Here is a 56,831-nt window from a genome sequence, read left to right as displayed (position 1 = left end):
TTTCTTAAAAATAAGTATACAGAGCAGCCAAAGATTGGGCTGATTTTAGGATCAGGGCTTGGAGTATTGGCTGACGAAATTGAAGATCGAGTTAAAATCCCATACAACGAAATTCCGAATTTTCCTGTTTCTACAGTTGAAGGCCATGCGGGCCAGCTAGTGTTTGGCCGTTTGAACGGCATTGAGGTTGTTGCTATGCAAGGACGATTCCATTTTTATGAAGGGTACACATTTGAAAAAGTTACGTTCCCTGTCCGTGTTATGAACGAAATGGGAGTAAGCAATCTTATCGTCACAAATGCCGCAGGGGGTGTAAATGAAAGTTTTTCGCCTGGTGATCTAATGCTGATTTCCGACCATATCAATAATATGGGAAGCAATCCGCTGATTGGCCCTAATGATTCACGTGTGGGACCGCGTTTCCCGGATATGTCCGAAGCCTATTCGAAAAGGCTAAGAAAGCTTGCAAGTGATATTGCAGATAGTCTAAATCTGAACATACAAGAGGGAGTTTATATTGGCAATACGGGTCCAACATATGAAACTCCTGCTGAAGTTCGGATGCTTAGAACGATGGGCTGTGATGCGGTTGGGATGTCCACTGTTCCGGAAGTTATTGTAGCGCGCCATTCCGGAATGGAAGTGCTGGGAATTTCCTGTATTTCAAACATGGCTGCAGGGATTCTTGACCAGCCATTGAACCATGAAGAGGTTATTGAAACAACCGAGAAAGTCAAAGCAGATTTTCTTCGTTATGTAAAAGCTATTGTAAAAGAAATGGATGCCTAAGTACAGAATAAAATGAAAGCTGTGGTGTTTTAATGATGAGAATGGTTGATCTTATTGAAAAGAAAAGGGACGGACAAGAATTAACAGCGGATGAAGTTCAATTTGTGATAAAAGGATACACAGACGGTTCAATTCCGGATTACCAGGTAAGTGCATTGACAATGGCGATATTCTTTCAGGGAATGACTGAGAATGAAAGAGCCGATTTGACGATGGCAATGGTAGAATCGGGAGATCAAATTGATTTATCTGAAATTGATGGAATTAAAGTAGATAAGCACTCGACTGGCGGTGTTGGCGATACAACTACATTAGTGCTTGGACCGCTCGTTGCTGCAGTTGGCGTTCCGATGGCGAAAATGTCCGGCCGTGGACTGGGCCATACAGGCGGGACAATTGACAAGCTTGAATCTGTTGACGGTTTCCATGTTGAAATTAAAAATGAAGAATTTATAAAGCTCGTTAACCAAAATAAAATCGCAGTCATTGGACAGAGCGGGAACTTAACACCTGCCGATAAAAAGCTATATGCTTTGCGTGATGTTACAGCGACAGTTGACAGCATTCCACTGATTGCCAGCTCCATTATGAGCAAAAAAATTGCTGCCGGTGCTGATGCAATTGTACTTGATGTTAAAACTGGTGCAGGGGCTTTCATGAAGACTCTCGATGACTCCCGCGAATTGGCAAAAGCCATGGTGCGGATTGGAAATAATGTTGGCAGAAATACAATGGCAGTAATCTCCGATATGAGTCAGCCTCTAGGCTTTGCAATTGGAAATGCTCTTGAAGTAAAAGAAGCTATTGATACTCTAAAAGGCGAGGGTCCTGAGGATCTTACCGAACTTTGCCTGACTTTGGGCAGCCATATGGTTTACTTGGCGAAAAAGGCAGACTCTCTGAAGGAAGCGCGTGAAAAGCTTGAAAATGTAATCAAAGACGGCTCTGCATTAGAAAAATTCAAAGTCTTCCTTAGCTCACAGGGCGGAGATCCTTCCGTTGTTGATGATCCGCAAAAGTTGCCTCAGGCAAAATATACTTTTGAATTAGAGGCCAAACAAGATGGATATGTTTCTGAAATAGTAGCAGATGAAATTGGCACTGCAGCAATGCTGTTAGGAGCAGGAAGAGCTACAAAAGAATCTGAAATCGATTTAGCTGTCGGTCTTGTGTTAAGAAAAAAAATCGGCGGCCAGGTTAGTAAGGGAGAATCTCTTGTTACCATCTACAGCAACTTCGAAAATATCGAAGAAGTTAGAAACATGCTCTATGATAACATAACCATTTCAAGTGAAAAGGTGCCAGCTCCAGTACTGGTTCATGAAGAAATAACAGAATAATATAGAATGAAAAAGCCGCCAGGAACTGTATGCCTGGCGGCTTTAAGCTGTGGAAAAGAAAAAACCTCAGATGTAGGCCATTCGCGCTTCCGTATCCCCTTCAAAGGCATTCCCCTGGATCAGTGCTACTTGCAGTATCCTATCCACTTCAAACGCACTTTCCCGGCATACCTGGATGCGCATATTGCCAAAGTGGAAATCAGCGGACAACATTAAAAAGGGAAAAATTTATTCAGCCAAACTATAATAAGCCTTTTTGCCTTATTTCTTTTTAGAATTCCTATTTTGTATAAATTTTCTTTAACTGGAAAAAATGGATGCTATAAAGAATGGAGGTTTTATGTGATGAAACGAATCGGCTCATTAATGTTAATAACATTTTTATTGGCAACAATATTTGTTCCTTCAGGATTTGCAAGGGAAAGTGGTGCAGATCTAACGGAGAATGTTAAATCCGCTATCCTTATCGAACGCGACACCGGATCAATATTATATGAAAAAAATAGCGCTGAGCAGCTTCCGCCTGCAAGCATGACAAAAGTAATGACCATGCTGCTGATTATGGAAGCCATTGATGAAGGAAAACTGTCATGGAATGAGAAAATCCGCACTAGCGAGTATGCTGCATCAATGGGCGGTTCGCAAATATTCCTCGAACCCGGAGAAGAAATGACCACAAAGCAAATGCTACAGGGAATTGCAATTGGATCAGGAAATGATGCATCAGTGGCAATGGCTGAGAGGATTGCGGGTTCAGAAGAGGCCTTTGTTGAAATGATGAATAAAAAAGCAAAGGAATTAGGTTTGAAGGATACGAAGTTCCAGAACCCTACAGGACTTCCAGCCGGAGATCATTACAGTACAGCGCATGATATGGCTATGATGGCAAAGGAACTGCTTAAGTACGAAGATATTACGGAGTTTACTGGCACATATGAAGCTTATCTTCGGGAAGATACGGATAAAAAGTTCTGGCTTGTCAATACAAATCGCCTTGTCCGTTTTTATCCTGGTGTTGACGGACTGAAGACAGGTTTTACTTCTGAGGCAAAATATTGCTTGACAGCAACAGCCCAGAAAGACGGAATGAGGGTTATTGCAGTGGTGTTCGGAGCTCCAACTTCAAAGGAACGCAATGCCCAGGTTACAAAGATGCTGGACTATGCTTTTAGCCAATATAAGACACACCCAATGTATGAAAGAAATCATGCACTTGGCAAGGTTGCTGTAAGCAAGGGAGAAAAGAAGCAAATTGAAGCACTAACAAGCGAGCCGATATCCTTATTAACGAAAAAAGGAGAAGGAGTCGACGATATCGAGAAAAAAGTAACTTTGGATAAAAACATCAAAGCACCAGTACAAAAAGGTGATAAAATTGGAACTTTGACATTGAAAAGGAATGGAAAAACATTGGTGGAAAGCCCGTTGGTTGCTAAGGAAGACAGCAAAGAAGCCACATGGTGGACGTTATTCAAACGCTCAATGGGCATGTTTACGAAATCGGAATAATTGATGTCGAAAAGGAACTGTATGACAACTATTTTTAGCGAAAATGCACTAGTTTTGTCTTCAGGAAGGAAATGAAACCTTCTTTATAGAAAGTGACTCACTATAATGGCGGAGTCCGGAAATTTTATAATTTCCGGCTAGGCCAATCCAGCAGGAAAGAGCAGTAAAATATTTATATTAAATTTGCTTTTTTCGTGTCGGATACCAGATAAGGAGGCTATGGTAGTGAGTCTTAACATTAATTTGGAAGTAAAGCATGATGTTTTGTGTATTCGTCTAAGCGGAGAATTGGACCATCATTCGGCAGATGAGCTGCGTGAACAAGCGACGAGAGCAATTGAAGATCATGATATCCATCATATTATTTTAAATCTTGAGCATCTATCCTTTATGGATAGTTCAGGATTGGGTGTGATTTTGGGCAGATACAAACAAATCAAGCAAAAACATGGAGAAATGGTTGTTTGCGCAATTTCCCCTGTGGTGCATAGACTATTCGATATGTCGGGATTATTTAAAATCATCCGGCTCGAACCGACTGAAGAAAATGCATTGCAAAGATTGGGGGTCGCCTGACCAATGAAAAATGTTATGAACATTGAATTTAGCGCATTAAGCCAAAATGAATCTTTTGCACGCGTCACTGTTGCAGCATTTATTGCTCAGCTGGATCCAACTATGGACGAATTAACAGAAATCAAAACGGTCGTTTCTGAAGCAGTAACAAATTCTATCATCCATGGATATGAAAATGATTCCAAAGGAGTCGTTTATATTTCGGTCTTAATCGAAGATGGGTTTATTGATATGACAATCAAAGATAAGGGACTTGGGATTATGGATGTAGAAGAAGCACGTCAGCCCCTGTTTACGACAAAGCCTGAATTGGAAAGGTCAGGCATGGGCTTTACCATTATGGAAAATTTCATGGATGAAATTGAAATCAAATCGCAACCGGGAATAGGCACAGAGATCCGATTAAGGAAGCATTTATCAAATAGTAAAATGCTATGCAATTAAGGGAGTCTTGCTATGGATGTGGACGTTAAAACAGATAAGAGCCAAACCTATTTAAAGGACCATGAAGTCAAGGAGCTTATAAAGCAAAGCCAAAGTGGAGATCAGGGTGCAAGGGATCGGATTGTCCAGAAAAATATGCGCCTTGTCTGGTCTGTTGTCCAGCGATTCTTAAATAGAGGCTATGAGCCGGATGACCTTTTCCAAATCGGCTGTATTGGTCTATTGAAATCGGTTGATAAATTTGACCTTAGTTATGATGTGAAGTTTTCAACATATGCAGTACCAATGATTATCGGAGAAATCCAAAGATTTATCCGGGATGACGGAACTGTTAAGGTTAGCCGTTCTTTAAAGGAAATGGGGAATAAGATCAGGAAGGCCAAGGATGAACTGTCCAAAACTTTGGGCCGCATCCCAACTGTAAAGGAGCTTTCCGAGCATCTTGAAATCTCTCCAGAGGATATTATCCTAGCGCAGGAGGCAAGCCGCATCCCTTCATCCATACATGAAACGGTGTATGAAAATGATGGTGACCCGATCACTCTGCTTGATCAGATAGATGATGGAAATGAAGGCAAATGGTTTGATAAAATTGCTCTAAAAGAAGCGATACGTGAATTGGACGAGAGGGAGAGATTGATTGTCTACCTTCGCTACTATAAAGATCAAACACAATCTGAAGTGGCAGCTAGGCTAGGGATATCACAGGTCCAGGTTTCGCGTCTCGAAAAAAAGATACTGCAGGAAATGAAAGATCGGATGGATTTGTAAAATCCATTCCGGTCTTTTTTTTGATATCAAATTTATATCCTTTTGAACTTAGATAACTGTCTAGCGCAAGGCGCCTTGCGCTTTTCTTAGTGATATCAGAAATTATATTCATTTGAGCGCTGAGAACTGTCTAGCTTTGGCAGTGGACCGGACAATGATCTGTGCGAGGGGGGACAGATGCGCTGTTCGCTGAGTGCCTGCCGCGGAAATAAACAGACCGAATGAAAAGTGGAATTTTAAACAGCCAATTATTGGTCTTCATGAAGCAAATATATGTAACTCATACTAAATATAAACACAAAAGCGTAAGCGCCTTAAATAGGTGTTGGAGCTGGGATGAATAGGAAATCAATGTTTGGGAAGTGAGTGTAATGGAAAAAACGGTTTACATTCGCTTGCGGCATCGGCTGCAGGTCAGGCCAGATGAAGTCATATTTCTCAAGGACATTGCTCAAGTTATCGCGGATGAGGAAATCTATGAACCGCTTTGCAAACTGGCATTGTATCAGGTAACTGTTAATGACCGAAATATAGTTGTTATTGATGTTATGAAAGTGATACGTGCCATAACCAATTTATTTCCGAATATGGAAGTCCAATCGATAGGGCCGGCACAAGGGATTGTTGAAATCGTCGCAAAGAAGCGTAAAGTTTCCTTTCCGCTTTTTCTGCTGGTATGGCTGCTTCTATTTATCGGGGCTGCCTTAGCCATTATGAACTTTCATGAAGATGTCAGCATGCAGGCTGTTCAGCTGAGGATATACACAATCATTACCGGAGAGGTGGATAGCAAGCCGCTTATTTTTCAGATTCCATATTCAATAGGTCTTGGCCTAGGAATGATTATTTTTTTTAATCATGTATTTAAAAAACGGCTTAATGAAGAGCCAAGCCCTTTGGAAGTGGAAATGTTTAATTATCAGCTTGATTTAGATAATTACGTTGCTTTGCATGAGAACAAGGAGAGTATGAAGCGCATTGATGACCATTAATGTTGTATTGGTAATGATAATTGGATTTGCAGGGGGAGTGGCTGTTGGGTCAGGATTTGTTGCTTTTTTAGCTGTTCTGGGCATTATTCCAAGACTGACCCAGCTGACTAAAACAATGAAAATGATTCACTATTATGAAGCTGCGGTGATTTTGGGTGCATTAGCAGGCGCAATCGCAACACTCTGGAATCCTGTTTTATTTTTTACCCCATTCCTGTTAATCCCGCTTGGACTTGCAGCGGGCATATTTGTAGGTATGCTTGCCGCTGCCTTAACAGAGGTTCTGAATGTGTTCCCCATTCTGGCAAAAAGAATAGGGGTTGATGGAAAGATTGCCATTTTGCTGATGGCATTTGTTTTCGGAAAAGTGATCGGTTCTCTATTTCAATGGATTTATTTTGTAAATAGATAACGGAATGACTGGAAAAAGATTTTGCTAAAACAAGATGGATTCGGAAAGGAAAAACGACTATGGATGATCGGAGGCACGTCATTCTTATAACTGATGGAGACGACTATGCAAGGAAAACAGTTGAATCTGTTGCCAAGGAAGTTGGGGGCAGGTGCTTATCCTTGTCGCACGGGAATCCCTCTGTTCTAACCGGCCAGCAGATCATTAAGCTAATTAAAAAGGTTTCTCATGATCCAGTTTTGGTCATGTTTGATGACAGCGGATTTATTGGGGAGGGTGCCGGGGAGAATGCCTTAAAATATGTGGCGTGCCATAAAGACATCGAGGTTTTGGGCATCATTGCAGTAGCCTCAAAAACGAGGCAGGCTGAATGGACAAAAGTAGATGTATGCATTGACCAAAATGGAGAATTGACACCCTATGGAGTTGATAAGTTTGGCGTGCCTGAGATGGAAATTGGTCGCATCAATGGGGATACCGTATATTGTCTCGATCAATTAGATGTTCCGATTATAGTCGGAATCGGGGATATCGGCAAAATGTCAAAGAAAGATCATTATGACAAAGGTTCACCCATTACCAGACAGGCAGTAGAACTCGTATTGGAAAGGAGCGGCTTTTATGGCAGACAGCAAAAAGAAAGATAAAATACCCATTTCAGAATCCGTGCACGAAATAGAAAGATATATGAAAGAAAGAGTTGGGCTGGGTGATAGTTTTGATTTAGGGGTCCGCAAGCTGAAGGTTTTAAGAAAAGATGTCCATTTTTATTATATAAATGGCTTGACCGATACCCAGTTTATTATTGAAATCGTTGAAGGGTTAGTTGAAATTAACGATAATGAAAAACTTTCAACGAAACTGTTTGAGATAGTAGAAAACAGAATCATGCACCAATCGGTTGAAAAGATAAAAACAATGGATGAACTGGTTGACCAGGTCCTTTCCGGACTTATTGTTATTGTAGTAGAGGGAGAAGGTGTAGCCCTTGTTGTAGATGTCCGAAGTTATCCGGGAAGGACACCGCAGGAACCGGATACCGAAAAAGTTGTACGCGGTTCACGAGATGGATATGTTGAAAATATTATCGTAAATACAGCATTAACTAGAAGAAGGATAAGGGATGAAAGACTTCGCTTTGAAATAATGCGGGTTGGTGAGCGAGGCAAGACAGATGTTGCCATAGGTTATATTAAGGATGTTGCCAATAAAGATTTAATTGATTTAATAAGAAAAGAAATTAAAGCCATTGAAATAGATGGAATCACAATGGCTGATAAAACGGTTGAGGAATTTATATTGAAACAAGGCTATAACCCCTTCCCGCTAGTCCGATACACAGAAAGGGCTGACGTAGCAGCTGCCCACTTGCTGGAAGGACATGTTATCGTTTTTGTTGATACATCGCCAAGTGTCATTATTACACCTACTACTTATTTTCATCATTTGCAGCACGCCGAAGAATACAGGCAATCACCGGCAGTCGGGACTTTTGTGCGCTGGATTCGTTTTTTAGGTTTAATGGCTTCAATCGTGCTTTTGCCGCTTTGGTTTTTATTTGTTTTAGAACCTTCTCTATTGCCTGAAAGAATTGCGTTTGTCGGTCCGAATGAAGAAACAAATGTGCCGGTTATCGTGCAGTTGTTCCTTGCTGATGTCGGGATCGAGTTTCTAAGGATTGCCGCTATTCATACGCCGACACCGCTCTCGACCGCTATGGGTTTAATTGCAGCCGTGCTCATAGGGCAAATTGCCATAGATGTTGGTTTGTTCGTACCAGAAGTCATATTATATGTAGCTTTGGCAGCAATTGGCACATTTGCGACACCTAGCTATGAGCTGAGTATTGCCAATAAAATAGTAAGGCTGGGATTACTTGTAGCTGTAGCGATTTTCCATACACCTGGCCTTGTAGTTGGACTGACCTTGGTTATCTTGGTTCTTGCAGGCATTAAGTCTTTGAATACTCCATATTTATGGCCATTTATTCCGTTTAGTCCAGTTGCTTTTACACAAATATTAATTCGGCGTTCAATGCCTGGTTCAAAAATTCGTCCAAGCATTGTCCAAACGAAGAACCGCTACAAGCAGCCGGTGAAATAATTGCGCGGAATGCCGATTGCGAAAATACACGAAATATGGTAAAGTTTTTTTAATTAAATAAAGTAATAAAGGATAACAGAATAGACAGTCTCTTTCAGATACTGTCTATTTCTTTAACCATAATTGGCTGTGGCAAAATGGATTTTTTGACGAGTCCTGTGCTTTGCTAAAAGGGAAGAGGGGGAAACATGTATTTTCACGGTACCATGAAAGTTAACGATAAAGGGCATCTTGAAATTGGCGGGATGGACACTGTAGAGCTAGTTAGCCAATTTGGGACACCATTATATGTTTATGATGTGGCTTTAATAAGAGAAAGAGCAAAAGGATTTAAACAAACTTTTGAAAAACTTGGAATTACAGCACAAGTGGCATATGCAAGCAAAGCTTTTTCCACAGTGGCAATGGTACAGCTGGTTGATGAGGAAGGCTTATCCCTTGATGTGGTTTCAGGCGGGGAATTATACACAGCCTTTGCTGCAGACTTTCCTCCTGAAAGAATCCATTTTCATGGGAACAATAAGGGCAGAGAAGAATTGGAGATGGCTTTAAAGCATAATGTGGGCTGCATTGTGGCAGATAATTTTTATGAATTAGAGCTTCTCGAGGAGATATGTGAAGAACTCTCTGTCCAAACGAAGATTCTTCTCAGGGTTACACCAGGAATTGAAGCCCATACTCATGACTATATTTTAACAGGGCAAGAGGATTCAAAATTCGGATTTGATCTGCAAAACGGCCAGGCTGAAGAGGCATTGAAAAAGGCTTTGGATTCAAAGTGGATAGAAATGCTTGGGCTTCATTGCCATATTGGTTCTCAAATTTTCGATACAACAGGCTTTATTCTTGCAGCTAAGAAAATTTTTGAAAAGATGAACGAGTGGAAGGAAGCTTATTCATACGAACCCGAGGTTCTGAATTTGGGGGGAGGATTTGGAATCCGCTATACGGGGGAGGACGATCCAATTCCTGCTTCTCAATATGTGGAAGAGATTATTAAAGAAGTTAAAAATCAGGCTGACCATTTTTCAATGAAAATGCCGGAGATTTGGATTGAGCCTGGCCGGTCCCTTGTTGGGGATGCGGGAATAACTTTATACCAGACTGGATCCCGGAAAGAGGTTCCGAATGTACGAAGTTATTTGGCTGTGGACGGCGGCATGAGCGATAATATCAGGCCTGCTCTTTATCAGGCAAAATATGAAGCCGTTCTTGCAAACAAAGTTTTGGAAAAACTGGAAGAGACTGTTTCAATTGCGGGTAAATGCTGTGAATCCGGCGATATGCTAATTTGGGATTTGCGGCTTCCGAAAGCCGAAAATAAAGATATTTTAGCTGTCTTTTGTACCGGAGCCTATGGATATTCAATGGCCAACAACTATAACAGGATTCCAAGGCCGCCTGTGATTTTTGTTGAGAATGGAGAAGCCAATCTGGTAGTTAAGAGAGAGACTTACGAGGATTTATTGCGATTGGATTTGCCAATAAATGAAAAGATAAAAAATTAAGCTGCCTGACAAGGCAGCTTAATTTTTTATGAAGAGAGAATTAAGAGAAAAAAGCTTTAATAGCGTCAACTGCACTTGAGAAAAAGCGCTTTAGATTCTCCAGGAAACCTTGCCCTTCTTCACTCTCAAGGTACTTGGAGATCTTGTCTTTTGTCTGATTAAGCTGCTCTCCTACTTGATTCCAGTCAATATTTAATTCTTTCAGCTTGTTAAATAAGTCTATTAAACTCAAAGTCTCTTGTTCAGTTATAGTAATGCCAAGTTCCTTTGCAGCATCTTTAATAATAGTTCTTAATTCCGCATCAGTTTCAGGTGCATTTCTTGCTATTTCTTCTTTTATTTTTGCGATTAAAGCCGAGGCATTTTCATTGCCGACCGAATCTCCAAGCTTGGCTGTTTCAACCATCTCCTCATTGGCAGCTTGTTTTACATCTTCCGGGATAGTTTTTTTGGCAGATATTTCATAAGCTTTAATAATACCAGTTAAGGCAGCTGTGCCTGAAACTGAGGCAGGGGCTGTAATATAAATCTTTGCATCTTTAACTCCAGCGGTAATGAGGGCATTGATATACATTTCATCCGTAACCCAATTAATATTTCTTGTTTCTACTTCAAGCCCGGAACCAGGCTTGGCAATTGTAAGGGCTGAAGAGGAGATTGCCCTTGTTCCAATCAGTGCCTTTGAAATATAGTTTCCCAGGTATTTATGTTCTTCTTCATTTGAGACAGTAATAATAGTTGCATCTTTTGGAGCTTCCATCTCGGCAAGAAGCATATTTTTTTGTTCTTCTGATAAGTTTTCTCCCAGTGTAATGATCATGTCTCCTTCAGCCATGTCAGCAAATGCCTGTATAGGCAAAGCGAGCAGCGAAACCATTAAAATGGCAAGCAATTTATTCCATTTCATTTTTTTGTTTCCCCCCGGAGTAATTATTAAGGCCGTTTTGAGATGCTAGAAGAAATAAATACTTTGTTTCAATTCAGTACTGTTTTCAAGAAGGCTGTTTTCTAAAAGATTTTTGCCTTTTAAAATATAGGAACGGTCCCATGGTTATTCCTAAAACAATAAATTTTGCGAAAACAGCCTTCAAGAAAGAGCTAATCAGCTTTACCTATTAATAGACGATAATAAAATTTAAAAGGTTTCAAGGGATAAAAGCAGCAAAGTTGCAAAACCGCTTTTACGAAAGATTAGCTGAAAAATCCTAATTTAGCAAGCGGAATGGAATTATAAAAGAGAATAGTGTAAAATGAATGATAGTTTATAAGCCTGAGGGTTGAATTAGGAAGTGGAGGCAGTAAAAAGTTATGAAAAAAAGCAATTGGCTTCTTTTTATTATTTTGCTGGTATTAAGCCTTGGATGGGGACTGGTTTATTGGCTTTTTATTGTATAATGGTTAGTGATCTGGAGAAATATAAGAAATTAGCCGGTTTTACCCCTGAAAATAGCAACATTTAGCATAAATACATATAATGTTAAGAAAAGTTTACAATTTAAACAATTGGGAAAAATAGTTTATGATGTTTTTATTCTAATAATGAGGGATAAATATGCTAATTCGATATAAAAAATCATTTGAAAAAATTGCAATGGGTCTCTTATCTTTTATGCCTAATGAAAAAGACCTGAAAAGACTGCAGCAGACAATGAAGCAATATGAAACAGAAGAAAATTGGCAGTTGTTTCTGTGGAAGGAAGAAGAAGATATAATCGGGCTGGTGGGTGTTACAACAAGTGACAGCAGCATGGAAATTCAGCATATTTCTGTCAACCCTTCACACCGCCATCAGGGGATAGGCAAAACAATGATAAAGGCCTTGGATGAACTATATCCAGGTAAAATTCTTACAGCAACGGAAGACACTGAATCATTCCTGAATAAATGTGAAATTGAACGATAATAAAGAAAAAGGCAGTGAATAGCAACTATTCCTGCCTTTTTCGTATTTTCGTTTTTTCTAGTGCTTCCAGCCGCTCTTTGATCACCATACTTCGATCCCTGGTTTTGTGGCGGTGCACCAAATCTTCATCCATTAAATTGCTGCCATTACTCCAGGAGAATCCATGTTCAGTACATAATTTTAAGCATATTTCTTGAAGAAGCGGATCTCTAATGGGTAAATAATAGCTCGTGTAGTTTCCGCCTTTGTGAATTAGATGCAATCGTTCCTTTAAATCTGTGATCAACCGGGCAGCATCAAGACCTAATTTTTCCAGCTTTGCCTCATGGTCTTCGAGGATGGACAATCCTTTTCCCAGCGTGCGTTTTGCACCCTTGAAATTTTTGCGGCGATGGTGATACTGCGATACTGCCATGAGGATTAGCCCGACCCATAAAGAGTGTTTATTATTTTTATCTGTATTTTTCCAGTATTCTTCGAGTATTTCATGGCATTCAAAATAATCACGGTCACCATGAAAGTGGATTAAAAATTGTATATATTCATCCGGATACATAATGTCACTCCCTGAATTTTCTAGCTATATTTTAACATATTGTCCGAAAGTAGTTATGATAAAAAAAAAAAACCGGCATTAACCGGGTTTTAGCAATGTTCATCAAAGAAAATTATATATTTCTTAGAAGCACCAGGATGCTCCCACAATAATCAAAAGAATAAACAAAACAACGATCAAAGCAAACCCAGTGCCGCAGCAGTTGCCAAAACCTGTTTCAGACATAATCAATACCTCCTGTTTTTTCTATAATCCATACATACTATGTAGGCAATTGCCTGAGTGTTTGGGCGGATCCATTATTTTGGGGCTGAAGGCGGCTGATAAACTGGGACGTAGGGTTATTTTGCTATTGGATAACACAAATGAATAATCTATACTAGATATAGTCTATACCCGTATGTACAGAGAACCGAATACAAGCAAAATTTCATAATAGAAAAAATTGGTGGGAATTTATGCAATATAATCAATATAACGTTAAGATAGATGCTTTCGAAGGGCCGCTCGATTTACTCCTTCACCTTATTAATCGATTGGAAATAGATATTTATGATATTCCGGTTTCAAAAATCACTGAGCAATATCTTTTATATATACATACAATGAAGGAACTTCAGCTTGATGTAGCAAGTGAATACCTTGTGATGGCTGCTACACTTCTGGCTATTAAAAGCAAAATGCTGCTGCCCAAGCATGAAGAGGAAGAGCTTGAGGACGAATTTGGCATGGAGGTGGAAGAAGACCCAAGGGAGGAGCTGGTGGAACGGCTGATTGAGTATCGAAAATATAAGGAAGCGGCAGATGAATTAAAAGAACGTGAACAGGAAAGAAGCTTGATGTTTACAAAACCCCCAGCTGATCTTTCGGATTATATGAAGGATATTCAGCCGGAAAAGACAGAGCTTAACGTAAGCTTATATGATATGTTAGGGGCCCTGCAAAAATTATTGAGAAGGAAGAAACTGCAAAGGCCGCTATCTGCGAAAGTTGCCCGTCAGGAGATACCGATTGAAAAGCGGATGTCTGAGATTGTCGAACAGCTAAGGAACTTTAATGGCAAAAAAAGCTTTAATGATCTTTTTCCAGTACCTGAGAGAGACCACATCGTTATAACGTTCCTGGCTTTACTTGAGTTAATTAAACGCAGAGAAATATCCGTTGAACAGGATAAAAATTTCTCGGAAATATATGTGGCATCCATGGAAGGAGAAAGTTAGGTTGGAGATTGTAAATTGGAAAGGGATAGCTGAAAGCCTCCTGTTTGCTGCTGGAGATGAAGGGTTATCCTTAAAGCAAATAGCCCATGTTCTGGAAGTTGATGAGCTGCTAGCCCGTCAAATCATGGATGATCTGATAGATGATTACAATAAGAATAGTTCTCGCGGCATAATGGCGGTAGAACTTGCGGGCACTTTTCAGCTTGTTACCAAAAAGGAATTCTCTTCATACTTAAAGAAGCTTGTGGAATCCCCTTCAAGTGCAGCTTTGTCACAGGCTGCGCTTGAAACGTTAGCGATCATTGCCTATAGGCAGCCCATTACAAGAACTGAAATAGAAGAGATTCGGGGAGTTAAGACAGAAAGGCCCCTGCAGACACTGGCTGCAAAAGCACTGATCAAAGAAGTTGGACGGGCAGAAGGTACTGGTCGCGCATACTTGTATGGTACAACGAAAGAATTCCTGGATTATTTTGGCCTTAAAAGCATCAAAGAGCTTCCACCGCTTCCAGATAAAGTGAGTGAAGAAGAAGATTCTTTCCAAGAAGAAGCAGATCTATTCTTTGGAAAGTTTCAGGAGATTGATTCTTGAGATTTCTGACACATTGCAATTAATATATGGTAAAATAAACTTATATTTTTCCCTTTTCTTTTCTTAATAGCATCATACATATATTGTGATAACCACCGAGGGGATTAGGAGGGTTTTACTTGCTGATTAAACGCTGCAGTGGATATGAACTTGAGAAAGAAAAGCCTAACACATCTGAGGATTTCTTTAATAGAAGTGAAGTTGTCTTTGAAGAGGATGGACAGGAAAAGACGTTTCATGTTTTATATGTCCGCTACTTTGATGAAGCCATGGACGAGTTTACACCTTATGTGAGTGATCCGGTATTTGCTGCGGGTTCCAGGGAAGTGGAATTCAAGGATATGGTTGCACTTTCATGTTTATTAAAAAATCCGGGTTTCAGGTATCGTAAAAGGATTTATATCAATTCAAAGGCTGATTTTGCATCCTACTTTCAGGAACTGGACTTTTCCAAGCTTCCCTCTATTTTTGAAGCGCTGGAGAATAAAAAATCCTATGACCTGCGATCTCCTTTAGAATTTATTATTCAACCGCAATAATCGCCAGTTGTACAAATATGGGGGTGTGATAATGGGAAATTCAATCGTTAAATCACAGATGGAAGATGTAAAAAATTTCCTCGGTAATAGCGTTAAAGTTTTTGAAGACTTTTTAAATAATACGACCATTAAGAATCTGAAGGCAGAGAAACAGGGAAATGAGGATTATTATAAGAGTATCCTTTCCCATGTAAGAAAGCTCCTTGTCTTTTGTGAAGAAGGTCTCGATACCTGCAATATCATTTCAAAAAGCGAGCCTTTTCAAAAGGGTGCTGCCGAAAAGACTTTATACCGAATCTATCATCAATGTATTGAAGAGTTTTTCTCGCCAAAAAATGATGCGTGGTTTGAGAATAGCCGTTCTGCTTATACAGGCAAAAACAGCATTCAATTCCATGAGGAAGTTCCTGAGAGCCTGAAAGCTATGTTCCGGCAGCTGGAAGGGGAATTCCAAAGAATAAGGGAAGAGCTAGAATATTATGAAACAGATTATCGTACAAAAATGATTCAATCAAAATAAAAGTTTGGCTGTTTTCGTAAAGTATGTTGCTTTTCCGTTAAATTTGCTGAGTTGATTGGAGCGGAGGGGACTTGATCCTCGAAAATGCATCCGCATTTTCTTCGTGCGGTGTTGATTTGAGAAAGATTATTTAATGTCCTGCGGGAGGAGAGGGAGACCCCACAGATGCAGAGCATCGAGAAGCTCTGTTCCTCCCCGCGGAAAGCAAGTGCCTTGTGCTGAAATCAATAGGCTAAATTCATTAGCAAAAACAACAATCTATGAGAAAAGAGCCAAAAGTTTAAACGAGAACAGTGTTCAGCTGTTCTTTTTTTTGAACCTATATTTATATAGAGACGCAAAATTCCAAAGAAAATAATACAAACTGGGTTTTAAGTTTGTCGGCGCATTTGAATGACATATAAAAAGTGTTCACGGAAGCTTTCCTAACCTACCCCGGCCGAACGGGTGACAAATATACAAAAACTTACTGGTTCCTCACATATATTTAGGCAAACGTACAAACCATCCCTCATAAGAATAGAAAGTGAGCCTAATGAGGAAGTGAGTGAGGTTAATATGGGAAAATTGGAAGATTACATTAAGGAAGTTTCAAAATGGAATAAAGAGCTGCGGGGATTCTTAGAATCAGAGGATGTGGAAAAAAATAATGAACTTTGGCATCGGCTGGATAGTCTTACTGACATCATGGAAGGAATCAATGGTCAGCTTGATATACATGAGCTGGAAAGAATTCAGGAACAGGTAGATGAATTGCACTCTAATATGGAAAATTACTTTACTAATCGTCAGCAAGTTGGAAATATCAATGCGAATGAACCTTATATCGCTGCCGGAAAGCATACCCTTCCGCCGCTCCCATATGATTATAAAGCGCTTGAACCCTATATATCTGGTGAAATTATGCAGCTTCATCATGACAAGCATCATCAATCCTATGTGGATGGATTAAATAAAGCTGAAAATATGCTGCAAATGGCAAGAGATAAGGGGGATTACAGCCTTGTCAAACATTGGTCCCGCGAACTGGCTTTCCATGGTTCAGGGCACTACCTGCATACGATTTTCTGGAATAATATGAGTCCAAAAGGCGGCGGAAAACCATCAGGCGCATTATTAAAAGAAATCAATAAGTATTTTGGACGCTTTGATCGCTTCAAAGCGCATTTTTCTGAAGCCGCTCAGCAGGTTGAAGGTGTTGGATGGGCATTGCTGGTATGGTCGCCAAGGGCGCGAAGGCTTGAAGTTCTGCAGTCAGAAAGGCATATGCTTCTGACACAATGGGATACCGTTCCGCTTCTGGTTTTGGATGTTTGGGAACATGCTTATTATCTGCAGTATAAAAACAATCGCGGCGATTATGTGAAAAAATGGTGGAATGTAGTCAACTGGAAGGATGTTGAGGATCGGTATCTTAAAGCCTCACAGCTAAAATGGAAGCCATATTGATTCAGGTTGAGGGAAACAGTATATGCTGTTTTCTTTTTTTTAGAGGACAAGATCTATCTGCGAACAGCAAGACAAGTTTTACTAATTAGTCATATCACTACTTGTCCGGCATAAACTTGTACAAACAAAGAAAAGCCTTTTGGCGCCCATTTTGCATAGCTAAGGAGCGTTCACTGCTTACAATTAAAAAACATCCATAAAAGGAGACGGGGTTTTTGCAATGAAAATCTTAAACAGGCTAATGGCCGTATTGTTAGTTGCAGCTTTAGTGATGACGAATATTCCGCAGAAGGCAGAAGCTTCTGTTTCTGTTAGTGCTCGAAGCGCAATTTTAATGGATCAGGATACTGGGCGTGTCCTCTTTGGGAAGGAAGCAACTAAAACCAGAAGAATTGCAAGCATTACGAAAATCATGACCGCCATCCTCGCGATTGAATCTGGAAAATTGAACGATATGGTTAAAGTAAGTGAACAGGCTGTCAGAACTGAAGGGTCGTCCATTTATCTAAAACCTGGAGAAAAAATAAAGCTTGAAGATTTGGTTTACGGACTGATGCTGCGTTCAGGAAACGATGCTGCAGTTGCCATTGCTGAGCATGTTGGAGGCAGCCTGGATGGTTTCAGTTTTCTAATGAATCAAAAAGCTGAAGAAATCGGGATGAAAAATTCTCACTTTGCCAACCCGCATGGATTGGATGACCATGAAGACCATTTTTCAACTGCCTATGATATGGCTTTATTAACAAGGTATGCCATGGAAAATGAAAAGTACCAGGAAATTACAAGTACCAAAGTGCATAGAGCTCCAAATCCGAATGAAAGCTGGGACCGAGTGTGGAAAAACAAAAACAGATTGTTTACAGAGATGTATGAGCATTGCACTGGGGGGAAAACAGGGTACACAAAACGGGCAAAAAGAACCCTTGTCACAACTGCATCAAAAGGAAATCTAAACCTGATTGCTGTAACCTTGAATGGGCCCGATGATTGGAACGATCATATCAATATGTATGAGACAGCATTTAAGAATTACGATGTTGTTGAGGTTCTCCCGCAGGGAACAATTAAGGATGTGGAAGATAACTTCTATAAAAATAAAATATATTTTAAACACCCATACAGCTACCCTGTGACAAATGAGGAAAAAAATGATTTCAAAATTGATTTCAAACTGCTCAAACCAAAAGAAGAGTGGAGGGAAATCCGTAAGATCCCAGAAGTTGTCGGTCATGCAACTGTATACTTTGATAATCAGCCAGTTAAGAAACTTCCTATATATTATAAGCAGGAAAAGGGAAAAGAAGATAAATCCTTCATGGACTATTTTAGGAGTTTATTTACTTCAATCGCCGGAGTGAAGAAAGATGGTTAATATTATTTGGGTCATGCTGACGGCAATTGGGATTCTTTTTGCCATGATGAATGGGACCATGAATGAAGTAAATGAAGCGATATTTAAAGGTGCGAAAGAGGCGGTTACACTTTGTATCGGGTTAATCAGTATCCTTGTTTTTTGGCTTGGCATGATGAGAATTGCAGAGGATGCGGGCCTCTTGAAAAAATTGGCTTTACTTTTCCGGCCCATTGTAAAAAAGCTTTTTCCAGAAGTTCCAAATGATCATCCGGCGATGGGGTATATTCTGTCCAACATGATGGCCAATATGTTTGGCCTAGGGAATGCAGCAACACCGCTTGGCATTAAGGCTATGGAGGAACTTAAAGTGTTAAATGGGGGAAAAAATGAAGCAAGCCGATCAATGATTACTTTTTTGGCTATCAACACCTCCAGCCTCACGTTAATCCCAACAACCGTCATCGCGATCCGCATGAATTATAGCTCAGCCTCTCCAACTGAAATCGTGGGACCTACTTTAGTGGCCACCTTTTGCTCTACATTGGCGGCTATAATGATAGATCGGTATTTTTATTATCGAAGAACCCGTAAAGGATGAGGTATAAATGGAGATCATAACGGTTATCTCACTCTGGTTTATTCCAGTTTTAATAGGATTCATATTAGTATATGGCACCTTTAAACGCGTGCCTACATATGAAAGTTTCGTTGAAGGGGGCAAGGAAGGAATTAAAATCGCCGTTTCAATTATCCCCTTTCTTGTTGGCATGCTTGTGGCAATCTCAGTTTTCAGAGCATCTGGCGCATTGGAATACTTTATGGATTCTATCAGGCCGGGCCTTATAGCGGCAGGGATACCTCCTGATATCATTCCTTTGGCAATTATTCGCCCAATTTCAGGAACAGCAGCTCTTGGAATGACCAGTGACCTGATCGCTGTCCATGGGCCTGACTCTTTTATTGGAAGGCTGGCTTCTGTTCTGCAGGGGAGTACAGATACTACGTTTTATGTATTAACTGTTTACTTTGGTGCTGTTGGAATCAAGAAAATGGGGGATGCTTTAAAGGTTGGCCTGCTGGCTGACCTGGCAGGAATCATTGCTGCAATTGTTGTTGTAACCCTTGTATTTGGCAGTGTATAAGGTATTGTCCCAGAAATTGTTTCAATAATTCATATACATTTAATAATAAAGATTTATAAAAAAGATACCAGCAAGAGGTATCTTTTTTATAATTTCAGAATTTATATCCTTTTGAACTTAGATAACTGTCTAGCTCCAGGCGCCTACTCCCTCGAGGTCGTAAGCCAAGCCCTTCCAGAAGGAAGAACACCTTCTTGCAGGGCTTGTCTTATGCCTGTCGTCCCTGGGCAAGTCGCCCTGCGCTTTTCTTATATAATCTTCCAACTAAAAGATCCTGAATTCAAACTGCTTGATTTGATTATGGTTTGCTTTGAAAACTTGATCAATTGTGTCATAATTCATTAGGAGTGAAAAAAGTATGAAAATCAGTTATTAAATCTATGAGGTGACATAAATGGAAAGATTGCAAAAAGTCATTGCCCACGCAGGGTTTGCTTCCCGAAGAAAAGCTGAAGAGCTTATGGCTCAGGGACGTGTAAAGGTTAATGGAAAAACAGTCAGGGAATTGGGCATAAAAGTGTCACAATCTGATCGAATAGAAGTTGATGGCATTCCTGTTGAAAGAGAAGAGCCTGTTTATTTTCTCCTTTATAAGCCAAGAGGTGTAATTTCAGCGGTAACCGATGATAAGGGCAGGAAGGTTGTAACAGATTACTTTGAAGGTATTAAACAAAGAATTTATCCTGTAGGCAGGCTGGACTATGATACTTCAGGCCTGTTGGTTCTTACCAATGACGGCGAATTTGCAAATTTGTTAATGCACCCAAGTAATGAGATTGAAAAGGTCTATGTTGCTAAGGTAAAAGGGATACCATCAAGGGAAAGCGTAAAAAACCTTCAAAGAGGCATCGTGCTAGAGGACGGAAAGACAGCCTCTGCTAAAGCAAAGCTTTTATCAATGGATAAGAAAAAGCAAACAGCCATTATTGAGATGAGCATTCATGAAGGGCGTAATCGGCAGGTAAGAAGAATGTTTGAGGCGATCGGCCACCCAGTTTTGAAACTTAAAAGAGAAAGATACGGGTTCCTGACTCTGCAGGGATTGTCAGCTGGTGATGCGAGGGAGCTAACAGCCCATGAGGTAAAGCAGCTGCGTACTCTCGCGATGAAGAAGAAGTGATATTTGGCTGACTTTCTTCTGAAAAATTCATAGAAGTGTCACAGTTGCGCTGATTTGTTAATAATGTGGGCATGTTGAAAAATGATATAATAGGAAACAGCTGTTCAGGCTATTCATGATCCTAAGTTGCTACATAGGTAATCTGATAAAATTGTTAACAAAGTTGAATCTGACTTTTGGCTCCTTGCGAGTGATTTATGATTAAGGAGCCGCGCTTAGGGAGGTAATTATAGATGAAAAAGCAGCGACTGGTAATAAGAACAGTCATTTTGCTTGTCCTTGGTGCTGCCGTGGCATATACACTATACGCAAACTTTACGAAAGATCAGGTGCAAAAGGTTGCTGTCGGGGAAAAAGCGCCGGATTTTGTACTGACAGATTTGGAAGGGAATAAGCATCGGCTTTCTGATTACGAAGGTCAAGGCGTTTTCCTGAACTTTTGGGGAACCTGGTGCAAACCCTGCGAAAAAGAAATGCCATATATGAACAATCAATACAAAGAATTTAAAGACCAGGGTGTTCAGGTCCTTGCAGTTAATGTTGGAGAAACAGACCTGGCAGTGAATAAATTTTCTGATCGCTACAATTTATCTTTTCCAATTGTAATTGATAAGGATGGCCCTGTTCAATCGGCTTACGGAATTAACCCGCTGCCTGCCACCTTCCTGATTGATAAAGATGGAAAGGTTGTCAAGTATATTACGGGAGAGATGAATGAAGCAACGATTAAGGACTATATGGAACAGATTAAACCATAAGTTACGGGGAGTTTTAATATATGAATGAAGTAAAATGCGAATGCGGTCATGTAAATCCGCATGGTACTGTTCTCTGTGAGTCATGCGGAAAGGTATTGGAAGAAAAAGAAAAAGAAAAGAAGCTTCTGGATATGAGGTATGAGGGAAGTGCCCGCCGTTCGCAAACTTATAATAAAACAATGATTGATAAGATTTGGAATTTTTTCTCATCTGTTAAGGTTGGAGTCTGGCTAATTGTTATTACGCTGATTGCTTCTGCGCTTGGAACAATACTGCCGCAGGAAATGTATATCCCTCCGGTCATGCCTGCTGCAGAATACTATGAAGATCAGTATGGATGGATAGGCAAAGTCTATTATGATCTAGGTTTCCATAACCTATACAGCTCATGGTGGTACCTAATTTTGATAGCTTCCATCGGAATTTCCCTGGTGATCTGCAGCCTTGATAGGGTTATTCCTTTATACAGAGCTTTAAAAAAGCAGAGGGTAAGCCGGCATGAAAGTTACCTTCAGCGCCAAAGGGTGTTTGGAGTTTCAAAGATAGTTGAAACGGATCAAGCATTTACGATGGCAAAAGAAAAATTAAAAGAAAAGAAATATAACATTAGAGAAGAAAATGGAAACCTCCTGGCAGAAAAAGGGCGATTTTCAAGATGGGGTCCGTACGTCAACCATGTGGGACTGATCATTTTCTTAATTGGCGGCATGCTGCGCTTTGTTCCAGGGATGTATGTAGATAAAATTTTATGGATTCGGGAAGGTGAAACAAAGGTTATTCCTGAAACCAATGGTGAATATTACTTAAAGAATGAAAAGTTTATACTTGAAGTCTATGATAAAGAGAAGGATAATGAAGTATTTGATGAAGCGATTGATAAAGCGGGAATGGTAGCAAAAAACTATCAATCAAATGTCACTCTTTATAAAAAGAGTGGAGATGCAGTTGCAGGGGAAGAAGCGAACCTTGAGAAAGTTAAGGACTTTGAAATTAGAGTAAACGAGCCGCTGAAATTTGAAAACTTTGCATTATACCAAGTTGATTATAAACTTAATGAATTGAATAAAATGTCTTTTGCCCTGACTAACAAAAAAACAGGTGAAGAATATGGAGATTTGACTGTAGATTTAAATGATCCACAAGATGCCTATGATTTGGGCAATGGCTATAAAGCAGAAATCGTCAGCTTTTTCCCTGATTTTGAATTCGATGAAAACGGGGAGCCGGTAACGAAGTCAAGAATTCCGAATAATCCTGCCTTTGTTTTTAAGATGTTTACACCTGATAATCCGGATGGCGAGATAAGCTTTGTTGCAATCAGGCAGACAATCGAACCGTTTGGAGATAATGAATACAAGATGGCATTCAAAGGTGTAGATACTAAAAATGTCTCAGCTTTGACAGTACGGAAAGATTTGACTTTATGGATCATCGCATTGGGCGGTGCCATATTTATGATCGGTGTTGCTCAGGGGTCCTACTGGAATCATCGCCGAATCTGGCTTCGCCGTGTTGATGGCGAGGTGTGGGTAGCCGGCCACACAAATAAAAACTGGCATGGACTTAAACGGGAAATAGATGCAGCGTTGGATGGAACTAGTATCGAGATGCCTGAAGACCAGCTGCAGAAGCAAAGTGAAAAGAAAGGCTAAGGAGGAATCGGAGTGGTTAGTTTAAGCAGCAATTTATTATACACAGCTTTTATCCTCTATTTAATTGCTACTGTCTTTTTTGCAGGCTCCATTAAAGATAAGAATAGAACAAATAGAGGGCCAAACAGATGGGCATCTATTGGGTTATGGATTTCCATTATAGGGTTTATTGCTCAGCTGGGCTATTTTATTACGAGGTGGATCGCAGCCGGGCATGCGCCAGTCAGCAACTTATTTGAATTTACTACGTTCTTCGGCATGTCGCTTGTAGGTGCATTTATTATTCTTTATCTAATATATAAAACACCTATTTTGGGAGTTTTCACACTTCCGGTAGCATTGATTTTGATCGCATATGCAAGCATGTTTCCAAGAGAGGTTTCACCGCTTATCCCGGCATTGCAAAGTGATTGGCTTCATATTCACGTTACTACTGCCGCGGTAGGTCAAGCTATTTTGGCAGTAAGCTTCGCTGCGGGAATTATTTATCTGGTAAAATCTGTTGATCAGAGAAAGCAAAGCAAACAGAGATTCTGGCTTGAAGCAGTGATGTTTGGATTGGTTTGTACACTTGGCTTTATCATTATTAGTTCAACGTTTTCTGCTATGGGTTACAAGGCAGAATTTAATTGGATTGATAAAAATGGGCAGGAGGCTGTCCTTGAATATCATATGCCTGCTTTAACAGGACCAAATGAGGGACAGTTAGTGACAGATGGTAAGTTTAAACCATTAGCTGAAATGCCCCCAATAATAAATGCGAAAAAATTAAATACAGTTATATGGTCATTAGCTTCAGGGATAATCCTTTATTTGGTTTTAAGAGCAGTGCTCCGAAGAAGGATTGGGGAAGCGCTTCAGCCCTTAACGAAAAATATTAATCTTGATTTAGTTGATGAGATTGGCTATCGTTCAGTACTAATCGGCTTTCCGGTATTTACGCTCGGAGCTTTAATTTTTGCAATGATTTGGGCGCAAATTGCCTGGACACGTTTTTGGGGCTGGGATCCAAAAGAAGTATGGGCGCTTATTACGTTCTTATTCTATGCTGCATACCTGCATCTTCGCTTATCCAAAGGCTGGCATGGTGAAAAGTCAGCTTGGCTGGCTGTAATAGGATTTATTATCATCATGTTCAATCTTGTTGCAGTTAACCTCGTTATTGCAGGTTTGCATTCCTATGCCGGATCATAAATAATAGGAGCCTTCACTTCACAATAGTGAAGGCTTTATTTTAAACTCATTTATTTCTTTATTAAATATTAGGGGGATTTGTGAAAAATGGAAAACGAAGTGAAGATTTTAGTCGTCGATGATGAAGAAAGAATTCGCCGATTATTAAAAATGTATCTTGAGCGGGAAAATTATACGATTGATGAGGCAGAAGATGGAAATCAGGCTTTGTCGAAGGCTTTGGCTAATGAATATGATCTTATACTTCTTGACTTGATGATGCCTGGGAAAGATGGGATTGAAGTATGCAGGGATTTAAGAGAGAAGAAAGCTACTCCTGTCATTATGCTAACAGCCAAAGGTGAAGAAGTTAACCGGGTACAAGGATTTGAAGTGGGTACGGATGATTATATTGTCAAACCATTCAGCCCAAGAGAAGTTGTTTTGCGTGTTAAGGCCTTGCTTAGGAGATCGTCAAAAACGACTTATCTTCAAACAGAAACTTCCGCCAAGGACATTATTGTATTTCCGTATCTGACAATTGATAACGATGCACATAGGGTGTTGGCAGATGGAAAAGAAGTAGGTCTTACTCCAAAGGAGTATGAATTGCTGTACTTCCTGGCAAAAGCACCGGATAAGGTTTTTGACCGTGAGCAGTTGCTGAAAGAAGTATGGCATTATGAATTTTTTGGTGATTTAAGAACAGTCGATACCCATGTTAAACGCCTGCGCGAAAAACTAAACAAAGTTTCCGAGCAAGCCGCCAGAATGATTGTTACTGTATGGGGCGTTGGATATAAGTTTGAGGTCATTAATGAATGATGCTATGGAAGAGTGTAGTAGGTAAGCTTTGGGGGACCATCCTCTTATTAGTATCCTTTGTTTTACTTATTTTAACGATTATGCTTTTGGAATTTTTCGAGAACTATCACATTAATGAAACTGAAAAAGGACTGACCAATACAGCCCATAAAATCACCAGAATCCTGAAAGAACATGATCGAGATGTCGGGCTTGAAATTTCCTGGGAACTGGTTGATGACGTAACAAAAGTCGTAATTATTAATTCACCGACAGAGTATTATTACTCTCCCAATCATACCGATTCAGTGAAGCTGCCGATATCTTATTTGACTGAAGAAGAAGATTTAAGTGAGGTCTTCACTGAAAATAAAACAGTTAAAAAAGAATCTTCCGTCCACCCGGATTATGCTGGTGCATCATCCGAAAATGAAAGCAGATTATTGATTATTGGTGTTCCTTTTGAAATGGATGACAGCAATGGAGCAGTATTTATCTATCAGTCAATTGAAGTTATGCAGGAAACGACCAGGTCTACTACAAAATTTATTTTGCTTGCTGCCGGAGTGGCGATTATCTTAACGACAATTTTTGCATTCTTTTTATCTACAAGGATTAACGCCCCGCTTCGAAAGATGAAAGAGGCTGCTTTTGAGGTCGCCAGAGGGAAGTTTGATACTAAAGTACCAATTCTGACAAATGATGAAATTGGTGAATTGGCAACTGCATTTAACCAAATGGGCAGGCAGCTGAAATTTAATATGAATGCGCTTAGCCAGGAAAAAGAGCAGCTTGCCAGTATTTTAAGCGGCATGGCAGACGGTGTTATTACTTTTAACAGAGATGGAACCATCCTCATCACAAACCCGCCTGCAGAACGTTTTTTGCAAAGCTGGTTCTATGAACAGGGTGAGTTAAATAATACAGAGGCTGTCCCATCTCAAGTAATGGAACTTTTCCAGCTGGCAGTCAACACGGAAAATGAACAGGTAGGAGAAATTTCGATTCAAGGACGTTCTTGGGTAATCATTGTAAGTCCTCTTTATAATAATAAGTTCATTCGTGGCGCTGTGGCTGTCATAAGGGATATGACAGAAGAGCGCAAGCTAGATAAGCTGCGAAATGATTTCATAGCAAATGTTTCACACGAACTAAGGACGCCTATTTCTATGATGCAGGGCTATAGTGAGGCCATTGTGGATGATATCGCTGGAACGGATGAAGAGAAAAAAGAAATGGCAAGTGTCATATACGACGAATCCTTAAGGATGGGAAGGCTTGTAAATGAACTGCTGGATCTTGCCAGAATGGAAGCTGGTCATATTCAGCTGACAAGGGAAGAAATAGAATTGGATTCTTATCTCCAGAGGATTGTCAGGAAGTTTCAAGGCTTGGCGAAAGATAAAGATATCGTTCTGGAATATGACTCGAAATGCACTGGAATACGCTTATCTTTTGATCCTGACCGAATTGAACAAGTAATGACTAACCTGATTGATAATGCAATTCGCCACACTCCTGAGAATGGAATAGTAAAAGTAACAGTATTTAATGAAGACCGAGGCTTATATATTGAAGTCAAAGATTCTGGTTCGGGCATACCGGATGAAGATCTTCCATTTGTGTTTGAACGCTTTTATAAAGCCGATAAAGCAAGGACCAGAGGCCGTTCGGGAACCGGGCTAGGGCTCGCTATTGCGAAAAATATTATTGAAGCGCATAAAGGCCATATCACCGTGCAGAGCAAGCTTGGACAAGGTACGACATTTTCATTTTTTATTCCTCGAAATGAAGGATAATATCGAGAAATATGACGATTGTTCTTGATACATGGGAAACATTTCGAAATTAAATAGGACTGTAATGTATACAGCAGATTGGGAAGGAAATGCCCTGCATATCCTTTCTTTTTTTATGATGTATATTCCTTGAGCTAGGGTGATTGAGGCAAAAGAAAACACTTCAGAAGCTGAAGATAATCCTTTTACTAAGGGAAGGCTTTCAAGAATTTTCTTCACAGAAACAAGCATAGCTTGTTTTAAGACTCTTGCACTATTCTGCAAAATAATAATATAGTTAAGCTGTAACTTTTTTTAGAGAGAAAACGACTATTTTATTAAACGGGGAGGGGAAATCCATGGACTCCGTTTTTGATGAACTTTATAAAAAATACCACCATGACGTTTTTCAATTTCTTTTTTATATGGTCAAAAACAAGGAACTTGCTGAGGATTTAGTCCAAGAGGTTTATATAAGAGTATTAAAATCTTACGAACGGTTTGAAGGGAAAAGCAGTGAAAAGACATGGCTTTTTTCAATTGCACGCAATGTAGCTATTGATTCCTTCCGGAAACAAAAGGGATGGAAGCAAAGGATTTTGGAGAAATTTGACTGGTCGACCCAGCAAGTAAAGGATGAGTTCCCCTTGCCTGAAGAGATGGCTATGCAAAGGGAAGAGATTCAGCTAATCTATCGCTGTCTGGATCTTTGCACAGTTGACCAGCGGCTCGTGATTATTATGAGATATATCCATGAACTTACCATTGCTGAGGCAGCCGATGCACTAGGCTGGACTGAAAGCAAAGTAAAGACTACTCAGCATCGGGCGTTAAAGGTTTTGAAGAAGCATATGGAAGACATTTTGGCAAAGGAGGGGAAGGATAATGAGGAAGTCGGAGTTGAGCGATGAGCAGATTGAGCAATTACTAAGCCAGATGCCAAAAATAAAAGATAGGCGCAATTCGAGGGAGATTTACCAAAATATTGAATTGAAGCTCGAAAAACGGAAGCAAAGAACGTGGATCCTGCCAACTGCAGCCGCAGCCGCTGCCTTGCTCTTATTTTTCATAATTGCCCCAAGCCTTATGAATTGGCAGGACTCTGCCGATAAGTCAGTTGAAATTCAAGCGGATCAGTCATCATCCTCTGCTGAAATTGCAAGTGAAAATAAAATGTTTGAAGCAAATGATAATCAGGCTGAGTTAGGATTAAAGGAAGAGATTGACGAGAATACTACAGGACAATTGGATGAGGCATCTCAAAATGAGGCAGATATAAAGTCAAAAGATCAAATCAGCTTGAGGTCTGCGGGTGCTGATACTAGTGCAACGGCCGTTTATGAAGAGGATTTGGCTGGGAAGGAACTATTAACTTATGCTATTCCTGACCAGAGTGCTCAAAATATTGTTCCCGTAAGCGTTCTGGTTGAAGAGGATTCTGCTAAGTCCAAATTTCAATTATTTGATGAAAACATGAGCAGGCTTACGGAAGAGAAATGGGGATTACTTGATTATTATCCTTTGAAAGCAAAATTTAGCTATAACCAGGAAAATAGATCTTTGACTGTGGATGTACCTAAGGATCACCCTTACAGTATATCTTCTACTACAGAACTGCAGCTTGAAAGAGTATTGGCAAATGTTATGGGCAGTCTTGATATTGAAAAGATTAACCTGGCCACAGAGGGGCAGAAGGGCATTGAATTTAGTCATTTTGGCTATAGGGAAGAGTTTGTCCCGGAAACAGGCAATGGGAACTTAATATACTATTTTCTGTATCCAAAGGGAGAATATTCTAAACCCTTTATGGTTCCTTTAAGGGAAAAGCTGAATTCTATCAAAGATGCTTTAAGAGCTATGAAGGAGAATCGTATTAATGATAATCTGCAGGCATCCATACCTGAGGATCTTAATTTTGAGGCAGAGGAATTACAGAAAGGGAAGCTGATGATCCGCTTTGAGAGTGAATCAGAAATTGTTGATAACGAATCAACCCTTCATGCAATTGAGGCCATTTTGCTGACTGCGAAGGAATTTGACTTCAACACTGTAAAGCTGGAGAATGCTGATGTTGATAAGATTGGAAAGTTTGATCTAACAGCGGAATTAAAAGTGCCGGTAGCGGCAAATAAGCGCGAATTGCCAATTAAATAGGCAGCCAATAAGGCTGCCTATTTAATTTGTATGCGGAAAAATCCCCCTTTTGCATAAAAAACCCGAGACTTGAAGTATACTAACAAATGTGCCTTTGGAACCAATAATCAAAAATGTCAGTTCTAAAAAAGTACAAGCGATCATAAGTTGAATTGGAGAGCGGCAGAAACAAAATCAGGTACTCAATCTCAGCTAGTGTTTCAAGCTAACATTATAGGAGGAAAAGGATGAGGGATTACATTAGGCGTTTCTTTATTGCAGGGATAATGGCATTATGTGTTGGCCTATTATTTCTGGGAGGGAAACAGACCAAGGCTGCAGAGTATAATGTCAAGAAACTCACAGAGCACTGGATGTGGCCTGCAGATGGTGTCATTACAGATACGTTTGGGACAAGGCGTGGCCATCACAAGGGAATCGATATTGCTGCTGAATCCGGATCTCCGGTATATGCTGTCGATTCCGGAGTGGTATCCAAATCTTATTTCTCAGAAACCTACGGACATGTAGTTTTTATTAAACACAGAAATCAAACAGAAACCGTCTATGCCCATATGAACGAGCGCTTGGCCGCCAATGATGAAAAGGTTGCACAGGGACAGAAAATAGGCACGATGGGGAGCACGGGGGATTCTTCTGGAGTGCATCTTCACTTTGAAATACATAAGCGAGAATGGACAGTTGATAAAGTAAATGCAGTAGACCCTTTTTTAGCTTTTGGGAGCGAAAAAATTGGACATCCTGTGTACGCTGCGCTAAATGATAAAAAAGCACATGAGGTTTCTGCTCAAATATCCAAGATGGAACCTGTACAAAATATAACACAGGAAAATGAAAATATTAATGATGATAGAGCTAAGGAAAATCCTGGAGAACAGGCTATCCACGTTGTTAAGCCTGGTGAAACACTATGGGAGATTGCTGAGCAATATAATTTATCGGTAGATACAATTGCAAACTTTAATAATATTAAAGAAAATAAAATTCTGGAGGGACAAAAACTGAAATTAAATTCGGAAAATCTTAAGCAGTATATGGTGCGTAATGGCGATAGCCTCACACTGATTGCTACAAGTAATCAAACAACCGTTCAAGAGATAAAAGAATTAAATAATCTTCATTCTGATACCATTCAAGTTGGACAATTGCTAATTATTCGTAAAAATAAATAGAATATGATTGCATCGCTTTACTCTCTTAAAGTATAATGGGTAAAAAACTTGAGGGAGTTGGAGAGATGCTGACGGATTATCATAATCATCTTGAAAAAGGGACATTGAGCCTTGAATATTTAAAGAAATTTACAGATGCAGCAGCCCAAAAAGGAATAGGGAGCTTCGGTATTTCAGAGCATGCCTATCATTTCTATCAGACAGCAGACATTTTGCAGAATCCATGGGTAAACGAAAGACGCTATTACGATATGAAAGACTATGTAAATGTATTTCATGAAGCATGGAGAAACGAAATAGATGTAAAAATGTCAATTGAAATGGATTATACACCAGGAAAGCACGATGAAATGGAGAAATTTATTAATAGCTACTCATTTGATTACGTAATTGGATCGATTCACTGGGTAGGGGATTTTGGTATTGACCTCGCGGAGTTCAGAAAAGAATGGGATAAAAGAGATCTTTATGATGTTTACAGAAAGTATTTTGACCAGGTCGTTACCTTGGCACAGTCAAATCTATTTGATATTGTGGGTCATCTTGACCTCGTAAAGATTTTCAAATATGTTCCTGCTGATGAAGAATTTTTGCTTGAACAATATGACCGTGCGGCAAATGCCCTGGCAGAGTCAAAGACCTGTGTTGAAATAAGTACCGCAGGTATACGGAAACCAGTAGGTGAACTATACCCGGATAAAAGATTGCTGCAAAAATGCTATGAAAAAAATATACCAATTGTCCTTTCCTCCGATGCGCATTTTCCGGAGCATGTGGGAGCTGACTTTAACCAGGCGCTTTCACTTGCAAAAGATATCGGATACAAAACAATTATGACATTCTCCAAAGGAGAAAGAAAAGAATACCCGCTGGGATAAAAGAAGGATGGCTTTTGCCATCCTTTTTTATGATATCGTAATTTATATCCTTTTGAACTTAAATAAAACGATATAAATTTAAAAAAACTCCCCTTCAACCGTGAAAGGGAGCAGTAGCTTAACATTTTTAAAATATAACAAAAATTCTATTCGTATTTAAGCGGATTGCCATCGAACGCATCGTCAGCTACTTTAATAGAGTCAGTTGGGCAGCCTTCAAAAGCATCCATCATATCATCAATTAATACATCTGGAATTTCAACAATTCCCTGGTTATCATCAAGGGTAACGAATGCAATGCCTTCGTCATCATAATCATAAATGTCTGGTGCAGCTGCTCCACATGCACCACACGCGATGCATGTTTCTTTGTCAACAATCGTATACTTTGCCATGAAAAAAACCTCCCAAGATTTAAACAAATAATCTCCCATCTTTTTAGATGGTAACTCATTCCTCATTCCTATTGTAAAACTGTATGGGCAACTTTTCAATAGGAAATGTATTGAGAATGCTTATCACAACAGGGTTTCCGCTTAATTTACCCTAATTAAAATATTTAAAACGCTATGCTTAATTTCTTTCATGATAAAATGAAAAAGAAAGAACTTAATGATTGCAGTACTAAAAAGTTGTCCAGCGGAGTTTCGATTAAGCACTCTGGTCTAAGAGCATTTTTAATTTACAGCAGCTGATAAGGTGGAAAACATGAAAAGAGCATACTTACAAATCATCATATTATATTGTCTGAAAAAATTGCAGGGCCAAAGGACGATTTATTCCATTTTGCATTTACTAAATGGCAAGAAATCTTCGCAAACGATCCAGGATGCCCATTTGTTTCAGTTAACCCGTTTATTTAAGACATTTGAGCAATTATCCCGGGATGAACTGGATCGTTATACTGAAGACATGGAAAGACAAAGCTGGATCAGTAACAATGAAATTGGCCATTATACGATAACACCAGAAGGGGAAAGAATTTTGCAGGATGTTCTTTTAAAATGCCCTCTTCCTACTTCCCTGAACGGCTGGAAACATCATAAATCCACAGATGTATTTTGGGGCAGGCTTTCTCTTCTCGTTCAGGTAATATCACATTTGAATAATCATCATACTAAATATCTTCCGGTTCAGAAAAAAACATCAATACATAAATGGTTAAAAAGTTTTCTCTTAACTTCAGGATCTGCAAGGAATGAAGTTGGCATTATTTTATATAAAGAACTTCTGAAATGTTTTGAGGGTCTTTGCGATATAAGTCCTGCGGTTCTTACATTAAGGCTTACCGGCCATAATCGGATTGGCCTTACAGCTGAACAGGCTGCAGAACAGCTGGGGCTAGGTCTGGCTTATTATCGTATTCAGTTTCTCGCAGCACTTCATTACTTGATGGAATGCGTTGGAAGGAACCCGGGCAGTTTTCCTTTAATGGATAAAGTATTGTCGGGACTAGATGAGTCAATCCCTTTAACACTGTCAACGGAGAAAACCTATAATCTTTTAAACCAGGGTCTAAGCATAGATGAAATAGCCAAGATTAGAAGGCTTAAGAGAAGCACAATTGAAGACCATGTGGTTGAATTAGCATTAAATGTAAGCGGTTTTGATATTACACCATACGTTTCGAATAACATACAGGAATCTATCCTGCATGCAGCACACCGTTCTAATTCAAGGCAGTTAAAACATATTCGCCAATTAATTCCTCAAGCGGAATATTTTGAGATAAGATTAGTATTGGCAAGGTTTGGAGAAGGAAAATGAAATTAGAAACGATATTAAAGCAAAGATTTGGCTATGCATCTTTTAGGCCTGGCCAGAAAGAAGTTATTACGTCCGTGCTTTCCGGAAAAAGTACTGTTGCTATGCTTCCGACAGGTACAGGAAAATCTCTTTGCTACCAGCTTCCTGGTTATTTGCTTGAGGGCCAGGTGATTATCATATCACCTTTGCTCTCCTTAATGCAGGACCAAGCTGAGCAGTTAATGCTGAATGGGGAAAAAAAAGTGATTGCTTTCAATTCTTTTTTAACCCATGAGGAAAAGAAGCAGTCCCTTATGAATTTAAGCAAATATAAATTTATCTTTATCTCACCCGAAATGCTCCATTTTGAAGCAGTCCTCAATCGGTTGAAAAAATTGAAAATTGCTTTGTTTGTGGTTGATGAAGCCCACTGTATTTCGCAATGGGGATACGATTTCAGGCCGGATTATCTTAAGCTTGGCGAGATAAGAAAGCAGCTTGGAAGACCGCTTACAATGGCTTTGACTGCTACAGCCACGCCCGAGGTAAAAGAAGATATTAAAAAATCGCTATATATAACAAGCAGTAATGAATTTATTTTTTCTGTTGACCGCCCCAATATTTCACTAAAAGTAGAACATTTAAGCAGCTATCGTGAAAAAAACGAAAGGCTGGTCGAACTGACTAAACGCCTTCAAGGTCCGGGAATTATTTATTTTTCCAGCAAAAAGATGGCAGAACAGACTGCTGAACACCTGAAAAAACATGGAATTGGCAGAGTGATGTCATATCATGGAGGAATGAGTCAGGAAAATAGAATCCTGGTTCAGCAGCAGTTTATCCATGGACAGCTTGATTTGATATGTGCCACAAGCGCATTTGGGATGGGGATCAATAAAGAAAATATTCGTTATGTCATTCATTTTCATATGCCCCTTCAGATGGAATCTTATCTGCAGGAAATTGGCCGGGCTGGAAGAGACGGAGATAATAGTATTGCCATTTTCCTCTATGCCCCAGGTGATGAACAGCTTCCTTATCAGCTCGCTGAAAGTGAAGTGCCTGATGGAATCCAGCTAGATTGGATCAAGGGGTGGCTAAAAGAGAATAAAGGGGTATTGGCCAATCTTTCTCAATATGAAGAACAAATCAGGCTTCTTTCCGGTTTAACAGAAACCCAGTGGAGAGTTTTTGAGGATTCATTTCACCGAAAATACAAAATGGGACTCGAAATTGAACGAATCTTTGATGAAATGAAGACTTATAATCAGATTAGGCTGGAGTCAAAGAGGCAAAGTATTGAAGAAGTTTATAGATGGATCAGCATCAATAAATGTCGCCGACAACATATTCTCTCTCATTTCAATGAGAAAAAGACAGAAGTTATTGAAAATTGCTGTGATATTTGTGGCTTAGAATTTAACTTTTTTACACAAAAAAATAATAAAGAAAATCAGGAAAATCTCCTATATGATTGGAAGAATCATTTACAGGCGCTCCTAATTCCTGGCGAGTGAATAAAATGAAGAAAAATTATACAGACATTATAAGGGATTTGACTGATAAAGAGCTATTGTTTCATCTTTATATTACGCAAATTTTGTTATTAATCATTTCTTTTATTCTAGGTATTTTATTATTCGATAGTCTCTCAGATTTTTTAGACCTGTTTAGGTGGAATGACTTAAACATCCTCCTGGTGGGGGGAACGGCGGGAGTGGGAGTTGTTGCATTTGATCTAATCATGATGAAGCTGCTCCCGGAATCCCTGTATGATGATGGTGGATTGAATGAACGTATTTTCAAAAAACGCAGCCTGCTTCATATTGCAATAATAGCTGCAGTGGTTGCTTTCTGCGAAGAATTATTGTTCAGAGGTATTATTCAGACACACTTCGGCCTGGCTATTTCAAGCCTTATCTTTGCACTTGTTCATTATAGATACTTATTTAATTGGTTTTTGTTTATAAATATCATTACATTAAGCTTTTTTATAGGTTATATTTATCTTGTAACAGAAAATTTGCTTGTTACGATAATAATGCACTTCCTTATTGACTTTTTGTTGGGAGTCATGATACGAATAAGCCATTCTAGAACCATTGACGAGAGTGTTAGTGATAAGAGTGGAATCAATTAACAAAGGACCATTTAGAGGCTTGTAAAAGCCATTTTGATTTGGCATCAGCTTTATTGAATCGGAGCGAGTCTCATGCGAACGATGTTGACTCATGGAAGGCATAATACAAGTCCAGCGGGAAAAGTATGTTTTGGGGAGCTGGCTTCCGGAACACGCGCTGAAAAGTTCTAGAATACACAGGACAGTAGCCGACCAACACTAAAGCCACAAAATTAAAATTGCTTCTTATGAATATTTTTACAGGAAGGGATGTTACATGAATAAAGAAGGCCCGTACAGGGATCAAGCTGAACGGCTTCGCAGGAAGATTGATAGAAAGCTAGAGTCGGATAGCAGTGGACAAAAAGCTGCCTTGCCTCCTAGAAGCAGGATTCACCAGGAAAAGAGGAACAAGAATAAATGGAAAGTTAAATACCCTGTAATCCGATTGCTCTCTCTGTTTTATATCCTTCTTCCCATTACCATTTTCAGTATCTATAGTTATCTAAGCAAAGAGAAGGGCATGGGAGTTGCGGAAGAGGCTGCTTCAGTTGAAACAGGTTTTGAAACGGTTGGGTATGCGCCAAGAGATGCTGACAAAGGGACAACCATAGAAGTAAGAGAAGAAAGTGGAGAGCTGGGCTCCCCTGGGCAGGAGGCTTTCTCCGAAGAATATGTGGAAGAAAAAAAGCATCTTGAGACTCAAACTTCTTCACAGATCGATGATTCTGAAGATAAGGGTTCTGCAGTTCAGCTAAAGCAGGAAGAACAGCAAAAAGAGGTTGAAAAAGAAAAAGCTGCTGCAGAAAACTCAGAGAAAATAAAGGGTCAGGAAGAGCCAAAGACAGAAGGGAAAATCATATATCACACGGTTAAGCCACAGGAAACCATCTTTCGAATAGCCATGAATTACTATAAATCACAGGCAGGCATTGACATTATCAAGCAAGCTAATAACTTGCAATCGAACGAAATTCAGACAGGCCAAGTTTTAAAAGTACCGCTGAATCAATAGGTTCATCTTCAAAAATTCCTAGGTTGAAAGCACTCCTGCAGATTGAAATGGTTTTGCCTATCCAGTCATATAATGTAGTACAAGCTCATACATTATTATGAAAGAGGAGGGAGAATGTTGGAGTCGCCGATTAGAATGCTTGATGACCGAACCGATCAGGCTACACGAAAAATGCTTGAAAAAGTTGTGGAGAGAAAGCAAAAGTTTGATAAGTTCAAATCCTGGCATTTGATTTCCATGTGGGCAACTGTTTTTATTTTATTTTTATTCTTTCTGTATATATACAAAACAGTAATGGAGCCTTTTTCCTATTCTTTCGCCTCCATGTTCTCAGCTTTTGTCAACCATTCTGCAAATTTCTATTTGCTTGTTTTTACGGTTGGCTTTTACGGGCTGATGAATTTGCTGAGAGAAAAAAGGGAGAAGGCTGAAAAAGAATTTCATGCTTTAAGATGTGAAATTATCGATAAGAGCAAAGATCTGTGGAAAAAAGAAGATGAATGGAAAAATCGGCATACCGTTTTTGAAATGATGAAGAAAAATTATGATATTAATCTTTATCATGAAAATAAATAGCTGGGAATCATCAAAAAAGAAGCAGCCACAACTGCTTCTTTTTTGCAAAGTAAGACGTTTTGAACTCAGATAACTGTTTAGCTCCACAAGGAACACTTCGACAGCTTCATCATCGCAAAATTAAAAGCGGAAGCTTTTTGGAGGAGCGCCTGCCCCGTCAAGGTCACAAGTTGGGGGTGGCAAGGCCTTCCGCTTTTTTTTTATATAAGTATGTTAAAAGAACTTTTTCTTATCCCGCTCTTCTTTAAGGATTTCTACCGCTTCCCTGAATCGCTGTGAATGAATAATTTCCCTTTCCCTTAGAAAGCGCAGTCCATCATTCAAGTCTGGGTCATCGCTCATGTTGATTATCCACTGATAAGTTGCTCTGGCCTTTTCTTCTGCCGCAATATCTTCATAAAGATCTGCAATAGGATCTCCCTTGGCCTGAATATACGAAGCAGTCCAAGGCACACCTGCAGCATTATGATAGAACAAGGCGTTATCATGGTTAGCATAATGAGCGTCGAGCCCTGCTGCTTTCATTTGTTCCGGGGTGGCATCCTTGGTTAGCTTATAAACCATGGTAGCTATCATTTCCAAGTGAGCAAATTCTTCAGTGCCTATGTCTGTTAATAGGCCAATAACCTTGTCTGGTATTGTATAGCGCTGATTTAAGTACCTGAGAGCGGCGGCAAGTTCCCCATCAGCGCCTCCATATTGCTCTATCAAAAACTTGGCCAGCATCGGGTTGCATGTACTAACCCGGACTGGATATTGCAATTTCTTTTCATATACCCACATCTTTTTTCAACCCCTCCCTGAACTTTTGCTTTACTTTATTACCCTTTTTAATACGTAATCAGTTATCAGCGCCTTCATTTGAAGGCGCTTGGTCAATTATTAAACTTGCCATGGCCATGGAGCATCGTCCCAATTCCAAGGCTGGCCTGAATAGCTGTGGCCGAATTGCATTAAAGGCCCATATTTGCTTTCAATTGTATTTCTCAGCTTTTTCCGTTCTTTTGCAAAGTGGTTGAATTGCTTTATGGCGTCTGCATCGTTATTGTGGGTGTCAAGATATAGAGTCAAATCCACTAACACAAAATCGACTGCCTGAAGCTGCTCGAGAAGCTGGTAGTACTCAGCTGGCATTTGTTTCATGGCTGCTGCCCCTCTCTAGCCTTTTCATAAGGACTGTACCAGGGATCGTAAAAAGCTTTCCATAAGGTGCCTGCCCGTAAAGCTTGCATAGGTGTGAATTGTTCAAGGCCTGGCGGCTGAAAGCCCATATAAAGATTTGGAGGAGTTGAATAGCTTTTCACAGTTATTGGTTTGCATGGATCAAAAGGGCTTACGTAAGGGTGCCAGGTTTTACGGAGCGTGTTCATATTTAATCCCTCCTTAATTGTGCGTCATTCAATTTTATGAGTGTTATTAGGAATTCATGTTTGTTTTATAATAGAAAAAAAGGGGATATCACAAAAGATGGCGTAATTATAAATGGGACATATTAATTACTTTGAGGTGATGGCAATGTTTGTGAAAAGTATCATGATACCCAATCACGCTTGTTATACAATTGGTCAGGATGAAACTTTAAAAGAAGCGCTGGCAAAGCTCGATGAGCATCAAATTGATGGACTTCCTGTAGTAGAAGGAGATCAATATGCAGGAATTATCACCAGATATGCTATATATGAGAACTTCTTTTCAGCAGGAAAAATAAAGGAAGATTTTATGAGTGCAACATTAGTGAAAGAAATTGCCGCTCATCAGGAGCAATTTCTTGAGGGGAATGAAATTTTCGAAAAAACGTTAATGGCTTTGAAGGATTTTCCACTTCTTGCCGTACTTGGAGAAAAACGGAAATTCCTGGGAATTGTTACTCGCTTCGATGTACTTGCCCAATTCCAGTCTGCTTTTGGCACAAATCGTTCAGGTGTTAGAATTGCCTTTACATCTGTAGAATCAGAAGGCCGGATTGCTAGATTGGCAGAAATTGCCCATTATTTCCATGAGCATATTATATCCCTGGTTACATTTGATGAAACCGATAAACTGGTCCGCAGAATTGTAATGAAAGTTGAGAAAAACAACAACCTGAATAAATTTATCAGCAAACTCGAGAAATCAGGCTTCCGTGTCTTGGATATTACAGAAGATTAATCCTGAATATAGTCAACAATACAGTTCCTTCTCATACAATTTGTATGGGAGGGATTTTTGTGTATTATCAGGTGTTGAAGCTATTGACTGGCTTAATAAGCGGTTTTTTATTTATAAAGGTTTTTCCTTTATCGGTCCCGATGAGCTTATCAGATATGATTGTCATCTTCGTATTGGAACCGGGCGGTTTTTTCTTGGGTATGGTATTTTTTATTATTTCTTTTCTGGCAAACGCTGAACTGATCAGAAGGGGTATTGAATTAACAATCTCGCTAATAAAAAATAATAAAACACAGCTCCCTGAACTTTTGATTAGTTTAACAATTATTATAAGCTTTTTTATTTTGTCATCCATTTCAATATGGGAAACGATTGGGCTTTTCTTTTTCTCGGTAATCTATGGTATTATTTCTTTAGATTTCAAGAAATTGAATTTTGCTGAGGATTATAAATAAAGAAGATTTAACGCAGGAGGAATTATGGTTTATTTAATTGCTTTATTTTTCATCGGCGGTGCAGGATTATTGATATACATGTATATGGAGGCTTTCGCGGACAGAGTTTTATATAAAGAGCTTTCTTTCTCCGAATTCCCGGATAGCTTCGGAGAAGTAAAGCTTTTTTTTATTTCGGATATTCATAGGCGGCTTATTTCCGAAAAGATGATTGATGAAGTCAAAGAGAAAAAACCTGATATGGTCATTATCGGCGGAGATTTGCTGGAAAAGGGAGTCTCTTTTGAAAAAGTTAAGAAAAATGTCTTGCTGCTAATGAAAGCAGCACCGGTATATTTTGTTTGGGGAAATAATGATTACGAAGTGGATTATCATGAGCTTGATGCACTGCTTGTGGAGTGTGGTGTAAAAATTCTGGATAACACAGCTTTATCCTTTGAGTCACCAGTGGGTGATAAGTTTGTTCTAATGGGAACAGATGATCTTAGCAAAGATAGGGATAGGCTGGATCTCGCCCTCTCAGATGCAGGTTTAAGCGGCTTCCGTGTGCTGGTAAGCCATGATCCCAGAATCGTAAATGAGATAGAAAAAGAACATAATATTCACCTGGTGCTGAGCGGGCACACGCATGGCGGGCAAATCCATATATTAGGGTACAGCCCTTATGAAAAGGGACGGGTTAAGGTCTTGCCGCAAACAACCATCTTAATCAGCAATGGCTACGGAACAACTGGTGTGCCACTTCGGCTTGGTGCTAAAGCTGAAACCCATTTCATCACAATAAAGTTTGGTTAATTCATGAAGGCTATTCAAAACCATGTCAAAATTTGCACATATATAGCTAACTTCTATAATTATTAGTGAATGGAGGGCTGAGCATGTCACATGAAGAAGGAAAATATAATATCAAGGCTGTATCAAAAATGCTCGGCATTCAGCCAGGCACTTTAAGGGCATGGGAAAGGCGCTATCGAATTGTTGCACCTAAGAGAAATGAATCTGGCCACAGGCTTTATACAGAAGGGCACGTAAGAATTCTAAAGTGGCTGCTGCATAAGGTAAACCAAGGTTTTTCAATTAGCCAGGCAGTTTCACTGTTTGAAAACAATCAATTAAATACAGAGCCTCTTCAGTTTGAAAAGGAAGGTGACAGATGCAGCATCATAGTAACTGAACTGCTGGAATCACTGCTGCAATTCGATGAGGCCAAGGCACATGATTTAATTAACCAGGCGTTTAGCATATTTACCATTGATAAGGTGTTAGTTGACATATTAGCCTCATTGCTTGTAAAGATTGGAAATCTCTGGGAAGATGGCAAAATGACAAGTGCACATGAACACTTTGCATCATCTATTTTAAGGTCCAGGATTGGGATGATTCTGCATTCTTTTCCCCATAATTCCCTATTGCCAAAAGCAGTTGCGGTTTGCGGTCCGAAAGAGGCTCATGAACTGGGTCTTTTGATCTTTACTTTATACTTAAGAAGGAATGGCTTTGAAGTGGTCTATTTGGGGCCAAGCATTGCAGACGGGGATATTTATACTGTAGTCGATATCGTAAAGCCAAAGTTTTTATTCTTTTCTTGTACTATGAAGGCAAATGTCCCCGAAACTCTTGCACTGTCAGAGAAGCTGACTGAAATGTATGGGACCCTAAATGTGGGGGTCGGAGGCTTCGCTATTCAGAGCATTCCTGGGGAAGAGAAAGAAAGATATAAGAAATTCATTCCTGGAAGGTCAAAGGAAGACTGGGAAAAATGGATAAAAAGGCACTTACCTTAGCCGTGCAAATAGCCGTATTTTTGCCCGCATTTAAAAGGAAGACGACTCACAAATTTTTGTGAATATCATACACTAAATCAAAGAGTTGGTTCAGGGCAGGGGGCTTATTATGCGCTTAGAACGTTTAAATAGTAATAAGATAAAAATCTTTCTAACATTAGATGACTTAACAGAGCGAGGACTTACAAAGGAAGATGTCTGGAAAGACTCTTTAAAATGGCATCAGCTGTTCCATGAGATGCTTGAAGAAGCAAGTGAGGAGTTTGGTGTTGATATTCAAGGTTCAGTTGCGGTAGAAATTTTTTCAATGCAGGCGCAAGGTATGGTCATGATTGTAACCATGGATGAGCATTTGGATGAAGAGCTCCTAGAGGATGGGTTTATTGAAATGCAAGTAACGGTCGATGGCACCGAGGATATCTTATTTGAATTTCAGGACATTGAAGATGTCATCGATATGGCTAAAAGGCTTCACATTGTTCATATTGACACAGGGAGTCTATATGCATATAAGGAAAGATATTATTACCATGCTGATGATATTTCCGGTGAGGATATTCAGCGGGCGATTGCAATATTAGCTGAGTTTGGAAATCCTTCATTGACAAGTCCCCACCTTTTACACGAATATGGCAAATTGATCATAAAAGGAGAAGCAGTAAAAAAACTTATTGAGTTTTTTTCACAGAGTAAGAAAGTATAAAAATTTGAAAGCCGATAACTGTCCAGCGCAAGCAGCCTACCCCCTCGGGTCACAAGCCGATACTTCCAAAAAGGCAAAAAATGCCCTTCTGTAAGGCCCGTCTTGTGCTTTTTGGGGGTGGGCAAGGCCTTGCGTTTTTCTTATTACAATGCTTTTCTTTTAAATACTCATGAAACATGAGAAATTGGGGTAAAACAAGGATAAGTAAAAGAACTCTTAAATCTGTGAAACTGCCTTTCCTTTCCATGGGAATCCCGGCTTGAAAATGGAGGTTTTCTTTGAGTGCAAGAGGGAAAAAAGGGAATAGGATAAACAGAAAATTCCCTTTAAAATCAACATTGGCAACGGTTTCAATAAAATATCAAAAAGTGCGGAAAAGTGCAGTATTATTCTTGCATTAATTAAGCAAAAGTGTATACTATTCCATGGAAGCGGACAACTATTGAAAGTGATTTTTCTAGGAGGTTTACAAATGGTAGCCGAGAAAGGTACTGATTCAAATAAAGCTGAAAAATTAGATGTTTTGAAATCAACGCAAACTGTCATACATAAGGCGTTGGAGAAGCTGGGATATCCTGATGAAGTATATGAGCTCTTAAAAGAGCCAATTCGCATGATGACGGTCAAAATTCCTGTTCGGATGGATGACGGAACTGTAAAAATCTTTACTGGCTACCGGGCCCAGCATAATGATGCAGTTGGCCCTACTAAAGGCGGTATTCGTTTTCATCCGAATGTATCGGAAAAGGAAGTAAAGGCACTGTCAATTTGGATGAGTTTAAAATGCGGAATTGTCGATCTTCCATATGGAGGGGGAAAAGGCGGGATTGTTTGTGATCCAAGGGATATGTCCTTTGGTGAATTAGAGCGGTTAAGCCGAGGGTATGTACGTGCAATCAGCCAAATTGTTGGACCAACTAAAGATATCCCCGCTCCGGACGTTTTTACAAACTCTCAAATTATGGCATGGATGATGGATGAGTACAGCAGAATAGATGAATTTAACTCTCCTGGCTTCATTACAGGTAAACCTCTTGTATTAGGTGGTTCCCATGGCAGGGAATCTGCAACAGCTAGAGGCGTTACAATTTGTATTCATGAAGCAGCCAAGAAAAAGGGCATTGATCTGAAGGGCGCAAGAGTTGTTGTTCAAGGTTTTGGAAATGCGGGCAGCTTTTTGTCAAAGTTCATGCATGATGCGGGTGCCAAGGTGGTCGGCATTTCGGATGCATATGGCGGTTTATATGATCCAAACGGGCTGGACATTGATTACCTTCTGGATCGCCGCGACAGCTTTGGCACGGTGACAAAACTATTTGATGATACGATAACGAATAAAGAGCTGCTTGAACTTGACTGTGATATACTTGTCCCAGCAGCAATCGAAAACCAGATTACAGAAGAAAACGCACATAATATCAGAGCCAGCATTGTTGTTGAAGCTGCCAATGGACCAACTACTCTTGAAGCGACACAAATTCTGACGGAGAGAGGGATCCTGCTTGTTCCTGACGTATTGGCGTCAGCTGGAGGTGTTACAGTTTCTTACTTTGAATGGGTTCAAAATAATCAAGGCTATTATTGGACAGAAGAAGAAGTGGAAGAAAAGCTGGAAAAGGTAATGGTCAAATCATTTGATCATATATATCAGACCGCCCAAACACGCAGAGTGGATATGCGATTGTCCGCTTACATGGTCGGGGTCCGCAAAATGGCAGAAGCTTCAAGATTCCGCGGCTGGATCTAAAAATATAAGAAACATTCTATTAGCAGAAAAGTAATCCATTTGAATAATCATAAAAAATCTCCTATCATAGAATGATGGGAGATTTTTTTACAGTGCATTTTTGTTTTTGACCTAAGGAGTGAGAATATCTTGATGATTGACGTTATTATCGTCGGCGGGGGTCCATGTGGGTTGGCGGCAGCCATTGCCATTCAAGAAACAGGAAAAGATCCGCTAGTAATCGAAAAAGGAAATATTGTAAATGCGATTTACCACTATCCAACACATCAAACATTTTTCAGTACCAGTGAGAAGCTGGAAATAGGCGGAGTGCCTTTTATTACAGAAAACTATAAGCCAAAAAGAAATCAGGCTTTAACTTATTACAGAGAAGTTGCGAAACGAAAAGATATTAATATTAATGCTTTTGAAAAAGTACTAAAAATCAGCAAAAAGCAAGATAATTTTTTCGAAGTCCAAACTGACAAAGGGGAGTATGCTGCGAAATATGTCATAATTGCCACTGGTTATTATGATCATCCAAATTATATGGATGTCCCAGGTGAAGACTTGCCAAAGGTTTACCATTATTTTAAGGAGGCCCATCCTTACTTTGACAAAGATGTAGCAGTTATAGGCGGTAAAAATTCCAGTGTGGATGCAGCGATAGAATTAGTCAAAGCGGGTGCGAGAGTGACTGTTATATATAGAGGAACAGACTATTCTCCAAGCATTAAGCCATGGATATTGCCGGAGTTTGAAGCATTGATCCGGAATGGCACCATAAAAATGGAATTTGGTGCCCAAGTGAAGGAGATTAAACAAGATCAGCTTATTTACACGAAAGAAAATCAAATTCGAGAGATAAAAAATGATTTTGTATTTGCAATGACAGGCTATCATCCTGATCATGGCTTCTTAAGAAGTATGGGAATACAGATTGAGGGAGATACAGGGCGGCCTAGCTTTAATCCTGAGACAATGGAAACGAATATTCCGGGAATTTTTATCGCAGGTGTGATAGCGGCCGGCAATAACGCCAACGAAATATTTATCGAGAATGGCCGTTTTCACGGAGGTTTAATAGCCCGGTCAATTGATGAAAAAGAAAGTCAAATGAAGAAAGGCTGAACTATGAGTTCAGCCTTTCTTCATAATCTATATCCCTGGTTACAATTGAAAAATCCCTTCAATATTTTGCTGGTTCTCAAGACCAATAAGAAGTTTGATTCTTGCCTTTTGGCCATTTAAACCATTGGAAAAGATGACGCCAAGTTCTTTAAGATGTTTCCCGCCTCCATCGTAACCATACACATCTTGCGCAATTCCATTAAAGCATCTAGAAACGAGCACGACGGGGATTTTTTTCTCCGTTAGTGCTTTAATACCTTGAATCGTTGCGGGTGGAAGGTTGCCTTGTCCCAGTGCTTCAATGACTACTCCATCAAAATCCAAATCCCTGATGGCTATGAGCAGCGATGAATCCATTCCGGCGTGTGCTTTTATAAGGATCACTCGTTTGGTTACATGAAGAATAGGATAATATTCTTTTTTAGTCGGTGCATGGTGGAATAAGACTCCTTGTTTTGTAACGATACCGATTGGGCCATATTGCGGGCTTTGGAATGTTGAGACATTGCTTGTGTGGGTCTTGGTAACATTTTCAGCGGTATGGATTTCATCATTCAAGACTACAAGGACCCCTTTGTCTTTCGCTTCATCACATGCTGCCACCCTGATGGAAGAGATCAGATTATACAAACCATCAGAGCCAATTTCATTGCTGGACCTCATCGCGCCAGTTACGACAATTGGCAGGTGTGTTTTAACAGTTATATCTAGAAAATATGCTGTTTCTTCCAGCGTATCGGTGCCATGCGTTATCACCACCCCGCAAATATCTTCTTTTGCAATATACCCTTCAATGATTTCTTTCAGTTTTAGCATTTCCTTCGGAGTAATGTGTGGTGAAGGGAGATGAAAAGGTTCTTCTATCAGTAGTTCTGCAAGTGATAAAAGCTCCTTTGTCTTTTCAGTTAAAGGATTGTAGTCTGTTGGCTTGACAGCCCCTGTTGAAGCATCCTCGCTCATGGAAATGGTTCCGCCGGTATGAATAACTAATATCTTTTTCTTTTCCATAATAATCCCCCAAAAAATTGTGATTTTGCTTTCTAAAAATCTAAAATACGGCAGCCAATAGAAAGATATTCTTTTTCCAAAATTTGAATAATCATTTAAATTACTTCTCTATCATGATACGATTAAGAAAACAAATTGAAAAGAGGACAGCTCATGCTGGGTATATTATCTGCTGGCATCGCCCCTGGGTTGGCGCTATTAAGCTATTTTTATTTAAAAGATCAATATGAGTCAGAGCCTATTTCAATGGTATTTAAGACTTTTTTATTCGGTGCTTTGCTTGTGTTTCCTATCATGTTTATCCAATATGTTCTTGAAACTGAGGGTGTGCTTCAATCAAGCTTGCTGGACGCTTTCCTATCTTCAAGTCTGCTTGAAGAATTTTTTAAGTGGTTTATATTGTTCTATACAATTTATCAGCATATAACGTTTGATGAGCCCTACGACGGTATTGTTTATGGCGCTTCTGTGTCACTTGGTTTCGCTACAGCTGAAAATATTTTTTATCTGCTCTCATTGGGAGTCGAGCATGCAATAGGCAGAGCTCTGCTCCCTGTATCTAGCCACGCTCTTTTTGGCGTCATCATGGGTTATTATATAGGAAAAGGAAAATTCTCAGCAACATCCACCAAGAAGTGGATAATTCTTTCATTATTTGTGCCTTTCCTGCTTCATGGGATTTATGACTATATCCTAATTTCACTCGAACATTGGTTTTATATTATGGTTCCTTTTATGATCTTTCTTTGGTGGCTTGGACTTAGAAAAGTTAAAAAAGCAAGAGCCCATAGCATTAATCACATTGAGAATCAATTGGACATACCGAAAACTCTCCATTCCTAATGGGGAGTTTTCTTATTTTTATGGCTGTGTTAACACTTATCCTGATTTTGCAACCTGCTGATTGGAATGGAAGGTGTGAAATCACGAGCTTATACAATGTCTTTCGGGCGCAGCATGTCTGTAATCGCGAAAGAAACGAGGAGCGTCAGATTCCTGCGAATCTCTATGTAACTGCAGCGAAAATCAACAGGTGAATTTAATAGAAAGATCGTCAGTAAAGTAAAGGTGTTAAAAAGCAGCAAGTTATTGAATAAAAAACCAAAGACTACAAAAAATAGGGTCAATAATAAAAGATTGACTTTTGGAGGTTATAATCCATGAAAAAGAACTTTTTGGCAGCGAAGGTTTTACTCATAATCTCCCTTTGTGTCCTGGCAATTCCGATGAGTGGAAACGTGGATAGAGCAAGCGCATTTTCCAATCAGGTAATCCAGCACGGGGCGGTAGGGGATGATGTTATTGAACTTCAATCCCGTCTGCAATACCTGGGATTTTACAATGGGAAAATCGACGGTGTCTTTGGGTGGGGAACCTATTGGGCGTTAAGGAATTTCCAGTATGAATTCGGGCTTCCGATTGACGGTCTTGCAGGCCAGGAAACAAAGAACAAGCTGGTAAAAGCATCCCAATATAATGAACAATATGTTAAAGAACAAGTTAATAAAGGCAATAAATTTACCCATTATGGCGGCGTTAGTCTTGAACAGCAGAAAAAGCCCCAAGGAGGAGCAGCACCTCAACAGCAACAGCAGCAGCCGCCGAAAAAGCCAACTGCCACAAACATGCCCAACGGATTTTCGGAGAATGATATTCAGTTAATGGCTAATGCTGTTTATGGTGAAGCCAGAGGCGAGCCTTATACAGGGCAAGTGGCGGTTGCGGCAGTTATATTAAACCGCGTAAACAGTGCAACATTTCCTAATACTGTTTCGGGTGTAATCTTTGAGCCGCGAGCCTTTACAGCAGTTGCAGATGGTCAGATTTGGCTTACGCCAAATGAGAGGGCAAAGGATGCGGTCTTGGATGCTATTAATGGGTGGGATCCTACCGGAGAAGCACTTTATTATTTTAATCCAGATACCGCCACAAGCGGATGGATATGGACAAGACCTCAAATCAAGCGTATTGGCAAGCATATATTCTGTAAATAGAGGGGTGAACGACTATGCTAAGAGGTATTCTCATTGGTGTACTTGCATTGGGTGTTGCCGGAACAGCTTTTTGGGGCTATCAGGAGCACCGGGAGAAAAATGCAATCCTTATTAATGCGGAAAATAATTATCAAAGGGCATTTCATGATTTAGCTTACCAAATTGACCTATTGCATGATAAAATCGGAACAACTTTGGCGATGAACTCCAGAGCGTCATTATCACCGGAGCTGGCTGAGGTCTGGAGATTAACTTCAGAAGCCCACTCAGATGTTGGCCAGTTGCCGCTGGCTCTTCTTCCATTCAATAAGACCGAAGAATTCCTGTCCAATATTGGGGATTTTAGCTATCGTACGGCAGTAAGGGATTTGGAAAAGGAGCCATTAACGGATAAGGAATATCAAACTCTTAAGGAGCTTTATAAACAGTCTGCTGATGTTCAGCAGGATTTACGGAAGGTTCAGCATATGGTTTTGGAAAAGAATTTACGATGGATGGATGTGGAAATGGCCCTGGCTTCCAATCAGGAAGCTGCTGACAATACCATCATAGACGGATTTAAAACTGTGGAAAAAACAGTTGAAGGCTATGGTGAGACGGACTTCGGGCCAGCTTTTGTAAACATGCAGAAGAAAGATGAAAACTACAAGTACCTGGAGGGCGAAGAAATAACAGAGAAAGAGGCAGTCAGCATAGGCAAGAAATATGCAGAGCTTGGAAATGATGTAAATGTCAGAGTTGCCGCAAATGGAAAAGGTTCAGATTATGGATTTTTCAGTGTAAGCATACAAAACAAGAAATCTAAAGAAGAAGCGAATATGGATATAACGAAAAAAGGCGGCTATCCAATATGGTTTATAATGGAACGTGAAGTTGCCCAGCAAAAAATTAGTCTAAACGAAGCAAGCAACAATGCTATTAAATTTCTAAAAGATAATGAATTCAAGGATCTTGACTTATTTGAAAGTGCACAGTATGACAATCTCGGAGTATTTACATTTGTTTCCAACCAAGATGGTGTTAGGATATACCCGGATTCCATTCGTGTAAAGGTAGCACTTGACGATGGCCAAATTACTGCTTTTTCTGCAGAGGATTATTTAAAATCACATCATCAGCGGGATATTCCTGGGCCTGCGATATCAAAGGACGAAGCAAGGGGTAAAATAAACCCGCAGGTAAAAGTTATGGAAGACCGGCGTGCGGTGATTATCAATGATATCAATCAAGAGGTTTCTTGCTATGAGTTCCTCGGCACATTGGGAGAAGATACCTACAGAATCTATATTAATGCAGAATCAGGACAAGAAGAAAAAGTAGAAAAACTTAAAAATGCAGAGCCTGTTTTTGAAGATGTTGTATAGGGAAAGCCGACAAGGCTTTCCTTTTTGCTTCTTTTTCTTGGATAATGCTGTTGCACGAATGTTTTATTGCGTGTCATAATTAAATGACAAGATTATCCTTTTGATTAGGGAAGTGTAGCCAGCATGCTTAATATTGGAGATGTACTGACGCTAGAACTTAAATACTCTGATAAATCCGAGAAATATAAATGCAGACTTGTTGAGAGGGAAGGCAATCACCTTTATATTGATTATCCGATCAATCAGGAAACAAAAAAATCTGCCTTCCTATTGGACGGGACCCAAATAAAGGCCACTTTTGTAGGGAGTGACGGATCTGTCTACCTTTTTGAAAGTGAAGTTCTTGGTAGGGTTAAGCTAAAGATTCCAATGATGATCCTCTCTTATCCTGGAAATGAAAATTTAATGAAGGTGCAGCGGCGCCAGTATGTACGGATTGAAACTTCAGTTGATGTAGCAGTTTATTCCGCTAATAATGAGTTTGCTCCATTTGTGTCTGTGACCGATGACATCAGCGCTGGAGGGGCTGCGATCATTGGAGAGAACAACTGCCGTTTAAAAGAAAAGATGCACATTTTCACTTATTTTATATTGCCGATGCAGAATGGCGAGACTTACTATTTAAAGCTGAAAAGCAAGATTATAAGGATCGCGGATTTTCAAAATGGAAGAACCCTTATCTCGAGTCAGTTTATGGATATCAGTCCGCAAGACAGACAGATGCTGCTTCGCTTTTGTTTTGACAGACAGTTGGCCATGAAGAAAAAAGGACTTGAAATCTAAAGGAATATTTCTTAAATACATTTCTCATAATAGAAGATGAAGTCTATGAGACTAATCCTTATCTTGAGGAGATGGCAATGATGAAAGCGGTAGAGAGAATAATTCTAAAATTAATAATTGTGCAGTTTATTTTTTTGCTGTTTACTCAATTGTTCTTTCATCATTTGAATGCTTTTCCCGAACTGAAGCAGCTGACACAATATGAGGGTGTGACAGATCAAAATTTTACCGAGCTGCTCGAAACATTCAGTGAAAATTACTAGCAGGCTGGCGCCTGCTTGTTTTTTATTTTTGAGGGAATTCTTAATGTTAAAACCAGCATAAATATGCACCAAAACACGTTATTATGTTAAAATAGAGCTGAAGAAACCTAGCCTGAAAAAGCTGGCGTACAGGAGGAAATATGACTAGAAAAATATCAATAGCAATAGATGGTCCTGCTGCTGCTGGCAAAAGTACAGTAGCCAAGATTGTCGCTGGGAAATTATCATACATATACATCGACACCGGCGCAATGTATCGTGCATTGACATATAAAGCTATTCAAAACCAGGTTAGCCTGGAGGATGAAACGTCATTAATGGAAATACTGACCAACACTACTATAGATTTGCAGCCGGGCTTGAAGGGGCAATTAATCTATGTAGATGGTCATAATGTTACCAATGAAATCAGATCATCTGAAGTTACAAATACCGTATCGATCGTTTCTATGCACAAACTTGTAAGGAAGGAAATGGTTAGAAGGCAGCAAAGCTTTGCCCAGAATGGCGGTGTAGTAATGGATGGCCGGGATATCGGAACGCAAGTATTGCCGGGAGCGGAAGTGAAGGTATTCCTGCTTGCTTCTGTGGATGAAAGGGCAATTCGACGCCATACGGAGAATCTTCAAAAAGGCTTTCAGTCAGATCTTGAAAAGCTGAAGGATGAAATCTCTCTTAGGGATAAGCTGGATTCTGAGCGGGAAGTTTCACCATTGAAAAAAGCAGAAGATGCTGTAGAGATTGATACTACCTCATTATCAATTGAACAGGTTGTAGAAAAGATAATGGACCTGGCCAATGAAAGGATCGGATTTAAGTGAATCTTTATCCTTTTGCTAAAGCAGCCGTCTATTGTGCTTTAAAGCCAATTTATAGATTTGAGGTGATTGGAAGGGAGAACTTTCCTTCTAAAGGCGGAGTGCTTCTATGTTCCAATCACATTGATAACCTGGATCCTCCAGTTGTAGGGATAAATGCACCGCGGCCAGTGCACTTTATGGCCAAAGAAGAGCTGTTTAATGTACCTGTACTCGGTAAACTTGTTCCGCATCTAAACGCATTTCCAGTTAAAAGGGGAATGAGTGACAGGGAAGCATTAAGGAAGGGACTTGGGATCTTAAAGGAAGGAAAGGTTTTAGGGCTGTTTCCGGAGGGTACTAGAAGCAAGACGGGAGAATTAGGGGAGGGGCTTGCCGGTGCCGGCTTTTTTGCCCTTAGATCTGATGCATATGTCATGCCATGTGCCGTCATTGGTCCTTATAAAGTTTTCTCAAAGCTAAAAGTTGTTTATGGAAAGCCAATTGATATGAAAGAGCTTCGGGATCGCAAAGCTTCCGCAGAAGAAACGACAGAAATGATCATGGCAGAAATCAGTAAATTAATTGAGGAGAATTCCTAGAACTTCTTGCTTGACAAAAAACTTCTTTTGTAAGAAGTTAGTAAAAAGGTATTTTTTAAAAAGGCGAAAATATTCGAAAAAATATAGAAGGCTGTCCTTTGCTGACTAAATTTTCAAACTTGGACAGAAAGAGACATTCAACACAGTTGGAAACGAGCCTGCATTAAAACGCCATTCGAGTATTTATGTTGCTGACACAGGGTTCTTGCCTGGATGGCAGGCAGTTGAATACAGATTTAAAATTTGAAAGCAGCCATTGGATTAAGGAGGAATACATATGTCAGAGGAAATGAACCAAGTAGAAGTGAAAAATTTTGAGGTTGGTGACAAGGTAAAAGGCCAAGTGACCAAGGTAGAAGAGAAGCAGGTCATTATTGACATTGCAGACAGCAAGCTGGATGGGATTATTCCGATCAGCGAGCTATCAAGCCTTCATATTGAAAAAGCAAGTGATGCAGTATCTGAAGGGGAAGAGCTTGAACTTGAAGTTTTAAAAGTAGAAGAAGAAGCGTTGATCCTTTCCAAGCGCAAAGTTGATGCTGGTAAATCTTGGGAAACACTAGAAAAGAAATTTAATGAGGGTGAAGTATTTGAAGCTGAAATCAAGGATGTGGTAAAAGGCGGATTAGTTGTAGACCTTGGTGTACGCGGCTTTGTTCCTGCTTCCCTTGTCGAAGCTCACTTTGTTGAAGATTTTACTGAATACAAAGGGAAAACAATGACATTTAAAATTGTGGAGCTTGATAAAGAGAAGAATCGTCTGATTCTTTCCCACCGAGCTGTTATTGAAGAGGAAAAAGGCAAGCAAAAACATCAGGTTCTTGAATCTCTTCAGGCGGGGCAGGTTCTGGATGGAACTGTCCAAAGAATTACTGACTTTGGAGCTTTCGTAGATATTGGAGGAATAGATGGCCTTGTCCATATTTCCCAGCTATCCTATGAGCATGTAGAAAAACCATCAGATGTTGTAGAAGAAGGACAAAAGGTTAAAGTAAAAGTACTGAGCCTTGACCGAGACAATGAACGCATTTCTTTATCCATCAAGGAAACATTGCCTGGACCTTGGGAAAATATCAGTGAAAAGGCACCTAAAGGAAGCACTTTTGATGGCACTGTTAAGAGAATTGTATCATACGGTGCGTTTGTTGAAGTGTTCCCTGGAGTAGAAGGCCTTGTCCATATCTCTCAAATCGCTCATAAGCATATAGGCACTCCTCATGAAGTACTGAGTGAGGGACAGGAAGTTAAAGTGAAAGTGCTGGATGTAAATGAGCAGGATCAACGCTTGTCTTTAAGCATTAAAGAACTTCAGGAGAAAGAAAATGGAGAAGTAACTGATTATGAACTTCCTGAGGAAACAAAAGGCTTCCAGCTTGGCGAAATGATTGGCGATCAGTTAAAGAATTTAAAAAAGTAATGGTGATAAATTGTGTCTAGGTCAAAAAGAAAATGGGACCATATTCAGAATGCTTTGGCAACAGGGCAGAAAAGTCTTACAGGTTTCGAGGATATAGCATTTATCCACGAAAGTCTACCTGATTCTTTTCTTAATCAGGCTGATTTAGGCACTTCGATTGGCGAACTTTCATTAAGTTCGCCAATTTTTATAAATGCGATGACCGGAGGCGGCGGTGAAAGAACTGTCCAAATTAACAGGGACCTTGCAGCTGCCGCAAGGGCTGCTGGCCTAGCGATGGCCGTCGGTTCCCAAATGTCCGCCCTGAAAGATCCTGCTGAAATGGTATCGTACCGAATAGTAAGGAGAGAAAATCCAAAAGGCATCATCTTTGGTAATTTAGGAAGTGAGGCTACAATTGATCAGGCAAAGGCAGCCGTAGATATGATTGAGGCCAACGCTTTACAAATTCATTTAAATGTTGTTCAGGAATTGACAATGCCTGAAGGAGACCGTGATTTCCGAGGAGCATTAAAAAGAATCGAGCAAATCGTTCAGCACTCTGAAGTGCCTGTATTAGTGAAGGAAGTCGGATTCGGCATGAATAAAGAAACTGTCTCGAAGCTTTCATCCATAGGCGTTAGTGCGGTTGATGTGGGAGGATTTGGCGGAACTAACTTTTCACGCATTGAAAATGCAAGAAGGGAAAGGTTCTTGAGTTTCTTTAATGAATGGGGAATCCCCACGGCTGTCTCTATTGCAGAAGCAGAAGCAGCTTCCAAGAAGCATGATGTCGCAATAATTGCTTCAGGCGGCATTCAAACAAGCCTGGATATAGCCAAATCAATAGCACTGGGAGCTGAAGCTGCAGGAATGGCAGGATATTTATTGAAAATCCTTATAAAAGAAGGGCTTGAATCATTAATAGAGGAAATAGATAATATACATAATGAATTGAAAATAATTATGACAGCCGTAGGGGCATCAAATATAAAGCAGCTTCAAAAGGCTCCCTTAATCGTTTCTGGCCATACCCATCACTGGTTATGTGAGCGCATGATTGATACGAAATCATTTAGCTTGCGGAAAATTCAATAAAAAAGCTCTCGTCCAAAGTGACGGGAGCTTTTTTTGTTATTGTATTATAATTATCCTTAACTATATTTAGAGTCGTTTAAAGATCTGGCTTCTTCAGGGCTTTGAAGCTTTGAAGCTCCCGGATAATGAAGGGCTTGATCACGATCGGATTCCACTTTTCTGCTTTGCTTTAGTTTCTTCTCCTGTCTGTCTTTGCCCATTATTAAACACCTCCTCTACTTAAGATGAATCAGCACTAAGAATTTATACAGCTTATATATTCATTCCATGAAAACCTTTTATGGAAAGGATTAAATTACATATCAAAAAGACATAATGGAAATGATAGGAGGAATAGGATGGAAGGTTTAATTTTTTATTGGTTCTCCTGGATGGCTTGGATTGCAGCAACTTTTTTTATGGAACGGGAAAGTAATAATAGGTTCAAATTTTCTGCGTGGCTTTTGGTTGTCATCATTTTATCGCCTTATACCATTTCAATATATGGTGTGGAACTTAGCTTAGCGGGAGTTCTGCTGCTCGGAACTCTTTATACTTTTACCGGCCGCCTCAAGAAAAGGCAAAAAGTTTATTTTCTTTTTTGTACATTTATTATGATGCTGTCCTATGTTAGCTTTCATTTATTCGAACTTTTTGATCCTGTGTGGGTAATTTTTCCTCGGAAGTGGATGCTGGCCTTTCTGCTCTTTTACATGGCGGTTATCCTGCATAAAAAAAGGCATCTCAGGTTTGTGATTATGATGCTTGGAGCTATTCAGGGAGAGGTATTATATGCGCTGATCTTAAGGCAATATTCCTTCCCTTATGTGATCGGCTCTTTGGCGTTTTTGGATATTATGTCCCTATCTGCTGCTATTTCTGCTGTTTGGGGTGCCATTCAATGGAGCGCTTCTTATTTTGAAACAAACTTCAAACAATTCGAAAGGGAGAAACAAAAATTATCATGAGCGAATATACATACCCGATCCTTTTTGGATTGGCAGCAGGAACATTAACCAGAGTTTATATGCTTAGGACTGATTATCGGCAGTATCCAACCTACCTGCATGGGAAGATTATTCATGTTGCATTGGGATTTATTGCTGCAGGATTAGGAACAGTGGCCATTCCTTCAATTATGGAAGAGGAATTTACCGCCATTACTTTCCTGACACTTGCTGCATCACAGTTTAGAGAGGTTAGAAATATGGAAAGGAATACGCTGACCGAATTGGACAGTTATGAATTAGTATCAAGAGGGAAAACGTATATTGAAGGGATTGCCATCGCTTTTGAGAGCAGAAACTACCTTGTTATTTTTACATCTTTTGTTAGTACGCTTGGATACCTTCTTTTCAATATTTGGGGCGGAATTGCTGCAGCGCTGTTAGCGATTGTGATTTCAAAAGGACTGATGGCAGGCGGAAAGCTGAAGGATATAGTAGATGTGGAATTTATGGAGCCCCGTTTTGATGGAGCAGGATTATATGTGGATAATATTTATATAATGAATATTGGTCTTCCAGAAAGGCAAGAGGAAGTCCTGAGATATGGAATGGGATTCATTTTAAAACCAAAGAATTTTAATGCTCGGTCAACGATCGCCAACCTCGGACAAAGGCAGGCTATATTGCACGATGTATCTACAGCTTTGGGAGTCTACCGTGATTCTGGCACGCCTGCATTAGTACCGCTTGCGAAAAGAGACCTGGATGATGGGCGGGTAGGTGTTTTTGTATTGCCGCAAGAAAAAAACGTTGAAAAGGCTCTGAAAATTATCGAAGCGGTGCCTACCTTGGAAAACGCAATTCGGATGCCTACCGAACGGCAAACGAGTGGGAAAGGAAGTCAGTAAAAATGGTGTTTGAGAAATACATACTTGCTGTCATTACCACAAATCCTTCGAAAGTACCTTCAGGAGCAGCAGTCTTCCATTGTGAAGATAAAAAAGAAATGGAAATCGTAGCGACTAATCTTGAAGCAATTCTCGATGGAATTGCCCATGCTTTAACAGAAGAATTATATGTGATTGTAAAGCATTGAAGAGGCTTCCAAGTTTTTCATTGCTAGGAAGGTTTCTCTTTGTTAAAATATCTAAGTTAGACCCTTCTATCTTAAGAAGGGTTTATTTTATAAAGGGAAGCTTGGATGGCTTAACTTAAAGGTTTTTGTGGACAGCCATCTGCAACGCTTTTGAACAAAAAACCATGCGCCGTGGATGGCTTACTTGCCTCTCCTGGGAACTTAGCGGAAATCAGCAATTAAAATTAGCAGAGCTTATGAATAAAGAATTGAAAGGGTGATGTTCATGGCAAAACCGGTTGTGGCCATTGTCGGGCGTCCAAATGTAGGAAAATCAACGATATTTAACAGAATTGTAGGAGAACGAATATCTATTGTCGAAGATATTCCTGGAGTAACCAGGGATCGAATCTATAGCTCAGCGGAATGGCTGACGCATGATTTTAACATTATTGATACTGGCGGTATTGATATTGGCGACGAACCATTCTTGGAACAAATCCGGCTTCAGGCTGAGATTGCTATAGATGAAGCAGATGTCATTATCTTCCTTGTAAATGGCAGGGAGGGAGTTACTGCTGCAGACGAAGAAGTTGCAAAAATATTGTATAAAGCCAAAAAATCTGTTGTTCTGGGCGTAAACAAAATTGATAACCCTGATATGAGAGATCTTATTTATGACTTTTACGCACTCGGATTTGGGGAGCCGTTTCCTATTTCTGGGTCGCATGGGCTGGGTCTCGGGGACTTGCTGGATGAAGCTGCTAAACATTTCCCGAAACATGGACAGGCCGAGTATGGTGAAGATGTCATTAAGTTTTCATTAATTGGCCGTCCGAATGTAGGAAAATCATCAATGGTTAACGCCATTCTTGGCGAGGAACGTGTCATTGTGAGCAATATTGCGGGTACAA

Annotated in this window: 66 protein-coding genes (1 of these 66 running past the window's edge); 57 read left to right on the top strand and 9 right to left on the bottom strand. The window is 39.8% G+C overall.

The annotated features are described in order from the left end of the window. The 12 genes from NCCP133_RS01030 to lysA form a co-directional block, all read left to right on the top strand. Positions 1–789: the 3' portion of a purine-nucleoside phosphorylase gene (locus NCCP133_RS01030; protein WP_264803108.1), read on the top strand. The gene continues 33 nt to the left of window position 1, outside the view; only the last 789 of its 822 coding nucleotides appear in the window; its start codon lies off the left edge, out of view; its stop codon occupies positions 787–789. A 35-nt stretch (positions 790–824) separates the two neighbouring features. Beyond that, the gene (locus NCCP133_RS01025; RefSeq protein ID WP_264803636.1) at positions 825–2,129 is read left to right on the top strand and encodes a pyrimidine-nucleoside phosphorylase; all 1,305 of its coding nucleotides are present in this window, start codon (positions 825–827) and stop codon (positions 2,127–2,129) included. Between the two features lie 6 nt (positions 2,130–2,135). Then, a complete protein-coding gene (locus NCCP133_RS01020) occupies positions 2,136–2,345 on the top strand; it encodes a hypothetical protein (RefSeq protein ID WP_264803107.1) in 210 nt (69 codons plus the stop codon). Positions 2,346–2,474: 129 nt separating this feature from the next. Continuing rightward, on the top strand, positions 2,475–3,638 hold the full coding sequence (locus NCCP133_RS01015; RefSeq protein WP_264803106.1) for a D-alanyl-D-alanine carboxypeptidase family protein: 1,164 nt from the start codon (positions 2,475–2,477) through the stop codon (positions 3,636–3,638). A 225-nt stretch (positions 3,639–3,863) separates the two neighbouring features. After that, positions 3,864–4,214, top strand: coding sequence for an anti-sigma F factor antagonist (gene spoIIAA, locus NCCP133_RS01010; RefSeq protein ID WP_264803105.1), 351 nt, complete (start codon positions 3,864–3,866; stop codon positions 4,212–4,214). A 3-nt stretch (positions 4,215–4,217) separates the two neighbouring features. After that, positions 4,218–4,658, top strand: a complete 441-nt coding sequence (spoIIAB, locus tag NCCP133_RS01005; protein WP_264803104.1) for an anti-sigma F factor — start codon at positions 4,218–4,220, stop codon at positions 4,656–4,658. A 12-nt stretch (positions 4,659–4,670) separates the two neighbouring features. Beyond that, positions 4,671–5,429, top strand: a complete 759-nt coding sequence (gene sigF / locus NCCP133_RS01000; protein ID WP_264803103.1) for an RNA polymerase sporulation sigma factor SigF — start codon at positions 4,671–4,673, stop codon at positions 5,427–5,429. Between the two features lie 371 nt (positions 5,430–5,800). Next, the gene (locus NCCP133_RS00995; RefSeq protein ID WP_264803102.1) at positions 5,801–6,421 is read left to right on the top strand and encodes a stage V sporulation protein AA; all 621 of its coding nucleotides are present in this window, start codon (positions 5,801–5,803) and stop codon (positions 6,419–6,421) included. Continuing rightward, entirely contained in the window at positions 6,411–6,833 is a 423-nt protein-coding gene (locus tag NCCP133_RS00990) for a stage V sporulation protein AB (RefSeq protein WP_264803635.1), read from the top strand. Before NCCP133_RS00995 ends, NCCP133_RS00990 begins: the two co-directional genes overlap by 11 nt. Before the next feature lie 59 nt (positions 6,834–6,892). Beyond that, entirely contained in the window at positions 6,893–7,480 is a 588-nt protein-coding gene (locus NCCP133_RS00985; RefSeq protein WP_264803101.1) for a stage V sporulation protein AE, read from the top strand. Then, a complete protein-coding gene (locus tag NCCP133_RS00980) occupies positions 7,455–8,936 on the top strand; it encodes a spore germination protein (RefSeq protein ID WP_264803100.1) in 1,482 nt (493 codons plus the stop codon). Before NCCP133_RS00985 ends, NCCP133_RS00980 begins: the two co-directional genes overlap by 26 nt. 188 nt (positions 8,937–9,124) lie before the next feature. After that, a complete protein-coding gene (gene lysA / locus NCCP133_RS00975; protein WP_264803099.1) occupies positions 9,125–10,444 on the top strand; it encodes a diaminopimelate decarboxylase in 1,320 nt (439 codons plus the stop codon). A gap of 40 nt (positions 10,445–10,484) precedes the next feature. Here lysA and NCCP133_RS00970 read toward each other — a convergent pair whose 3' ends face one another. Further along, positions 10,485–11,351: a DUF1002 domain-containing protein gene (locus tag NCCP133_RS00970; protein ID WP_264803098.1), complete on the bottom strand. Its 867-nt coding sequence runs from the start codon at positions 11,349–11,351 to the stop codon at positions 10,485–10,487. 382 nt (positions 11,352–11,733) lie between these two features. Between NCCP133_RS00970 and NCCP133_RS00965 the strand changes: the two genes are divergently transcribed. After that, positions 11,734–11,904, top strand: coding sequence for a hypothetical protein (locus NCCP133_RS00965; RefSeq protein WP_264803097.1), 171 nt, complete (start codon positions 11,734–11,736; stop codon positions 11,902–11,904). 92 nt (positions 11,905–11,996) lie between these two features. Next, positions 11,997–12,347, top strand: coding sequence for a GNAT family N-acetyltransferase (locus tag NCCP133_RS00960; RefSeq protein WP_264803096.1), 351 nt, complete (start codon positions 11,997–11,999; stop codon positions 12,345–12,347). Between the two features lie 25 nt (positions 12,348–12,372). Here the strand turns inward: NCCP133_RS00960 and NCCP133_RS00955 are convergent, their stop codons facing one another. Continuing rightward, positions 12,373–12,903 carry a DUF309 domain-containing protein gene (locus NCCP133_RS00955; protein WP_264803095.1) on the bottom strand — a complete coding sequence of 177 codons (531 nt, stop codon included), beginning with the start codon at positions 12,901–12,903 and terminating at the stop codon, positions 12,373–12,375. Between the two features lie 123 nt (positions 12,904–13,026). After that, complete coding sequence (locus tag NCCP133_RS00950; protein ID WP_264803094.1) at positions 13,027–13,128, bottom strand: YjcZ family sporulation protein; 102 nt, start codon at positions 13,126–13,128, stop codon at positions 13,027–13,029. 233 nt (positions 13,129–13,361) lie between these two features. Here NCCP133_RS00950 and NCCP133_RS00945 point away from each other — a divergent pair, with 233 nt between their 5' ends. The 18 genes from NCCP133_RS00945 (at position 13,362) to NCCP133_RS00860 (ending at position 31,208) form a co-directional block, all read left to right on the top strand. Continuing rightward, positions 13,362–14,123: a segregation/condensation protein A gene (locus NCCP133_RS00945; protein WP_264803093.1), complete on the top strand. Its 762-nt coding sequence runs from the start codon at positions 13,362–13,364 to the stop codon at positions 14,121–14,123. A 1-nt stretch (position 14,124) separates the two neighbouring features. After that, positions 14,125–14,715 carry an SMC-Scp complex subunit ScpB gene (gene scpB, locus NCCP133_RS00940; RefSeq protein WP_309298023.1) on the top strand — a complete coding sequence of 197 codons (591 nt, stop codon included), beginning with the start codon at positions 14,125–14,127 and terminating at the stop codon, positions 14,713–14,715. 119 nt (positions 14,716–14,834) lie between these two features. Beyond that, on the top strand, positions 14,835–15,254 hold the full coding sequence (locus NCCP133_RS00935; protein WP_264803091.1) for a hypothetical protein: 420 nt from the start codon (positions 14,835–14,837) through the stop codon (positions 15,252–15,254). 31 nt (positions 15,255–15,285) lie between these two features. After that, on the top strand, positions 15,286–15,774 hold the full coding sequence (locus NCCP133_RS00930) for a YpuI family protein (RefSeq protein ID WP_264803090.1): 489 nt from the start codon (positions 15,286–15,288) through the stop codon (positions 15,772–15,774). Between the two features lie 558 nt (positions 15,775–16,332). Beyond that, positions 16,333–17,223, top strand: coding sequence for a superoxide dismutase (locus NCCP133_RS00925; RefSeq protein ID WP_264803089.1), 891 nt, complete (start codon positions 16,333–16,335; stop codon positions 17,221–17,223). Between the two features lie 220 nt (positions 17,224–17,443). Further along, on the top strand, positions 17,444–18,595 hold the full coding sequence (locus NCCP133_RS00920; RefSeq protein WP_264803088.1) for a D-alanyl-D-alanine carboxypeptidase family protein: 1,152 nt from the start codon (positions 17,444–17,446) through the stop codon (positions 18,593–18,595). After that, positions 18,588–19,175 (top strand): nucleoside recognition domain-containing protein, encoded by a 588-nt coding sequence (locus tag NCCP133_RS00915; RefSeq protein ID WP_264803087.1) that lies wholly within the window; start codon positions 18,588–18,590, stop codon positions 19,173–19,175. The genes NCCP133_RS00920 and NCCP133_RS00915 overlap by 8 nt, the downstream gene beginning before the upstream one ends. Positions 19,176–19,182: 7 nt before the next feature. After that, complete coding sequence (locus NCCP133_RS00910; RefSeq protein ID WP_264803086.1) at positions 19,183–19,719, top strand: spore maturation protein; 537 nt, start codon at positions 19,183–19,185, stop codon at positions 19,717–19,719. A 394-nt stretch (positions 19,720–20,113) separates the two neighbouring features. Continuing rightward, positions 20,114–20,839, top strand: coding sequence for a 23S rRNA pseudouridine(2605) synthase RluB (gene rluB, locus NCCP133_RS00905; protein ID WP_264803085.1), 726 nt, complete (start codon positions 20,114–20,116; stop codon positions 20,837–20,839). 233 nt (positions 20,840–21,072) lie between these two features. After that, on the top strand, positions 21,073–21,597 hold the full coding sequence (resA, locus tag NCCP133_RS00900; RefSeq protein ID WP_264803084.1) for a thiol-disulfide oxidoreductase ResA: 525 nt from the start codon (positions 21,073–21,075) through the stop codon (positions 21,595–21,597). Positions 21,598–21,617: 20 nt separating this feature from the next. Continuing rightward, positions 21,618–23,249, top strand: a complete 1,632-nt coding sequence (gene resB / locus NCCP133_RS00895; RefSeq protein WP_264803083.1) for a cytochrome c biogenesis protein ResB — start codon at positions 21,618–21,620, stop codon at positions 23,247–23,249. Between the two features lie 12 nt (positions 23,250–23,261). Beyond that, positions 23,262–24,443, top strand: coding sequence for a c-type cytochrome biogenesis protein CcsB (gene ccsB / locus NCCP133_RS00890; protein ID WP_264803082.1), 1,182 nt, complete (start codon positions 23,262–23,264; stop codon positions 24,441–24,443). Positions 24,444–24,530: 87 nt separating this feature from the next. After that, positions 24,531–25,247 (top strand): response regulator transcription factor, encoded by a 717-nt coding sequence (locus NCCP133_RS00885; protein ID WP_264803081.1) that lies wholly within the window; start codon positions 24,531–24,533, stop codon positions 25,245–25,247. Then, positions 25,244–27,025, top strand: coding sequence for an ATP-binding protein (locus tag NCCP133_RS00880; protein WP_264803080.1), 1,782 nt, complete (start codon positions 25,244–25,246; stop codon positions 27,023–27,025). The genes NCCP133_RS00885 and NCCP133_RS00880 overlap by 4 nt, the downstream gene beginning before the upstream one ends. 338 nt (positions 27,026–27,363) lie before the next feature. Further along, positions 27,364–27,915 (top strand): RNA polymerase sigma factor SigX, encoded by a 552-nt coding sequence (sigX, locus tag NCCP133_RS00875; protein ID WP_264803079.1) that lies wholly within the window; start codon positions 27,364–27,366, stop codon positions 27,913–27,915. Beyond that, on the top strand, positions 27,890–29,158 hold the full coding sequence (locus tag NCCP133_RS00870; RefSeq protein WP_264803078.1) for a hypothetical protein: 1,269 nt from the start codon (positions 27,890–27,892) through the stop codon (positions 29,156–29,158). The genes sigX and NCCP133_RS00870 overlap by 26 nt, the downstream gene beginning before the upstream one ends. A 227-nt stretch (positions 29,159–29,385) precedes the next feature. Next, a complete protein-coding gene (locus NCCP133_RS00865; protein WP_264803077.1) occupies positions 29,386–30,330 on the top strand; it encodes a M23 family metallopeptidase in 945 nt (314 codons plus the stop codon). Between the two features lie 65 nt (positions 30,331–30,395). Further along, the gene (locus tag NCCP133_RS00860; protein ID WP_264803076.1) at positions 30,396–31,208 is read left to right on the top strand and encodes a histidinol-phosphatase; all 813 of its coding nucleotides are present in this window, start codon (positions 30,396–30,398) and stop codon (positions 31,206–31,208) included. A gap of 146 nt (positions 31,209–31,354) precedes the next feature. Here the strand turns inward: NCCP133_RS00860 and NCCP133_RS00855 are convergent, their stop codons facing one another. Further along, positions 31,355–31,603, bottom strand: a complete 249-nt coding sequence (locus NCCP133_RS00855; protein ID WP_264803075.1) for a ferredoxin — start codon at positions 31,601–31,603, stop codon at positions 31,355–31,357. Positions 31,604–31,916: 313 nt separating this feature from the next. Here NCCP133_RS00855 and NCCP133_RS00850 point away from each other — a divergent pair, with 313 nt between their 5' ends. From NCCP133_RS00850 to NCCP133_RS00830, 5 genes are all read left to right on the top strand, one after another. Continuing rightward, on the top strand, positions 31,917–32,975 hold the full coding sequence (locus tag NCCP133_RS00850) for a helix-turn-helix domain-containing protein (RefSeq protein ID WP_264803074.1): 1,059 nt from the start codon (positions 31,917–31,919) through the stop codon (positions 32,973–32,975). Then, entirely contained in the window at positions 32,972–34,471 is a 1,500-nt protein-coding gene (locus tag NCCP133_RS00845) for a RecQ family ATP-dependent DNA helicase (RefSeq protein ID WP_264803073.1), read from the top strand. Before NCCP133_RS00850 ends, NCCP133_RS00845 begins: the two co-directional genes overlap by 4 nt. A 5-nt stretch (positions 34,472–34,476) precedes the next feature. Beyond that, positions 34,477–35,094, top strand: coding sequence for a CPBP family intramembrane glutamic endopeptidase (locus tag NCCP133_RS00840; protein WP_264803072.1), 618 nt, complete (start codon positions 34,477–34,479; stop codon positions 35,092–35,094). Positions 35,095–35,350: 256 nt separating this feature from the next. Then, a complete protein-coding gene (locus NCCP133_RS00835; RefSeq protein ID WP_264803071.1) occupies positions 35,351–36,088 on the top strand; it encodes a LysM peptidoglycan-binding domain-containing protein in 738 nt (245 codons plus the stop codon). A 117-nt stretch (positions 36,089–36,205) separates the two neighbouring features. Next, positions 36,206–36,664 carry a YpbF family protein gene (locus NCCP133_RS00830; RefSeq protein ID WP_264803634.1) on the top strand — a complete coding sequence of 153 codons (459 nt, stop codon included), beginning with the start codon at positions 36,206–36,208 and terminating at the stop codon, positions 36,662–36,664. A 213-nt stretch (positions 36,665–36,877) separates the two neighbouring features. On the opposite strand, the gene cotJC is transcribed toward NCCP133_RS00830, so the two are convergent. The 3 genes from cotJC to NCCP133_RS00815 all read right to left on the bottom strand — a co-directional run bounded on the left by cotJC (position 36,878) and on the right by NCCP133_RS00815 (position 38,034). Beyond that, on the bottom strand, positions 36,878–37,447 hold the full coding sequence (cotJC, locus tag NCCP133_RS00825; protein ID WP_264803070.1) for a spore coat protein CotJC: 570 nt from the start codon (positions 37,445–37,447) through the stop codon (positions 36,878–36,880). Positions 37,448–37,546: 99 nt separating this feature from the next. Beyond that, positions 37,547–37,807, bottom strand: coding sequence for a spore coat protein CotJB (locus NCCP133_RS00820; protein WP_264803069.1), 261 nt, complete (start codon positions 37,805–37,807; stop codon positions 37,547–37,549). Beyond that, positions 37,804–38,034 (bottom strand): spore coat associated protein CotJA, encoded by a 231-nt coding sequence (locus NCCP133_RS00815; RefSeq protein ID WP_264803068.1) that lies wholly within the window; start codon positions 38,032–38,034, stop codon positions 37,804–37,806. The genes NCCP133_RS00820 and NCCP133_RS00815 overlap by 4 nt, the downstream gene beginning before the upstream one ends. Before the next feature lie 145 nt (positions 38,035–38,179). Here NCCP133_RS00815 and NCCP133_RS00810 point away from each other — a divergent pair, with 145 nt between their 5' ends. The 7 genes from NCCP133_RS00810 (at position 38,180) to NCCP133_RS00780 (ending at position 44,611) form a co-directional block, all read left to right on the top strand. After that, positions 38,180–38,812, top strand: a complete 633-nt coding sequence (locus tag NCCP133_RS00810; RefSeq protein WP_264803633.1) for a CBS domain-containing protein — start codon at positions 38,180–38,182, stop codon at positions 38,810–38,812. 59 nt (positions 38,813–38,871) lie between these two features. Further along, positions 38,872–39,267 carry a hypothetical protein gene (locus NCCP133_RS00805; RefSeq protein ID WP_264803067.1) on the top strand — a complete coding sequence of 132 codons (396 nt, stop codon included), beginning with the start codon at positions 38,872–38,874 and terminating at the stop codon, positions 39,265–39,267. A 24-nt stretch (positions 39,268–39,291) separates the two neighbouring features. Further along, positions 39,292–40,062, top strand: coding sequence for a metallophosphoesterase (locus tag NCCP133_RS00800; RefSeq protein WP_264803066.1), 771 nt, complete (start codon positions 39,292–39,294; stop codon positions 40,060–40,062). 83 nt (positions 40,063–40,145) lie between these two features. Beyond that, positions 40,146–41,051, top strand: coding sequence for a MerR family transcriptional regulator (locus tag NCCP133_RS00795; protein ID WP_264803065.1), 906 nt, complete (start codon positions 40,146–40,148; stop codon positions 41,049–41,051). Between the two features lie 109 nt (positions 41,052–41,160). After that, on the top strand, positions 41,161–41,754 hold the full coding sequence (locus tag NCCP133_RS00790) for a genetic competence negative regulator (protein WP_264803064.1): 594 nt from the start codon (positions 41,161–41,163) through the stop codon (positions 41,752–41,754). Positions 41,755–42,226: 472 nt separating this feature from the next. Further along, on the top strand, positions 42,227–43,501 hold the full coding sequence (locus NCCP133_RS00785; RefSeq protein ID WP_264803063.1) for a Glu/Leu/Phe/Val family dehydrogenase: 1,275 nt from the start codon (positions 42,227–42,229) through the stop codon (positions 43,499–43,501). A 132-nt stretch (positions 43,502–43,633) separates the two neighbouring features. Continuing rightward, positions 43,634–44,611 carry a YpdA family putative bacillithiol disulfide reductase gene (locus tag NCCP133_RS00780; protein ID WP_264803632.1) on the top strand — a complete coding sequence of 326 codons (978 nt, stop codon included), beginning with the start codon at positions 43,634–43,636 and terminating at the stop codon, positions 44,609–44,611. 39 nt (positions 44,612–44,650) lie between these two features. On the opposite strand, the gene NCCP133_RS00775 is transcribed toward NCCP133_RS00780, so the two are convergent. Continuing rightward, the gene (locus NCCP133_RS00775) at positions 44,651–45,619 is read right to left on the bottom strand and encodes an asparaginase (RefSeq protein ID WP_264803062.1); all 969 of its coding nucleotides are present in this window, start codon (positions 45,617–45,619) and stop codon (positions 44,651–44,653) included. A gap of 153 nt (positions 45,620–45,772) precedes the next feature. On the opposite strand from NCCP133_RS00775, the gene prsW reads away from it, so the two are divergent. From prsW to fni, 9 genes are all read left to right on the top strand, one after another. Beyond that, a complete protein-coding gene (prsW, locus tag NCCP133_RS00770) occupies positions 45,773–46,462 on the top strand; it encodes a glutamic-type intramembrane protease PrsW (RefSeq protein WP_264803061.1) in 690 nt (229 codons plus the stop codon). A gap of 317 nt (positions 46,463–46,779) precedes the next feature. Further along, positions 46,780–47,613: a spore cortex-lytic enzyme gene (gene sleB / locus NCCP133_RS00765; protein ID WP_264803060.1), complete on the top strand. Its 834-nt coding sequence runs from the start codon at positions 46,780–46,782 to the stop codon at positions 47,611–47,613. Between the two features lie 14 nt (positions 47,614–47,627). Beyond that, the gene (gene ypeB / locus NCCP133_RS00760; RefSeq protein ID WP_264803059.1) at positions 47,628–48,977 is read left to right on the top strand and encodes a germination protein YpeB; all 1,350 of its coding nucleotides are present in this window, start codon (positions 47,628–47,630) and stop codon (positions 48,975–48,977) included. Positions 48,978–49,100: 123 nt separating this feature from the next. Then, entirely contained in the window at positions 49,101–49,760 is a 660-nt protein-coding gene (locus tag NCCP133_RS00755; RefSeq protein ID WP_264803058.1) for a flagellar brake protein, read from the top strand. 77 nt (positions 49,761–49,837) lie between these two features. Further along, the gene (locus NCCP133_RS00750; protein ID WP_442874227.1) at positions 49,838–50,023 is read left to right on the top strand and encodes a YpfB family protein; all 186 of its coding nucleotides are present in this window, start codon (positions 49,838–49,840) and stop codon (positions 50,021–50,023) included. A gap of 140 nt (positions 50,024–50,163) precedes the next feature. Next, complete coding sequence (gene cmk / locus NCCP133_RS00745; protein ID WP_264803057.1) at positions 50,164–50,844, top strand: (d)CMP kinase; 681 nt, start codon at positions 50,164–50,166, stop codon at positions 50,842–50,844. Next, positions 50,841–51,422 (top strand): lysophospholipid acyltransferase family protein, encoded by a 582-nt coding sequence (locus tag NCCP133_RS00740; protein ID WP_264803056.1) that lies wholly within the window; start codon positions 50,841–50,843, stop codon positions 51,420–51,422. Before cmk ends, NCCP133_RS00740 begins: the two co-directional genes overlap by 4 nt. 277 nt (positions 51,423–51,699) lie before the next feature. Beyond that, the gene (gene rpsA, locus NCCP133_RS00735; protein WP_264803055.1) at positions 51,700–52,839 is read left to right on the top strand and encodes a 30S ribosomal protein S1; all 1,140 of its coding nucleotides are present in this window, start codon (positions 51,700–51,702) and stop codon (positions 52,837–52,839) included. A 12-nt stretch (positions 52,840–52,851) separates the two neighbouring features. Next, a complete protein-coding gene (gene fni, locus NCCP133_RS00730; RefSeq protein ID WP_264803054.1) occupies positions 52,852–53,916 on the top strand; it encodes a type 2 isopentenyl-diphosphate Delta-isomerase in 1,065 nt (354 codons plus the stop codon). 56 nt (positions 53,917–53,972) lie between these two features. Here the strand turns inward: fni and NCCP133_RS00725 are convergent, their stop codons facing one another. After that, positions 53,973–54,116, bottom strand: coding sequence for a YpzI family protein (locus tag NCCP133_RS00725; RefSeq protein ID WP_264803053.1), 144 nt, complete (start codon positions 54,114–54,116; stop codon positions 53,973–53,975). Positions 54,117–54,254: 138 nt separating this feature from the next. On the opposite strand from NCCP133_RS00725, the gene NCCP133_RS00720 reads away from it, so the two are divergent. The 4 genes from NCCP133_RS00720 to NCCP133_RS00705 all read left to right on the top strand — a co-directional run. Then, positions 54,255–54,863: a YphA family membrane protein gene (locus NCCP133_RS00720; protein WP_264803052.1), complete on the top strand. Its 609-nt coding sequence runs from the start codon at positions 54,255–54,257 to the stop codon at positions 54,861–54,863. Next, positions 54,860–55,750 carry a YIEGIA family protein gene (locus NCCP133_RS00715; protein ID WP_264803051.1) on the top strand — a complete coding sequence of 297 codons (891 nt, stop codon included), beginning with the start codon at positions 54,860–54,862 and terminating at the stop codon, positions 55,748–55,750. The genes NCCP133_RS00720 and NCCP133_RS00715 overlap by 4 nt, the downstream gene beginning before the upstream one ends. A gap of 2 nt (positions 55,751–55,752) precedes the next feature. Beyond that, complete coding sequence (locus tag NCCP133_RS00710; RefSeq protein ID WP_264803050.1) at positions 55,753–55,938, top strand: capping complex subunit for YIEGIA; 186 nt, start codon at positions 55,753–55,755, stop codon at positions 55,936–55,938. A 265-nt stretch (positions 55,939–56,203) separates the two neighbouring features. Continuing rightward, positions 56,204–56,831: GTPase (locus NCCP133_RS00705; RefSeq protein WP_264803049.1), on the top strand; the 628-nt coding region annotated here is incomplete at its 3' end.

The organism is Cytobacillus sp. NCCP-133 (genome assembly GCF_026011715.1).
Classification (GTDB): Bacteria; Bacillota; Bacilli; order Bacillales; family Cytobacillaceae; genus Cytobacillus.
The sequence above is the reverse complement of the archived record's forward strand: the minus strand, read 5'-3'. Positions and strand labels throughout refer to the sequence as shown.

Bases quoted from the DNA above. Each gene is read 5' to 3' on its own strand.
- NCCP133_RS01025 (WP_264803636.1), top strand. From the start codon at position 825: ATGAGAATGGTTGATCTTATTGAAAAGAAAAGGGACGGACAAGAATTA.
- NCCP133_RS01020 (WP_264803107.1), top strand. From the start codon at position 2,136: ATGAAAAAGCCGCCAGGAACTGTATGCCTGGCGGCTTTAAGCTGTGGA.
- NCCP133_RS01015 (WP_264803106.1), top strand. From the start codon at position 2,475: ATGAAACGAATCGGCTCATTAATGTTAATAACATTTTTATTGGCAACA.
- spoIIAB (WP_264803104.1), top strand. From the start codon at position 4,218: ATGAAAAATGTTATGAACATTGAATTTAGCGCATTAAGCCAAAATGAA.
- sigF (WP_264803103.1), top strand. From the start codon at position 4,671: ATGGATGTGGACGTTAAAACAGATAAGAGCCAAACCTATTTAAAGGAC.
- NCCP133_RS00995 (WP_264803102.1), top strand. From the start codon at position 5,801: ATGGAAAAAACGGTTTACATTCGCTTGCGGCATCGGCTGCAGGTCAGG.
- NCCP133_RS00990 (WP_264803635.1), top strand. From the start codon at position 6,411: ATGACCATTAATGTTGTATTGGTAATGATAATTGGATTTGCAGGGGGA.
- NCCP133_RS00985 (WP_264803101.1), top strand. From the start codon at position 6,893: ATGGATGATCGGAGGCACGTCATTCTTATAACTGATGGAGACGACTAT.
- NCCP133_RS00980 (WP_264803100.1), top strand. From the start codon at position 7,455: ATGGCAGACAGCAAAAAGAAAGATAAAATACCCATTTCAGAATCCGTG.
- lysA (WP_264803099.1), top strand. From the start codon at position 9,125: ATGTATTTTCACGGTACCATGAAAGTTAACGATAAAGGGCATCTTGAA.
- NCCP133_RS00970 (WP_264803098.1), bottom strand. From the start codon at position 11,351: ATGAAATGGAATAAATTGCTTGCCATTTTAATGGTTTCGCTGCTCGCT.
- NCCP133_RS00960 (WP_264803096.1), top strand. From the start codon at position 11,997: ATGCTAATTCGATATAAAAAATCATTTGAAAAAATTGCAATGGGTCTC.
- NCCP133_RS00955 (WP_264803095.1), bottom strand. From the start codon at position 12,903: ATGTATCCGGATGAATATATACAATTTTTAATCCACTTTCATGGTGAC.
- NCCP133_RS00950 (WP_264803094.1), bottom strand. From the start codon at position 13,128: ATGTCTGAAACAGGTTTTGGCAACTGCTGCGGCACTGGGTTTGCTTTG.
- NCCP133_RS00945 (WP_264803093.1), top strand. From the start codon at position 13,362: ATGCAATATAATCAATATAACGTTAAGATAGATGCTTTCGAAGGGCCG.
- NCCP133_RS00930 (WP_264803090.1), top strand. From the start codon at position 15,286: ATGGGAAATTCAATCGTTAAATCACAGATGGAAGATGTAAAAAATTTC.
- NCCP133_RS00925 (WP_264803089.1), top strand. From the start codon at position 16,333: ATGGGAAAATTGGAAGATTACATTAAGGAAGTTTCAAAATGGAATAAA.
- NCCP133_RS00920 (WP_264803088.1), top strand. From the start codon at position 17,444: ATGAAAATCTTAAACAGGCTAATGGCCGTATTGTTAGTTGCAGCTTTA.
- NCCP133_RS00915 (WP_264803087.1), top strand. From the start codon at position 18,588: ATGGTTAATATTATTTGGGTCATGCTGACGGCAATTGGGATTCTTTTT.
- NCCP133_RS00910 (WP_264803086.1), top strand. From the start codon at position 19,183: ATGGAGATCATAACGGTTATCTCACTCTGGTTTATTCCAGTTTTAATA.
- rluB (WP_264803085.1), top strand. From the start codon at position 20,114: ATGGAAAGATTGCAAAAAGTCATTGCCCACGCAGGGTTTGCTTCCCGA.
- resA (WP_264803084.1), top strand. From the start codon at position 21,073: ATGAAAAAGCAGCGACTGGTAATAAGAACAGTCATTTTGCTTGTCCTT.
- resB (WP_264803083.1), top strand. From the start codon at position 21,618: ATGAATGAAGTAAAATGCGAATGCGGTCATGTAAATCCGCATGGTACT.
- NCCP133_RS00885 (WP_264803081.1), top strand. From the start codon at position 24,531: ATGGAAAACGAAGTGAAGATTTTAGTCGTCGATGATGAAGAAAGAATT.
- NCCP133_RS00880 (WP_264803080.1), top strand. From the start codon at position 25,244: ATGATGCTATGGAAGAGTGTAGTAGGTAAGCTTTGGGGGACCATCCTC.
- sigX (WP_264803079.1), top strand. From the start codon at position 27,364: ATGGACTCCGTTTTTGATGAACTTTATAAAAAATACCACCATGACGTT.
- NCCP133_RS00870 (WP_264803078.1), top strand. From the start codon at position 27,890: ATGAGGAAGTCGGAGTTGAGCGATGAGCAGATTGAGCAATTACTAAGC.
- NCCP133_RS00865 (WP_264803077.1), top strand. From the start codon at position 29,386: ATGAGGGATTACATTAGGCGTTTCTTTATTGCAGGGATAATGGCATTA.
- NCCP133_RS00860 (WP_264803076.1), top strand. From the start codon at position 30,396: ATGCTGACGGATTATCATAATCATCTTGAAAAAGGGACATTGAGCCTT.
- NCCP133_RS00855 (WP_264803075.1), bottom strand. From the start codon at position 31,603: ATGGCAAAGTATACGATTGTTGACAAAGAAACATGCATCGCGTGTGGT.
- NCCP133_RS00850 (WP_264803074.1), top strand. From the start codon at position 31,917: ATGAAAAGAGCATACTTACAAATCATCATATTATATTGTCTGAAAAAA.
- NCCP133_RS00845 (WP_264803073.1), top strand. From the start codon at position 32,972: ATGAAATTAGAAACGATATTAAAGCAAAGATTTGGCTATGCATCTTTT.
- NCCP133_RS00840 (WP_264803072.1), top strand. From the start codon at position 34,477: ATGAAGAAAAATTATACAGACATTATAAGGGATTTGACTGATAAAGAG.
- NCCP133_RS00835 (WP_264803071.1), top strand. From the start codon at position 35,351: ATGAATAAAGAAGGCCCGTACAGGGATCAAGCTGAACGGCTTCGCAGG.
- cotJC (WP_264803070.1), bottom strand. From the start codon at position 37,447: ATGTGGGTATATGAAAAGAAATTGCAATATCCAGTCCGGGTTAGTACA.
- NCCP133_RS00820 (WP_264803069.1), bottom strand. From the start codon at position 37,807: ATGAAACAAATGCCAGCTGAGTACTACCAGCTTCTCGAGCAGCTTCAG.
- NCCP133_RS00815 (WP_264803068.1), bottom strand. From the start codon at position 38,034: ATGAACACGCTCCGTAAAACCTGGCACCCTTACGTAAGCCCTTTTGAT.
- NCCP133_RS00810 (WP_264803633.1), top strand. From the start codon at position 38,180: ATGTTTGTGAAAAGTATCATGATACCCAATCACGCTTGTTATACAATT.
- NCCP133_RS00800 (WP_264803066.1), top strand. From the start codon at position 39,292: ATGGTTTATTTAATTGCTTTATTTTTCATCGGCGGTGCAGGATTATTG.
- NCCP133_RS00795 (WP_264803065.1), top strand. From the start codon at position 40,146: ATGTCACATGAAGAAGGAAAATATAATATCAAGGCTGTATCAAAAATG.
- NCCP133_RS00790 (WP_264803064.1), top strand. From the start codon at position 41,161: ATGCGCTTAGAACGTTTAAATAGTAATAAGATAAAAATCTTTCTAACA.
- NCCP133_RS00785 (WP_264803063.1), top strand. From the start codon at position 42,227: ATGGTAGCCGAGAAAGGTACTGATTCAAATAAAGCTGAAAAATTAGAT.
- NCCP133_RS00780 (WP_264803632.1), top strand. From the start codon at position 43,634: ATGATTGACGTTATTATCGTCGGCGGGGGTCCATGTGGGTTGGCGGCA.
- NCCP133_RS00775 (WP_264803062.1), bottom strand. From the start codon at position 45,619: ATGGAAAAGAAAAAGATATTAGTTATTCATACCGGCGGAACCATTTCC.
- prsW (WP_264803061.1), top strand. From the start codon at position 45,773: ATGCTGGGTATATTATCTGCTGGCATCGCCCCTGGGTTGGCGCTATTA.
- sleB (WP_264803060.1), top strand. From the start codon at position 46,780: ATGAAAAAGAACTTTTTGGCAGCGAAGGTTTTACTCATAATCTCCCTT.
- ypeB (WP_264803059.1), top strand. From the start codon at position 47,628: ATGCTAAGAGGTATTCTCATTGGTGTACTTGCATTGGGTGTTGCCGGA.
- NCCP133_RS00755 (WP_264803058.1), top strand. From the start codon at position 49,101: ATGCTTAATATTGGAGATGTACTGACGCTAGAACTTAAATACTCTGAT.
- NCCP133_RS00750 (WP_442874227.1), top strand. From the start codon at position 49,838: ATGATGAAAGCGGTAGAGAGAATAATTCTAAAATTAATAATTGTGCAG.
- cmk (WP_264803057.1), top strand. From the start codon at position 50,164: ATGACTAGAAAAATATCAATAGCAATAGATGGTCCTGCTGCTGCTGGC.
- rpsA (WP_264803055.1), top strand. From the start codon at position 51,700: ATGTCAGAGGAAATGAACCAAGTAGAAGTGAAAAATTTTGAGGTTGGT.
- NCCP133_RS00725 (WP_264803053.1), bottom strand. From the start codon at position 54,116: ATGGGCAAAGACAGACAGGAGAAGAAACTAAAGCAAAGCAGAAAAGTG.
- NCCP133_RS00720 (WP_264803052.1), top strand. From the start codon at position 54,255: ATGGAAGGTTTAATTTTTTATTGGTTCTCCTGGATGGCTTGGATTGCA.
- NCCP133_RS00715 (WP_264803051.1), top strand. From the start codon at position 54,860: ATGAGCGAATATACATACCCGATCCTTTTTGGATTGGCAGCAGGAACA.
- NCCP133_RS00710 (WP_264803050.1), top strand. From the start codon at position 55,753: ATGGTGTTTGAGAAATACATACTTGCTGTCATTACCACAAATCCTTCG.